This is a genomic window from Parasedimentitalea psychrophila, from assembly GCF_030285785.1.
Taxonomy (GTDB): Bacteria; Pseudomonadota; Alphaproteobacteria; order Rhodobacterales; family Rhodobacteraceae; genus Parasedimentitalea; species Parasedimentitalea psychrophila.
Genome location: NZ_CP127247.1, coordinates 3,983,723 through 4,041,393, shown reverse-complemented (window position 1 = coordinate 4,041,393; position 57,671 = coordinate 3,983,723). Strand labels below are relative to the sequence as shown.

The 57,671-nt window shown below is 55.7% G+C and carries 50 protein-coding genes and 1 tRNA gene (2 of these 51 running past the window's edge); 21 read left to right on the top strand and 30 right to left on the bottom strand.

The window, feature by feature from the left end:
- Positions 1-348, bottom strand: partial view of a guanylate kinase gene (gene gmk / locus QPJ95_RS19555; protein ID WP_270918908.1) — the 5' portion only. It extends 294 nt beyond the left edge of the window; the window shows 348 of its 642 coding nt (coding positions 1-348); its start codon is at positions 346-348; its stop codon lies beyond the left edge, outside the window.
- An 18-nt stretch (positions 349-366) separates the two neighbouring features.
- A complete protein-coding gene (locus QPJ95_RS19550) occupies positions 367-1,263 on the bottom strand; it encodes a YicC/YloC family endoribonuclease (protein ID WP_270918909.1) in 897 nt (298 codons plus the stop codon).
- 269 nt (positions 1,264-1,532) lie between these two features.
- On the opposite strand from QPJ95_RS19550, the gene QPJ95_RS19545 reads away from it, so the two are divergent.
- The gene (locus tag QPJ95_RS19545) at positions 1,533-2,351 is read left to right on the top strand and encodes a PAS domain-containing protein (RefSeq protein WP_270918910.1); all 819 of its coding nucleotides are present in this window, start codon (positions 1,533-1,535) and stop codon (positions 2,349-2,351) included.
- Positions 2,352-2,565: 214 nt separating this feature from the next.
- Here the strand turns inward: QPJ95_RS19545 and QPJ95_RS19540 are convergent, their stop codons facing one another.
- Complete coding sequence (locus tag QPJ95_RS19540) at positions 2,566-3,936, bottom strand: class II 3-deoxy-7-phosphoheptulonate synthase (RefSeq protein ID WP_270918911.1); 1,371 nt, start codon at positions 3,934-3,936, stop codon at positions 2,566-2,568.
- Between the two features lie 181 nt (positions 3,937-4,117).
- Here QPJ95_RS19540 and QPJ95_RS19535 point away from each other — a divergent pair, with 181 nt between their 5' ends.
- From QPJ95_RS19535 to QPJ95_RS19505, 7 genes are all read left to right on the top strand, one after another.
- On the top strand, positions 4,118-5,122 hold the full coding sequence (locus tag QPJ95_RS19535) for a GlxA family transcriptional regulator (RefSeq protein WP_270918912.1): 1,005 nt from the start codon (positions 4,118-4,120) through the stop codon (positions 5,120-5,122).
- A gap of 252 nt (positions 5,123-5,374) precedes the next feature.
- Positions 5,375-6,568 (top strand): ABC transporter substrate-binding protein, encoded by a 1,194-nt coding sequence (locus tag QPJ95_RS19530; protein ID WP_270918913.1) that lies wholly within the window; start codon positions 5,375-5,377, stop codon positions 6,566-6,568.
- Between the two features lie 93 nt (positions 6,569-6,661).
- A complete protein-coding gene (locus QPJ95_RS19525; RefSeq protein ID WP_270918914.1) occupies positions 6,662-7,447 on the top strand; it encodes an ABC transporter ATP-binding protein in 786 nt (261 codons plus the stop codon).
- A 51-nt stretch (positions 7,448-7,498) separates the two neighbouring features.
- Positions 7,499-8,212 (top strand): ABC transporter ATP-binding protein, encoded by a 714-nt coding sequence (locus QPJ95_RS19520; protein ID WP_270918915.1) that lies wholly within the window; start codon positions 7,499-7,501, stop codon positions 8,210-8,212.
- Positions 8,213-8,295: 83 nt separating this feature from the next.
- A complete protein-coding gene (locus QPJ95_RS19515; protein ID WP_270918916.1) occupies positions 8,296-9,306 on the top strand; it encodes a branched-chain amino acid ABC transporter permease in 1,011 nt (336 codons plus the stop codon).
- The gene (locus QPJ95_RS19510) at positions 9,303-10,625 is read left to right on the top strand and encodes a branched-chain amino acid ABC transporter permease (protein ID WP_270918917.1); all 1,323 of its coding nucleotides are present in this window, start codon (positions 9,303-9,305) and stop codon (positions 10,623-10,625) included. Before QPJ95_RS19515 ends, QPJ95_RS19510 begins: the two co-directional genes overlap by 4 nt.
- Before the next feature lie 668 nt (positions 10,626-11,293).
- Complete coding sequence (locus tag QPJ95_RS19505; protein ID WP_270918918.1) at positions 11,294-11,947, top strand: invasion associated locus B family protein; 654 nt, start codon at positions 11,294-11,296, stop codon at positions 11,945-11,947.
- 73 nt (positions 11,948-12,020) lie between these two features.
- Here QPJ95_RS19505 and QPJ95_RS19500 read toward each other — a convergent pair whose 3' ends face one another.
- Genes QPJ95_RS19500 through QPJ95_RS19485 form a run of 4 tightly spaced genes read right to left on the bottom strand, consistent with a single transcriptional unit; the run spans position 12,021 to position 16,220 of the window.
- Positions 12,021-13,229: a beta-ketoacyl-[acyl-carrier-protein] synthase family protein gene (locus tag QPJ95_RS19500; RefSeq protein WP_270918919.1), complete on the bottom strand. Its 1,209-nt coding sequence runs from the start codon at positions 13,227-13,229 to the stop codon at positions 12,021-12,023.
- Between the two features lie 31 nt (positions 13,230-13,260).
- Positions 13,261-13,512 (bottom strand): acyl carrier protein, encoded by a 252-nt coding sequence (locus QPJ95_RS19495; RefSeq protein WP_270918920.1) that lies wholly within the window; start codon positions 13,510-13,512, stop codon positions 13,261-13,263.
- 48 nt (positions 13,513-13,560) lie between these two features.
- Positions 13,561-14,634: a UDP-3-O-(3-hydroxymyristoyl)glucosamine N-acyltransferase gene (locus QPJ95_RS19490; RefSeq protein WP_270918921.1), complete on the bottom strand. Its 1,074-nt coding sequence runs from the start codon at positions 14,632-14,634 to the stop codon at positions 13,561-13,563.
- A 38-nt stretch (positions 14,635-14,672) separates the two neighbouring features.
- Positions 14,673-16,220, bottom strand: a complete 1,548-nt coding sequence (locus tag QPJ95_RS19485) for a L,D-transpeptidase family protein (RefSeq protein WP_270919027.1) — start codon at positions 16,218-16,220, stop codon at positions 14,673-14,675.
- A gap of 447 nt (positions 16,221-16,667) precedes the next feature.
- Here QPJ95_RS19485 and QPJ95_RS19480 point away from each other — a divergent pair, with 447 nt between their 5' ends.
- Together QPJ95_RS19480 and QPJ95_RS19475 are read left to right on the top strand one after the other, a co-directional pair.
- Positions 16,668-17,237, top strand: a complete 570-nt coding sequence (locus tag QPJ95_RS19480; protein WP_270918922.1) for a YcbK family protein — start codon at positions 16,668-16,670, stop codon at positions 17,235-17,237.
- Positions 17,238-17,639: 402 nt separating this feature from the next.
- Positions 17,640-17,716: transfer RNA gene (locus QPJ95_RS19475), tRNA-Arg, on the top strand.
- A 342-nt stretch (positions 17,717-18,058) separates the two neighbouring features.
- On the opposite strand, the gene QPJ95_RS19470 is transcribed toward QPJ95_RS19475, so the two are convergent.
- From QPJ95_RS19470 to QPJ95_RS19395, 16 genes are all read right to left on the bottom strand, one after another.
- Positions 18,059-19,096: an extracellular solute-binding protein gene (locus QPJ95_RS19470; RefSeq protein ID WP_270918923.1), complete on the bottom strand. Its 1,038-nt coding sequence runs from the start codon at positions 19,094-19,096 to the stop codon at positions 18,059-18,061.
- 20 nt (positions 19,097-19,116) lie between these two features.
- A complete protein-coding gene (locus QPJ95_RS19465; RefSeq protein ID WP_270918924.1) occupies positions 19,117-19,926 on the bottom strand; it encodes an ABC transporter permease in 810 nt (269 codons plus the stop codon).
- Between the two features lie 3 nt (positions 19,927-19,929).
- The gene (locus QPJ95_RS19460) at positions 19,930-20,859 is read right to left on the bottom strand and encodes an ABC transporter permease (protein WP_270918925.1); all 930 of its coding nucleotides are present in this window, start codon (positions 20,857-20,859) and stop codon (positions 19,930-19,932) included.
- Entirely contained in the window at positions 20,859-21,950 is a 1,092-nt protein-coding gene (locus tag QPJ95_RS19455; RefSeq protein WP_270918926.1) for an ABC transporter ATP-binding protein, read from the bottom strand. The genes QPJ95_RS19460 and QPJ95_RS19455 overlap by 1 nt, the downstream gene beginning before the upstream one ends.
- A gap of 380 nt (positions 21,951-22,330) precedes the next feature.
- Entirely contained in the window at positions 22,331-23,479 is a 1,149-nt protein-coding gene (gene argE / locus QPJ95_RS19450; RefSeq protein ID WP_270918927.1) for an acetylornithine deacetylase, read from the bottom strand.
- Positions 23,480-23,496: 17 nt separating this feature from the next.
- A complete protein-coding gene (locus tag QPJ95_RS19445; RefSeq protein ID WP_270918928.1) occupies positions 23,497-25,566 on the bottom strand; it encodes an oxidoreductase in 2,070 nt (689 codons plus the stop codon).
- 116 nt (positions 25,567-25,682) lie between these two features.
- Positions 25,683-26,606 carry a LysR family transcriptional regulator gene (locus tag QPJ95_RS19440; protein WP_270918929.1) on the bottom strand — a complete coding sequence of 308 codons (924 nt, stop codon included), beginning with the start codon at positions 26,604-26,606 and terminating at the stop codon, positions 25,683-25,685.
- A 27-nt stretch (positions 26,607-26,633) separates the two neighbouring features.
- Positions 26,634-28,130, bottom strand: coding sequence for an aldehyde dehydrogenase (locus QPJ95_RS19435; protein WP_270918930.1), 1,497 nt, complete (start codon positions 28,128-28,130; stop codon positions 26,634-26,636).
- Positions 28,131-28,153: 23 nt separating this feature from the next.
- Positions 28,154-28,828, bottom strand: a complete 675-nt coding sequence (locus QPJ95_RS19430; RefSeq protein WP_270918931.1) for a DUF1028 domain-containing protein — start codon at positions 28,826-28,828, stop codon at positions 28,154-28,156.
- 4 nt (positions 28,829-28,832) lie between these two features.
- Positions 28,833-29,249 (bottom strand): RidA family protein, encoded by a 417-nt coding sequence (locus QPJ95_RS19425; RefSeq protein WP_270918932.1) that lies wholly within the window; start codon positions 29,247-29,249, stop codon positions 28,833-28,835.
- 103 nt (positions 29,250-29,352) lie between these two features.
- On the bottom strand, positions 29,353-30,885 hold the full coding sequence (locus tag QPJ95_RS19420; protein ID WP_270918933.1) for a 4-hydroxyphenylacetate 3-hydroxylase family protein: 1,533 nt from the start codon (positions 30,883-30,885) through the stop codon (positions 29,353-29,355).
- Positions 30,886-31,035: 150 nt separating this feature from the next.
- Positions 31,036-32,295: a flavin-containing monooxygenase gene (locus tag QPJ95_RS19415; RefSeq protein ID WP_270918934.1), complete on the bottom strand. Its 1,260-nt coding sequence runs from the start codon at positions 32,293-32,295 to the stop codon at positions 31,036-31,038.
- A gap of 353 nt (positions 32,296-32,648) precedes the next feature.
- Positions 32,649-34,835 (bottom strand): thiamine pyrophosphate-dependent enzyme, encoded by a 2,187-nt coding sequence (locus QPJ95_RS19410; protein WP_270918935.1) that lies wholly within the window; start codon positions 34,833-34,835, stop codon positions 32,649-32,651.
- Positions 34,836-35,026: 191 nt separating this feature from the next.
- A complete protein-coding gene (locus tag QPJ95_RS19405; protein ID WP_270918936.1) occupies positions 35,027-36,082 on the bottom strand; it encodes a dihydropteroate synthase in 1,056 nt (351 codons plus the stop codon).
- Between the two features lie 9 nt (positions 36,083-36,091).
- The gene (locus QPJ95_RS19400; protein WP_270918937.1) at positions 36,092-37,018 is read right to left on the bottom strand and encodes a methylenetetrahydrofolate reductase; all 927 of its coding nucleotides are present in this window, start codon (positions 37,016-37,018) and stop codon (positions 36,092-36,094) included.
- A gap of 26 nt (positions 37,019-37,044) precedes the next feature.
- Positions 37,045-37,341 carry a virulence factor gene (locus QPJ95_RS19395; RefSeq protein ID WP_270918938.1) on the bottom strand — a complete coding sequence of 99 codons (297 nt, stop codon included), beginning with the start codon at positions 37,339-37,341 and terminating at the stop codon, positions 37,045-37,047.
- Between the two features lie 290 nt (positions 37,342-37,631).
- Between QPJ95_RS19395 and QPJ95_RS19390 the strand changes: the two genes are divergently transcribed.
- Positions 37,632-38,744 carry a Ppx/GppA phosphatase family protein gene (locus QPJ95_RS19390; RefSeq protein WP_270918939.1) on the top strand — a complete coding sequence of 371 codons (1,113 nt, stop codon included), beginning with the start codon at positions 37,632-37,634 and terminating at the stop codon, positions 38,742-38,744.
- A gap of 284 nt (positions 38,745-39,028) precedes the next feature.
- Positions 39,029-39,745 carry an RlmE family RNA methyltransferase gene (locus QPJ95_RS19385; protein WP_270919028.1) on the top strand — a complete coding sequence of 239 codons (717 nt, stop codon included), beginning with the start codon at positions 39,029-39,031 and terminating at the stop codon, positions 39,743-39,745.
- Between the two features lie 2 nt (positions 39,746-39,747).
- Here the strand turns inward: QPJ95_RS19385 and QPJ95_RS19380 are convergent, their stop codons facing one another.
- Both QPJ95_RS19380 and QPJ95_RS19375 read right to left on the bottom strand, forming a co-directional pair.
- On the bottom strand, positions 39,748-39,936 hold the full coding sequence (locus QPJ95_RS19380) for a hypothetical protein (protein WP_270918940.1): 189 nt from the start codon (positions 39,934-39,936) through the stop codon (positions 39,748-39,750).
- 172 nt (positions 39,937-40,108) lie between these two features.
- Positions 40,109-40,987, bottom strand: a complete 879-nt coding sequence (locus tag QPJ95_RS19375) for a YihY/virulence factor BrkB family protein (RefSeq protein WP_270919029.1) — start codon at positions 40,985-40,987, stop codon at positions 40,109-40,111.
- A 305-nt stretch (positions 40,988-41,292) separates the two neighbouring features.
- Here QPJ95_RS19375 and cls point away from each other — a divergent pair, with 305 nt between their 5' ends.
- Entirely contained in the window at positions 41,293-42,711 is a 1,419-nt protein-coding gene (cls, locus tag QPJ95_RS19370) for a cardiolipin synthase (RefSeq protein WP_270918941.1), read from the top strand.
- On the opposite strand, the gene QPJ95_RS19365 is transcribed toward cls, so the two are convergent.
- A complete protein-coding gene (locus QPJ95_RS19365) occupies positions 42,708-43,154 on the bottom strand; it encodes a potassium channel family protein (protein ID WP_270918942.1) in 447 nt (148 codons plus the stop codon). The genes cls and QPJ95_RS19365 overlap by 4 nt on opposite strands.
- A 252-nt stretch (positions 43,155-43,406) precedes the next feature.
- Between QPJ95_RS19365 and QPJ95_RS19360 the strand changes: the two genes are divergently transcribed.
- Genes QPJ95_RS19360 through QPJ95_RS19350 form a run of 3 tightly spaced genes read left to right on the top strand, consistent with a single transcriptional unit; the run spans position 43,407 to position 47,498 of the window.
- Entirely contained in the window at positions 43,407-44,063 is a 657-nt protein-coding gene (locus tag QPJ95_RS19360) for an ABC transporter ATP-binding protein (protein WP_270919030.1), read from the top strand.
- Positions 44,060-46,459, top strand: coding sequence for an ABC transporter permease (locus QPJ95_RS19355; protein ID WP_270918943.1), 2,400 nt, complete (start codon positions 44,060-44,062; stop codon positions 46,457-46,459). Before QPJ95_RS19360 ends, QPJ95_RS19355 begins: the two co-directional genes overlap by 4 nt.
- Positions 46,449-47,498, top strand: coding sequence for a lipocalin-like domain-containing protein (locus tag QPJ95_RS19350; protein WP_270918944.1), 1,050 nt, complete (start codon positions 46,449-46,451; stop codon positions 47,496-47,498). Before QPJ95_RS19355 ends, QPJ95_RS19350 begins: the two co-directional genes overlap by 11 nt.
- A gap of 27 nt (positions 47,499-47,525) precedes the next feature.
- Here QPJ95_RS19350 and QPJ95_RS19345 read toward each other — a convergent pair whose 3' ends face one another.
- The 3 genes from QPJ95_RS19345 to QPJ95_RS19335 all read right to left on the bottom strand — a co-directional run bounded on the left by QPJ95_RS19345 (position 47,526) and on the right by QPJ95_RS19335 (position 51,643).
- On the bottom strand, positions 47,526-47,957 hold the full coding sequence (locus QPJ95_RS19345; protein WP_270918945.1) for a universal stress protein: 432 nt from the start codon (positions 47,955-47,957) through the stop codon (positions 47,526-47,528).
- A complete protein-coding gene (locus tag QPJ95_RS19340; protein ID WP_270918946.1) occupies positions 47,954-50,566 on the bottom strand; it encodes a TRAP transporter permease in 2,613 nt (870 codons plus the stop codon). Before QPJ95_RS19340 ends, QPJ95_RS19345 begins: the two co-directional genes overlap by 4 nt.
- Positions 50,567-50,677: 111 nt before the next feature.
- Positions 50,678-51,643: a TAXI family TRAP transporter solute-binding subunit gene (locus QPJ95_RS19335; RefSeq protein WP_270918947.1), complete on the bottom strand. Its 966-nt coding sequence runs from the start codon at positions 51,641-51,643 to the stop codon at positions 50,678-50,680.
- A gap of 532 nt (positions 51,644-52,175) precedes the next feature.
- Here QPJ95_RS19335 and QPJ95_RS19330 point away from each other — a divergent pair.
- The 5 genes from QPJ95_RS19330 to QPJ95_RS19310 all read left to right on the top strand — a co-directional run bounded on the left by QPJ95_RS19330 (position 52,176) and on the right by QPJ95_RS19310 (position 56,342).
- Positions 52,176-52,385 (top strand): hypothetical protein, encoded by a 210-nt coding sequence (locus tag QPJ95_RS19330; RefSeq protein WP_270918948.1) that lies wholly within the window; start codon positions 52,176-52,178, stop codon positions 52,383-52,385.
- 121 nt (positions 52,386-52,506) lie between these two features.
- Positions 52,507-53,376, top strand: coding sequence for an FAD binding domain-containing protein (locus QPJ95_RS19325; RefSeq protein WP_270918949.1), 870 nt, complete (start codon positions 52,507-52,509; stop codon positions 53,374-53,376).
- A complete protein-coding gene (locus tag QPJ95_RS19320; protein WP_270918950.1) occupies positions 53,373-53,852 on the top strand; it encodes a (2Fe-2S)-binding protein in 480 nt (159 codons plus the stop codon). The genes QPJ95_RS19325 and QPJ95_RS19320 overlap by 4 nt, the downstream gene beginning before the upstream one ends.
- Entirely contained in the window at positions 53,852-56,104 is a 2,253-nt protein-coding gene (locus QPJ95_RS19315; protein ID WP_270918951.1) for a xanthine dehydrogenase family protein molybdopterin-binding subunit, read from the top strand. The genes QPJ95_RS19320 and QPJ95_RS19315 overlap by 1 nt, the downstream gene beginning before the upstream one ends.
- Positions 56,094-56,342, top strand: coding sequence for a MoaD/ThiS family protein (locus QPJ95_RS19310; protein WP_270918952.1), 249 nt, complete (start codon positions 56,094-56,096; stop codon positions 56,340-56,342). Before QPJ95_RS19315 ends, QPJ95_RS19310 begins: the two co-directional genes overlap by 11 nt.
- 114 nt (positions 56,343-56,456) lie before the next feature.
- On the opposite strand, the gene QPJ95_RS19305 is transcribed toward QPJ95_RS19310, so the two are convergent.
- Positions 56,457-57,671, bottom strand: the 3' end of a protein-coding gene (locus QPJ95_RS19305; protein WP_270918953.1) for an efflux RND transporter permease subunit. It continues 1,914 nt past the right edge of the window; 1,215 of the gene's 3,129 nt are visible here — the last part of the coding sequence; its start codon lies off the right edge, out of view; the stop codon is at positions 56,457-56,459.

The following is a 57,671-nucleotide window of genomic DNA, read 5'->3' as shown; positions in this document are numbered from 1 at the left end:
CAAGTCTGAATTTCGGATCTGGATTTCGCCCTGCCAATCCACGTCAAACAACACATCCTGGCCTGAATCTATCGTCCGTTTCACCGGGCCCGCCGGAGAGCCATAAAAATTGCCAAAAACATGCGCATGTTCCAGCATTTCGCCGTCAATGGCCTGCTGTTTGAATTCCTTCTCGTTGAGAAAGAAATAATCCCGCCCGTGCTCTTCGCCCGGCCGAGGTTCGCGGGTGGTGGCAGACACCGAAAATTCCAGGCTGGGATCCCAGGCCATCAAGCGTTTGGCCAGAGTGGATTTTCCCGCACCCGAGGGTGACGACAGGATGATCAATAGGCCGCGCCGATCTGTCATGACATGCTTTCCTTGTACTTATTCTATGTTTTGAACCTGCTCACGCATCTGGTCGATAATGGCCTTCAGCTCAAGCCCTGTCGCCGTCAGGTCGCTGTTCTGAGCCTTGGCGCACAAGGTATTGGCCTCGCGGTTGAATTCCTGCATCAGAAAATCAAACTTGCGGCCAACGGCACCGCCTTTGGTCAGCAATTTACCAGCCGCCACCACATGTGCGCCCAGCCTGTCGATTTCTTCGGTGACATCCGATTTGACCGCCAGAATCGCCAGTTCCTGTGCCAGCCGGGCTGGATCGACTCCTTCGGTATTGTCTAAAACTTTCGCCAGATTGGCTTGCAATGCCGCAGCGACGAGGGGCTTTCGAGCCTCGGCTTGGCTGGCGGCAAGGGCTGTCAACTGCGCGACCTGGGACAATTGATTGGTTAATATTTCTGCCAGCACCGCACCTTCGGCGTCACGCATTTGTACGAATTCCGCCACAAGTGTTACGAATTCCCTGGTCAATTCCTTAACCAGTGGCGCCGGGTCATCCTGGATACTGGACTGCTCCAGAACGCCCCGTTGAGACAATATATCTGCCGCACTGGTTGGCGCCAGTTTGAGGCCGACGGCCACCGCGGCGGTCTCTATCCCGCCGAGTGCCTGCACTATCGAGGCCAGGACCGCTGGGTTTAAATCCAGCGCCGTATCGCCACCCTCGGCCCGCGATACCCGCAGTGCCAGGGAGATATTTCCGCGGGCCAAAGCCTTGCCCAGTTGGCTGCGCAACTGAGTTTCCAACCCGTCAAGCCAATCGGGAACCCGCAGGCGAAGATCCAATCCCTTGGCATTGACCGAGCGGATTTCCCAGCTCCAGCTGTGCCGTCCCAGGCTTCCTTGGGAGGAGGCAAAGCCCGTCATTGATCGCAACGTCATGCGGCGCGCTCCTTATGTTTTGGTGCCAACTTGCATTGCACCTAAAGCCATGAACAAGGGCTACACAAGCTCGGATAGCGGGCACTGGTGGTGAAAATGGTTAATGCGGCACCGCTCGATGTATTAACCATTGGTTTAAGATTTAGTCCAAAGTTGAACTAGATTGTGACATGTTAACTCCAGAGTAACCATTCCAGTACTATTCTTTAAGAGCAGGTTTGCTCTGATGGAAACGGGAATGAAATCGGATGCGAACGGAGGAATGGGATATGTTTTTTGGTAGCCGCAAGGGGTCTGGGCAAAACTCGGGCCAGGACAAGGTGATTTCAATGGATCGTTTCCGCAGTGGTTGTTCCCTGTCCGCCATTCGCCAGGCCGAAGCCTACTGGACAGCGTTGCGCCAGGGCGATGACATACCCAACCGCTCACAGGTCGACCCGCGCGGGCTTGAAAATATCCTGAGCCAGACCTTTGTACTGGAACGTATTGCCCCCGGCATTGCCCGCTTTCGTCTTGCCGGTCAAAAACTGAATGAAATGGCCGGAATGGAAGTGCGTGGCATGCCGCTCACCGCGTTCTTCACTCCGGCGGCCCGCAAACAGGTCAGCGCCTCGCTGGAGCATATGTTTGATACGCCGGCGATTGTTGAACTGACCCTCACCACCGTGGCTACCCGCAGCCATCCGGCGCAGGAGGCGCGTATACTCATGTTGCCCCTGCGCAGTGATCTGGGCGACGTCAGCCGGGCTTTGGGGGTGTTTGTCTCTGAGGGCAACCCAACAAATTCGTCCCAGCGTTTCGATGTCGTTGCAACCGAATTGCGGTCAGTGACAGCCATTGCTCCGACGCATAAAAAGCCGGTCCTTGGTTCACCGGCGAAGTCGAGCAACCAGGTCAATGCCGGATTTGCGGAAACCCAAGCCAAATTTGGCGAAGAACGGAGCGTGATGGATGAGGCCCGGGCCTTGGCGAAAAAAAGCCGCCAAATCATGGAAGAGACGCGTCAATCTTTGAAAAAGCCCTGCGATCAATCAAATTCTAAACAAAATCAGGCGTCGCATCTGCGCTTGATCGTCAGCCGGGATTGATCCCGCTCCATTAATATATTAAGATATGGTTATTGGATCAAGCCGCTGGTCATAGCTCTTGGAACAATCGCGCCCCGAGGAGAAACCCGGGGCGTTTTCTTTTGCCGCCATTTTTCCATCCCCCATTTTTCCGTTTCCCCCCATAGAAACAGCCGGGCAAAAAAATGCCCGACGTTTCCGCCGGGCATAATGGACAAGGCATTCAGCCAGTTAATCAGCTGACCTGACGGGTCTTGCGTTGCAGCCGATGGCTTGACAGTTCTTCTGCAACCAAAAAGGCCAGTTCCAGCGATTGGCTCGCATTCAAGCGAGGATCACAGGCGGTATGATACCGATCGCTGAGGTCCTCATCGGTGACGGCCCGGACCCCACCGGTGCATTCAGTCACATCCTGGCCGGTCATTTCAAAATGCACCCCGCCTGGCACAGTGCCTTCGGCGGCATGGATAGCAAAGAACTCACGAACTTCCCGCAGCACCCGCTCAAATGGGCGGGTTTTATATCCCGATGAGGATTTGATGGTGTTGCCGTGCATCGCATCGCAGACCCAAGTGACATTGGCGCCTTCTTCGGCCACCGCTTTGATCAGCCGCGGCAGGTTTTCCGCGACGCCGCCAGCCCCGAACCGAGCGATCAGGGTGAGTTTACCCTCCTCGTTATCAGGATTCAGCTTGGACATCAAAATCTTAAGGTCTTCGGCCGTCGTTGTGGGACCACATTTCAGCCCAATGGGGTTCAATACGCCCCGGCAGAATTCCACGTGCGCCCCATCAGGTTGACGGGTCCGATCGCCAATCCAGATCATGTGGCCCGACCCAGCCAGCCACTGTCCTGAGAGCGAATCCCGCACGGTCAGCGCCTCTTCATATTCCAGCAACAGACCTTCGTGACTGGTGTAGAATTCAACCGACTGCAGAGTGTGCGCGGTGTCCTGGGTCACGCCGGCCGCTTTCATGAAATCCAACGTATCAGTGATCCGGCTGGCAACTTCACGATATTTTTCGGCCTTCTCGGATTCTGTAAACCCAAGGGTCCAGGCATGAACCTGGTTCACATCCGCATAGCCGCCGGTGGAAAAGGCCCGCAGCAAGTTCAGCGTTGCGGCAGCCTGAGTATAAGCCTGCAACATCTTGTTTGGATTCGGCGTTCTGCCCGCTTCGGTAAAGGCCAGCTCATTGATGATATCGCCGCGGTAGCTTGGCAATTCCACACCATCGATGGTTTCCGTTGCTGAACTGCGCGGTTTGGCGAACTGGCCCGCCATGCGACCCAGTTTGATCACCGGCACCTTGGCGCCATAGGTCAGCACCATTGCCATTTGCAGCATCACCTTAAAGGTGTCACGGATATTATTTCCGCTGAATTGCTCAAAGCTCTCGGCACAATCGCCGCCCTGCAACAGGAAGGCCTCACCACGTCCGGCCGCCGCAAGATGCAGCTTCAGGCGTCTGGCTTCACCGGCAAAGACCAGAGGTGGATAATTAGAGAGCTGCGCCTCAACGCCCGCCAGGGCATCAGCGTCTGTATAGTCAGGCATCTGAACCCGCGGTTTGGCGCGCCAGTTCGTTTTTTGCCACTCACTCATAGCTCTATCTCCACATCAGAAGTCTTACGTTAATTGAGGCCCCTCTATACTAAAGTGTAACCTTTGTGGCCAGTTGTGAAATGCGCCTACTTGACGTCCGTGCTAAGCTATGAGCACCGTGCCAAATACACCTTGGTTTATCACCCCAGGGAGTCCCCGAATATTTAAGGAAATGCGCGCCATGCAAGAGCAACGCCTGCTTGTCGAAATAGACAGCGCTCCGGATCGCCCGCGCCGGTTTGTCTTTGTTTTAATGGATAAATTTTCATTGCTTTGCTTTTCTGCATCATTGGAATGCCTGCGTATTGCCAACCGTATGAGCGGTAAAGAGCTGTACACTTGGGTCCTTTCAGGCGAAGGCGGTGAAAACGTTACATGTTCAGCGGGAACCTCATTCCAGCTGGAGCAGGATCTGAGTGAATTGCAACGCGACGATACGATTCTGCTCTGTGGCGGAGTTGAGGTCCAGCACGCCACAACAAAAAGACTGCTCGGCTGGCTGCGTCGAGAATCACGCAAGGGGCTGCTGGTTGGCGGCCTGTGTACCGCCGCCTATGTGCTGGCCAAGGCCGGATTGCTGGACGGCAAGAAGGCGACAATTCACTGGGAAAACGCCGACAGCTTTTCGGAACAGTTCGACGAGGTTGAATTGACAAAATCGGTGTTTGTCTTGGATGGCAAGCGGATGACCACGGCGGGGGGCACGTCTTCGATTGATCTGATGCTCAAGTTGATTGCCACGGATCACGGCGAGGAACTTGCCAATGCCGTCGCGGATCAGTTGATCTATTCCTCTATCCGCACGGATCAGGATAGCCAGAGATTGTCTGTGCCGACTCGTATTGGCGTCAGGCATCCCAAGCTGTCGACGGTTATCCAGCTGATGGAAACCAACATCGAAGAGCCGATCAGCCCGTCTGTTCTGGCCAAGGATGTTGGTATGTCGACCCGCCAGCTGGAACGGTTGTTCCGGCGTTACCTGAACCGGTCGCCGAAGCGGTATTACATGGAGTTACGGTTGCAAAAAGCCCGTAACCTGTTGATGCAAACCGATATGAGTGTGATCAATGTGGCCCTGGCCTGCGGTTTTGCTTCTCCCTCACATTTCTCCAAATGTTACCGCGCCCATTATGACACCACCCCCTACCGGGAGCGCGGCAGCATGGCCGCCCGCCAGCCGATCTGATATCGCAGCCAATGGATCGCAGCCAAGGGGCGGCGATTTGGGCGATTGTTGTCCCAGCGTCAACCGATAGGCGGCGCCGGGACAAAACAGATGCTGCCATTGCGCCCGGACAGAAGATCAATTCATCTGCCCGGGCGTAAAACTCGCCATTTTGAAGCAAAATCTGGCAAAAAGGGATAAGACTTTTCTTTTTAGCCCAGCTTGCCTAGGGTCGTTGAGGAACAGTTATGTTCCAAAAATGGGAGTTTTCGAATGAAAAAGTTGCTGATGGCCACCGCTGCCGTTGCACTGACCGCGGGCACAGCTTTTGCTGGTGGCCACGCCAATGAAGTGAAACTGGGTATTCTGTTTGGCTTTACCGGCCCAATTGAATCGCTGGCGCCGTCGATGGGCGCGGGCGCTGAATTGGCGATGGCCGAAGTCACCAAGTCTGGCGCCCTGCTTGATTCGGCAACCGTCATCCCGATGCGGGCCGATACCGGCTGCATCGACAACGGCCTGTCCACTGCCAACGCCGAGAAAATGCTGGCCGATGGCGTTGACGGGATTGTTGGCGGTGACTGCTCGGGGGTGACCGGTGCAATCCTGCAGAACGTCGCCATTCCAAACGGCATGGTGATGATTTCGCCCTCCGCCACCTCGCCCGGACTGTCGACCATGGAAGACAACGGCCTCTTCTTCCGTACCTCGCCGTCTGATGCGCGCGAAGGTCAGGTCATGGCTGAAATCATGACCGAGCGCGGTGTGAAATCCATCGCTTTGACCTATACGAACAACGACTTTGGCAAAGGTCTTTCCGATGCAATCAAATCCTCCTTCGAGGCACTCGGCGGTGAAGTGACCATCACCACAGCGCACGAAGACGGCAAGGGCGACTATTCTGCCGAAGTCGGCGCATTGGCCTCTGCCGGAGGTGATATTCTGGTTGTTGCCGGTTATCTGGATCAAGGTGGACTGGGCATCATTCAAGGGGCTCTGGACAGCGGTGCATTTGACACCTTTGGTCTGCCGGGTGGCATGATCGGCGATTCACTGCCGAAGAATGTCGGACCTGACCTGAACGGATCCTACGGTCAGATCGCTGGATCTGACAGCGCTGGTGCCCAGATTTTTGCAGATCTGGCCAAAGAGGCCGGTTTTGACGGAACTTCGGCATATTCGTCCGAATCCTACGATGCCGCGGCTTTGTTCATGCTGGCCATGCAGGCTGCGAACTCCAAGGACCCTGCCGAGTACCGCTTGAAAATCATGGATGTCGCCAATGCTCCCGGTGAAAAGATCAATCCTGGTGAACTGGGTAAGGCCTTGGAAATCCTGAAGGCAGGCGGCGAAATCGATTATCAGGGCGCCACCGGTGTTGAACTGATCGGGCCCGGCGAAAGCGCAGGTTCCTACCGCGAGATCGAAGTTCAGGATGGCAAAAACGTCACTGTAAAGTTCCGTTGATATCTGTTTGTTAGCCGATAAAGATCAGCCCGGGTTTTCGCCCGGGCTGATCCAAATTAAAAGCTGCAAAAATGCGGCAGGGGATGAAATGAAATGATCGTCGTCGAGGACGTGCATAAGCACTTCGGCGGGTTCCATGCCGTTGATGGTGCAACGCTGGAAATCGCCAAGGGCTCCATTACCGGGTTAATTGGCCCAAATGGTGCAGGAAAAACCACTCTTTTTAATGTGATCGCTGGCGTTCTTCCGCCCACGTCTGGTCGGGTTACGATGGATGGTGAGGATATCACCGGGTTGCCGCCGCATAGTTTGTTCCACAAGGGGTTGCTGCGAACCTTTCAGATTGCGCATGAGTTTTCGTCGATGACCTGCCGCGAAAACCTGATGATGGTCCCCGGCGGACAATCCGGCGAGACCCTGTGGAACACTTGGTTTGGTCGCAAACGCATCGCCGACGAGGAACGCGCCCTGCGCGCCAAGGCCGACGAAGTGATGGAATTCCTGACCATCGAGCAGATCTCCGATCTCAAGGCGGGCGAAGTCTCGGGCGGACAGAAAAAGCTGCTGGAACTGGGCCGCACCATGATGGTGGATGCCAAGATCGTATTCTTGGACGAGGTCGGAGCCGGGGTAAACCGCACCCTGCTCTATACCATCGCCGATGCCATCAAACGGCTGAACGACGAACGCGGCTATACCTTTGTTGTCATCGAACATGACATGGAGTTCATCGGTCGGTTATGTGACCCGGTGATCTGCATGGCCGAGGGCAAGGTACTGGCGCAGGGCACCCTGGACGAGATCAAGGCCAACGAGCAGGTGATCGAAGCATACCTTGGTACTGGCTTGAAAAACAAAGATAAACTGGCCAAGGCGTAATCGCGCTAGCCAGTACAAACGCCCTGCGCGAACAGGGTACGGGGGACATCAATGTCTGAACCATTTCTTATTGGCGATAGCATGACAGGCGGGTACGGCAAGGGGCCGGATATCCTGCATGACTGCACTATCGCAGTGAATCGCGGCGAGATTGCCGTGATTGTCGGGCCCAACGGCGCTGGCAAATCCACCGCCATGAAGGCGGTGTTTGGCATGTTGAATGTGCGGGGCGGCTCGGTGCGACTGGACGGCGAGGATATCACCGCGCTCAGCCCGCAGGACCGGGTGATCAAGGGCATGGGATTCGTGCCGCAGAACCAGAATATCTTTACCTCGCTGACAGTTGAGGAAAACCTGGAGATGGGCGCGTTTATTCGCACCGATGATATCCGCGTGACCATGGAACAGATCTATCACCTGTTCCCGATCCTGAAAGACAAGCGCAATCAGGCAGCGGGAGAGCTGTCCGGTGGCCAACGCCAACAGGTGGCGGTTGGCCGTGCGCTGATGACCCAGCCCAAGGTGCTGATGCTAGACGAACCCACCGCCGGCGTCTCACCGATTGTGATGGACGAGTTGTTTGACCGCATTATTGAGGTGGCCCGCACCGGCATTCCGATCCTGATGGTGGAACAGAACGCCCGGCAAGCGCTTGAGATTGCAGATAAAGGCTATGTTCTGGTGCAGGGGCGCAATGCCTTTACCGGCACCGGAAAAGAGCTACTGGCCGATCCCGAAGTCCGCAAATCGTTCTTGGGGGGCTGAGACATGAAAAATTCTCACAATCGCAAACCACTTTCGTACAGCCCTGCCACAGGATTGCATTCTAGCTTTATGGGGACCAAATAATGGATTTTCTCAACGCTATCGTGGCGCTTACCAACTATGTGATGATCCCTGCGGTCGCTTATGGCAGCCAGCTGGCGCTTGGCGCGCTGGGGGTCACCCTGATCTACGGCGTGCTGCGATTCTCCAACTTTGCCCATGGTGACACCATGGCCTTTGGCACCATGGTGACCATTCTGGTGACCTGGTGGATGCAGTCGATGGGGATCAACTTTGGGGTACTGCCAACCGCTCTGCTCGCCCTGCCCTTTGGTATTCTGGCCAGCATGGGGTTGCTGCTGTTCACCGACCGGGTTGTCTACAGGTTCTACCGCGAGCAAAAAGCCAAGCCGGTTATCTTTGTTATGGTGTCGCTGGGAGTGATGTTCATGATGAACGGGCTGGTCCGCTTTATCATTGGCCCTGGCGATCAGCGGTTTTCCGACGGTGCGCGTTTCATCATCTCGGCCCGGGACTTCAAGGCGATGACAGGCCTGCGCGAAGGTCTAGCGTTTAAAACCAGCCAGGGCATCACCGTGATCACCGCAGTGGTGGTTGTGATCGCCCTGTTCTGGTTCCTGAACCGCACCCGCACCGGTAAATCCATGCGCGCCTACTCGGACAACGAGGATCTGGCCCTGCTATCCGGCATCAACCCGGAACGAGTGGTGATGTACACTTGGATGATCGTCGCCGCCTTGGCGACCATCGCCGGGGTGCTGTACGGCTTGGATAAATCCTTCAAGCCCTTCACTTATTTCCAACTGCTGCTGCCGATTTTTGCTTCCGCCATTGTTGGCGGGTTGGGCAATCCGCTCGGCGCCATCGCCGGTGGCTTTATCATCGCCTTCTCCGAGGTCTCGATCACCTATGCCTGGAAAAAGGTGCTGCGCTATCTGATGCCCGAAAACCTGCAACCGGACGGATTGGTGCAACTGCTGAGCACGGATTACAAATTTGCAGTCTCCTTCATGATCCTTTTGATCGTTCTTCTGTTCAAGCCCACAGGTCTTTTCAAAGGAAAATCGGTATGAGCGAGACTTTAAAACATTCCCTTATGTTCGCCTTTGTCGGCCTGCTGATCATCCTGGATGGCACCACCAGCTATGGCATCTTCTCGGGCACCTGGAATTCGGCGCTGGGTATCCTCAACATGGGGCTGGTTTCGGCGATCATGGCACTGGGCGTCAACCTGCAATGGGGCTTTGCCGGATTGTTCAATATCGGCATCATGGGCTTTACCGCACTGGGTGGTCTGGCGGTGGTACTGGTTACTTCGGCCCCGACACCAGGCGCCTGGAGCGAAGGTGGCATCGGTATCATCATGGCACTGGTGCTGGGCGCGCTAACTGTGGTTGCCGCTGTTTTCATCACCAAGAACATGGCCGTGGGGAAACCCCGGATGCTGGCACTGGCGGTTGTCCTGATCGGCGGGTTCTTTGCTTACCGCGCGATTCTTGATCCGGCAGTCTCTGGCGTCGAGGCGATCAACCCGGCCCTGTTGGGCAGTCTCGGGGGGCTTGGTTTGCCGGTCCTGCTGGCATGGCCTGCGGGGGGATTGCTGGCTGCGGGTGCCGCCTGGCTGATTGGCAAGACGGCCTTGGGTCTGCGCTCGGATTACCTGGCAATTGCCACCCTTGGCATTGCCGAAATCATCATTGCGGTGATGAAGAACGAGGACTGGCTGGCGCGCGGTGTCAAAAACGTGGTTGGCCTGCCTCGTCCGATGCGCAAAGAGATCGTGCTGCAGGAGGATCCCGGTTTCCTGGAAACCGTTGCCTCTCTTGGTCTGGACCCGGTCACCGCCTCAACCCTCTATGTGAAAATCAGCTACTCTCTGCTGTTCACAGTGGTTCTGCTAGCGCTGTTGTGGATGGCCCAAATGGGGTTGAAAAGCCCCTGGGGCCGGATGATGCGGGCGATCCGTGACAATGAGGTCGCAGCCGAGGCCATGGGCAAGGATGTCACCCGCCGGCATTTGCAAATCTTCGTGCTGGGCTCGGCCATCTGCGGCATTGCCGGCGCGATGATGACAACATTGGATGGTCAGCTGACACCGGGCACCTATAACCCGCTGCGGTTCACATTCCTGATCTGGGTAATGGTTGTCGTTGGCGGCTCCGGCAACAATTTTGGCTCGGTGTTGGGCGGTATTTTCATCTGGTTCTTCTGGATCAAGGTTGAGCCGATGGGCGCCGGGTTGATCAATATTGTCACCTCAGGAATGGCCGAAGACAGCACGCTAAAGGCACATCTTCTGGAAAGTACGGCGCATATGAGGCTGTTTACCATGGGGCTCATTCTGTTGTTGGTTCTCAGGTTCAGCCCACGCGGGTTAATCCCCGAAAAATAGATCGGTGCCGCCCCGGATCTCTTGGGCGGCATCTTTTGTGCGGCGCGCTTCTTCTTGTTTGAAATACCTCCGCCGGAGGCACGGGCTTGGGGTCAACCAAGCCCGACCGGCAATGCCGGTTCTTTTTTCATCAGTTGACTCACCCGCGACTGGTAAAGCGGCGGCAATAAAACCGTTCAGTTCGAGGCAAAAATCCGGCCTAAATCCGGTCTAAATCCAATGATCTGCTTGCTGCAAACAAAGTTAACCTTTCTATGCCACAGTGACAGTTGTCCGATATTGCCAACGTGGCAATCATGCGGACATTCCTCCCTGTCAGACTGGGCCGTGCCAAGTGGCACGGCCATTTTTTACATTCTCCAGCCTAAAAACTGCGCAAATGCAATTTAGTTCAGCATTTCTCAGCCCTGAGAGATTTTTTTCCTCGCAGCTGTTGACCGAACGCCGCCCCTTTCGTAACGTCGCAAACAATAATAAGTCGGCCAGTCCGACGGGGAGAACAAACGAAAAAGGGAACCTGGTTGGTTCCCTTTTTTGATTTTGTTTCCAAAGTGTTCCTTCTGCTAGCAGGAAATGGTCAATTCCCTCAGATGCCGCAGATATTTACCTGACACTGCTTTCGCACCATGCTAAACCCTGTGTGGACGTCCAGAAAAAAAGAGTGTTTCATGCTTAAATCCCTGACCCAGCTTTCGTTTGCCGCGATGTTTGCGCTTGCTGCCCCATTGGTGGCTCAAGAAAGCAGCACCACTCCTGAAACCGAAGGCTCTGGAACCACGCAGTCGGCAACCACCGCCGAAACCATCGCCGAAACATCCAACGATAATGGGCTCGATCTTGGTCAGCCTGTAGATGCGGGCCCCAAGGTTGGCGAGCGGTATTCGAAAGAAAAACACGGCGACTGGGATCTTGTCTGCGTCAAGACCGATACCGCAACAGATCCCTGCTCGATCATTCAAGTGCTGACCGACGCGACCGGAAATCCCATGGCCGAGTTTACCATGTTCCGGATAAATCAGCCCGGCGGCCAGGCCGTTGCAGCCGCAACAGTAATTGTTCCGCTAGAGACCTTGCTGACGGCCGCGTTGACAATTTCAGTCGATGGCGCCCCGGGTAAACGATATAACTACAAATATTGTAACTCTCAGGTGTGCATTGCAGAGATCGGCCTGACCCAATCTGACATTGATGCCTTCAAGAAGGGCACCGCCGCGACCCTGTCCCTGCGTCCGGCCCCGGCGCCCGATCAGATCATCGATATGAAGATGTCGCTGAAAGGCTTTACTGCCGGCTATGATGTTGTGGATATTGTGGAGCCATAACCGCGCCATTCAGGCCCTGAAAACCCAACCGCGGCTCGTCTCAGAGCGGCGGTTTTTTATTTGGGGGGCAAGGCTAAACGCCACGCAGGGCCAATACTGCATTCAGCCCTCCAAAGGCAAAAGCATTGCTCAGAACAACATCCACCTTGGCGTCCCGGGCTTCATTTGGCACCACGTCCAGAGCGCATTCCGGATCTGCCTCCTGATAGCCGATGGTCGGCGCAATAACGCCATCTCGTATCGCCATAATACAGGCCAGTAATTCAACGGCACCGGTGCCGCCAATCAGATGCCCGTGCATGGATTTGGTCGAGGATATCATCAGGCGGTCCGCATGTGGGCCAAAAACATCGGCGACGGCCGCACATTCGGTTTTGTCATTTGCGGCGGTGCCGGTGCCGTGGGCATTGATATAGCCGACCTCATCCGGATTGACCCGCGCATCGGTCAGCGCCCCGGAAATGGCCCGCGCGGCCCCCTGTTTGCTGGGCATCACAATATCGGCCGCATCCGATGACATGGCAAAACCGATCACTTCACATAAGATTTCGGCATCGCGGGCATGGGCATGATCGTAATCCTCAAACACAAAAATTCCGGCGCCTTCGCCCTGAACCATTCCGTTTCTATTGGCGCTGAACGGCCGACAGGCATCTTTCGACATCACCCGCAAACCCTCCCAGGCCTTGACCCCGCCAAAGCACAGCATCGATTCCGAGCCCCCGGTCACCATGACAGGCGCCATACCGGATCGCACCATTTGAAACGCCTGGGCCATGGCATGGTTGGACGAGGCACATGCAGTAGAGACGGTGAAACTGGGCCCCTTCAAATTATGTTGCATTGATACATGGCTGGCAGCCGCATTGTTCATCAGTTTGGGCACCACAAACGGATGCACTCGGTTTTTGCCGTCTTCATAGACCGAGCGGTAATTGTCGTCCCAGGTTGAGACACCACCACCGGCAGTGCCGAGAACCACGCCAGATTTTGCTGCCAGTTCTCCGACAAATTCAAGCCCCGACTGCTCAATGGCCTCTTTGGCCGCGGTCAGAGTGAACTGGGTGAACCGATCATACAGACTTATCTGCTGTCGGTTAAAGCGCCCCTCAGCCTCAAACCCACGCACCTGGCCGCCAATTTTGATTGTCAGTCGATCGACATCGCGAAACTCCAGCTTGCCAATGCCGCATGTCCCGTTGCGCATGGCCGCAAGCGTCTCTGGCACCGAATGGCCCAAAGCGTTGATCGTTCCGGCCCCGGTGATGACAACCCGTTTCATACTATCATCCTCTGCCTGCAGGTCGTTATTTTTATTTAGAAATCATCGCTTCAAGGCTAAAAATTATCGAACCGACGTTTGAAATGTCAAAGTCACTTTTTTCAGGCTGGTTGGCGTTGAAGGGAATGGTGATGTCGAATTCTTCCTCGATGGCAAAGATGCATTCAACAACCCCCATGCTATCAATGCCAAGATCGTCGAGTGTACTTTCAAGAGTGACATCGGATGGTTCCAAAATCGCCTGCTCGGCAATGATGGCAAACACCTTGCTTTGAATGCTCATATTAGACCTCTGACCAAACGCATAACTATGGACCTATCGGCTTCGACGCTATTTGAAAACAGCCTTTTTCAGGGCCTCAATGTCGCGCATCAAACGCGGCAAACGACGCTGTGCTTTGTATATTTCCGTGTGCGTGTCCATTTTGACCGCGGGATATCCCATGACCACCCGACCGGCAGGCACGTTGGAAATGATTTTGGTGCCGCCGCCCGCCACCACTCCATTGCCAATAAAGATATTGTCATTCACCCCACATTGCCCCGCCAATACGACATTGTCGCCAATATCAACCGACCCCGAGACCCCGGTTTGACCACAGAGCAAACAATCCTTGCCGATCCGCGTGTTATGGCCAATGTGCACCTGATTATCGAGCTTGCTGCCGTCGCCGATCACCGTGTTGCGAATGGTTCCGTTGTCGATGGTGCAATTGGCGCCTATTTCGACGTCATGGCCAATGGTGACCGCCCCCAGAGAGTGAATTCTCATCCAGGTTTGTGCCGTCGCCTCGCCTTGATCAGTCAGGGATTTTCGAACGTTTTCCACAGCTGAGACCTCTGGGGTTACAAAGGAAAACCCATCACTGCCGACACGCGCCCCGGGCTGTGCAATGAAGCGGTCGCCAATCGTCGCGCGGGCGCCGATTGAAACCATCTCGCGCAGAAACGCATTTGACCCAATCACCGCATCAGTGCCGATAAAACAATGCGGGCCAATCACCGACCCGGCGCCAATACGGGATCCGGCGCTGATGATAGACAGCGGACCAACACAGACCCCATCGCCCAGATGTGCAGTGGGATCAATGATTGCTGAAGGGTGAATTCCGATGCCAAACCCCTGCCCCGGATCCAAGGTGGCGGTGACACCCGCCATTGCCATTCGCGGCCTTGGTGTAAAGATTGCCGCCCGCAGCCCCATGGCTCGCCAATCCGCATCAGGCCATAACAGCGCCGCCTCAGCGCGGCCCTGACCCAGGGATTCGGCGTATTTAGGCGACATCGCCATCGCCAAATGCTGTGGCCCTGCGTCACCGGGTTCGGCAGCACTGGTAATCTGTAGGTCCAGATCCCCCTGGGCCTCAGCGCCCAAAGCCTCGGCTATCTGACGAATGGTAAACATTTCAGGCCCTTCCCGATGGTTTGGCTTAGGCCAGAGGATTACCCCTGAACGCCGCTCAACACCACCCCTGCCCGCTGCAGCGCCGCCCAAATCTTGGCGTCGCGCCCATAAACATCGCGTCGAAATTCAGCACGGCCCTTGGTGGATATAATCGCCGTTCGGTAGATGATATGCACTGGCACCTTCTGCTCAAGCTCAACCTTGGTTTCTTTGCCGGTATTCAGGACGCGATGGAAAAAGGCCTTGGGGTCTTCGGACTGGCGCGCCAACAAGGCATAGGCAAATTCAAACGGTTGCGCCAATCGGATACAGCCATGCGAATAGGCCCGCACCTCACGCGAAAACAGGTTCTTGGCCGGGGTGTCATGCAGGTAGATATTGTACTTGTTGGGGAACATGAACTTGACCAGGCCCAATGCATTGCGATTGCTCGGAGGCTGGCGCATGGCAAAAGGGAAAGTTCTGGCGGTGAATTGTGTAAAATCAACCGCACTGCGGTCCACCTTGAGACCCCGCCGATCGGTGATTTCAATGTGGTTAACAGCGTTTGGATTTGCCTTCAATTGCGGCAGATATTCTTTGGTCACAATGGACCGCGGCACATACCAGCTGGGGTTGATAACCATATGCTCCATTTCGTCGGAGAATTCCGGGGACCGCCGGTCGCCCTGATTTTTGCCAATCACCGACCGGGTTTCAAAGGTGACATTGCCATGATCGATGATTTTTGCGGTAAAATCTGTTTGATTGACCAATACGTGACGCGCACCGCGCTCCACCGGCAGCCAGCGCTCCCGTTCCATAGCAACAATGACCGACTTCAATCGCGCAACAACCGGCTTGTTGACCTCGGCAATGGTACCCTTGCCAGCTACACCGTCAGCCTCAAGCCCGTGTTCGGCCTGAAATTGCTGGACCGCCGCCTCAATTACCCCGTCATAGCTGCCTGTGGCGCTCTGTTGCATATAGCCCATAGCGACCAGTCGGTTGCGTAACGCCACAACATCCGGGCCGCTTTGACCCAGTTCCAGCTTGCGATTTGGCACCGTGGGCCCCCAACCGCCCTGCTGCATCAGCGTCTCCAGTCGGAGCTTCTCTTTCATCAAGGTGCGATATTGCGACGACCTCGGCGCCAGTGACCGCATAAAGGCAGTGGGTGTCCCGTCCCGCATGCCGGTCAAGAAAACATTGCCATTCGTTTTGGGTTTTACCCGCACCATGCCATCGTCGATTTGAGAGGGAATCAAAATTCCGGTCTGAATATCGCTCGCATAGTCGACCAGTGCCTGGCTCAACGAGACTTCGACCATCCCTAGATCCCGCGTCGTCCTGGCGCTCTGCATCAGCTTGGTTAGTCGCGCAACCTCTACCGCCCGATCCGGCAGCCCATGGAGCGACATTGTGCCAAGCGCCGCCAACAAGGCTGACCTGCGCGCCCGGTCCAGCTCGCCGGTCCCGGTCCAGATCGGCTGATAATCATTCTCGCGATAAAACGCAGCCACGCCGTCATCAGTCGATGCCGCCTCAGCAATGGCTTGTTTAAACGCAGTCACCTGCGCCTGCGCCGGTGCCGGGCTCATCCCCATTCCTAAACCAGCAAGCGTCAGAGCAAAGACACCCGCCCGTAGTTTTGGTAAAAAAATAACATGGGGAAAACACATCATATCATAACTTCCTTGAACGGTTTACGCATCAATTAAAGGCTCTGCCTACATGAAGTTCTGGTAAATACTAGGGGGAGAAGTCCATTCACATTTACATCAGTTTTGAACGTCCTCGCTCCCTGATGCAGTGTAGACGCAGTCAGGTGGCCTCGGGCAGCCTCTGGGGAGTGTCATGATCCTGATATAGTGGTTATTATGACAATTTGCGCAAAAAATCGCCGAAAATTGGAGATAGATACAAGTTGCCACAATCCTATCTTGGCACACGAATCGACCTGTGGCATACAAATTGCATCTTGGGATGGATGAAAATAGCGCCCGTAACATCGGGTGCAGGCAGGAATAGCGTACGGGACGGCGCAGTATACGATGGTAGAAACCAAAACTTCGGGGATAACCCGACGGAGCTTATTGGGTGCTTTCGCGGCAACCGCATTTGTTGCAGCTCCCACTTTTTCAAAAGCAGCAGGCCTGTTGCGTGGTTCGGGTGATATCCGACGCATTCGAATGTATTCGGGCCGAACCGGTGAACGAATCGATATGATCTATTGGATCGATGGCAAGTACATCAAGGATTCAATCAAGGAAATTAACTACTTCATGCGCGACTGGCGCAATGATCTGATCAAAGAGATCGATCCGCGCACCATCGACATCATGGCGGCATCCCATAACCTGTTGGAGGTGAATGAACCTTATATGATGTTGTCGGGCTATCGCAGTCCGCAAACCAATGCCATGTTACGCCGTCGGTCGCGTGGAGTTGCCAAAAACTCACTGCACATGCGGGGACAGGCTGCCGATCTGCGATTGGCCTCCCGCTCGGTCAACCAGATGGCAAAAGCAGCGCTGGCCTGTCAGGCCGGCGGTGTCGGAAAATACCGTGGCTCCAATTTTGTGCATATGGATTGCGGCCAGGTCCGCAGCTGGAACGGCTAACTCGACAACGCCCATATTAGGCCCATGACAAAACCCGTACACCAATCGCCTGCGGGCTTTTGAGGTGTCATTTCCGGCATATTCAGCAAGACCCAACAGTCTGCAGCGCCGTTTTTACATCTGTCTCAAGTGTCGCCGGTGGATCAATGTCAGTCATTGAAATTACCAAACTCGGGCCCGGGCGGAAATATCTCCCATGAAGGCCAACGAGACGAAATTTTCCATTGAAGTGCTCGGTTCCGACAGCTATACCGCCGTTGAAACAGGCCACTGTAGCTCATCTGTGTAGAGCGCTGCCCTATGAAGGCGCTCGACAGGACTCGGAACCAGTTGAAAAGAAAGAATAAATATAGCCTTTAACTGCTTGCGTGCAGATGCCCGCACAGGTACAAGGTTGCTAGTGGTCCCATAGCTCAGCTGGATAGAGTGCTCGCCTCCGAAGCGAGAGGTCGCTGGTTCGAATCCAGCTGGGACCACCATTCCTCAACATGTCGATCCACCTTCGGCCCAGCACCCCCATTGTTTTTTTGATGCAAGGCTGACTCACTGTCGCCAAACAGCCGCGGTGACTGGCAATAATGTCCCGTGGATATGACGCAGATTGGTTTGGTAGCGGTATGCGGTCTGACAGATGACCTGAGATCGTCCTCTCGGCCGTTGCGCTCTCCGCCTCCGGACCCGACAGAAACCAGTCTGGGACAATGATAAAGGATCAATAAAATGACAGGAGAGGTGCGGCGCTTGCAACAGAGCAAACATGCCGGATAATGCCGACATCCCGTGCTCAGACCAACTGGCCCAAGCACGAGAGTAATGAGCGTTTACTTTTTTACATTCGTCCAAATCTTGTCGTATATTGCTTGGGTTTCCTCGCCACACACTTCGATGAACGTAGCCGGTCCAGCATCTGCAGGTGGATTTGCCTCTGGCAGAGTGCGAAGGGCATCGTCCAGCAGTGGCGCAACGCCTTTAACACCAGCAGAATATTGGGTCCAGTTTGTCAGTGTTGCGACATTTTCCGGATCGAGCAGGAAGTCCATGAATTTGAGCGCGTTATCGCGGTTTGGAGCGTCCTTCAGCAGAACAACGTTGTCCATCCAGGCAATGTAGCCCTGCTTCGGATAGGCGTATTCTACGTTTGCGCCTTCTTCACGCGCTTTGGCCGAGAACCCATTATAGATCATGCCTGCGGCAGCGTCACCGGCGACCAACACTTCTTTCGCTGTATCGGAATTGAAGGATGCCCAATAAGTTTTGGCCTCCTTCAGCATCGCGTCCAATGCCTTCAACTGCTCCCGGTCGGTTGAGCACTGCGGAATGCCGAGATGCAACGATGCCATCGCCATAACTTCACCCTGGCTGTCAAGCATGTTGACCTTGCCACTCAATTCGGCCGGCGGATTAAACAGGATATCGGTGGTGTTAATGTCGCCCTGATAGACGTCACGGTTCACGGCAAACGCTGTTGAGCCCCACTGGTAGGGAATCGAGTGCTTTCGGCCCTGATCAAAATCGACGTCCAGCCACACTGCTTCGATGTTTCCTTTGTTGGCAAGCTCTCCCTCGGCGATGGTGCCCAACAGCCCCTCATTGGCCATGATCTTGACCATATAGTCGCCCGGCACCGAAACATCATAGGTCCCGATCCCACCCGCTTTCAGAGAGGCTAACATGGATTCGTTGGAATCATAGGTATCCATCACCACGTCGATGCCGGTCTCTGCCGTAAACTTGTCCACGAGCTCCTGCGGCATGTACTCGAACCAGTGGTAGACAACCACTTTTCCATCGGCCAGGGCAACGCTGGCTGACAAAGCGATAGCGGATGCTGCAACCGTAGTTTTTAAAATTGTTTTCATGGGTTTCTCCATCTGTTGGGTTACTTTGTATTGTCTGACTTGCTGACGATGTATGAGATCGTGACCATGATTATCGACACCGCGAGCAGCATGGTTGAAATGGCCATAATGTTGGGCTTGATGCCCTGTTTCACCGCGCCGAAAATGGCAGTTGGCAGTGTTTCAACACCGGCGCCCTTGACGAAGTTGGTGATGATGAAATCGTCCAGCGAAACGATGAAAGAAAGCAGGTATCCAGAGACAATGCCGGGGGCCATCAAAGGAAGCAAGATCCGGGTGAAGACCTGTCGTTTGGTGGCATAGAGATCCATCGCGGCCTGCTCGTAGCTGTCCTCGATGCCTTGCATCCGTGCCGCGATCGGCAGGTAGGCAAAGGGGATGCAAAAGGCGATGTGGGCCAACACGATCGTCAGTAATCCGCGATCAAAGCCGATGTAGTTGAAAAAGATCAACGTGGCCACGGCAGTCACGATTTCCGGCACCATCAGCGGCAAAGAGATCAACCCGATAGAGGCGGTACGTAGCCGGAACTTGCCGCCCCGCACGATGGCGGTCGCTGCCAGAGTCGCAATCGCTGTCGCGATTGTCGAAGCAATAATGGCAATCACAAAGCTGTTCCAGGCTGCCAGCTTGAATTTCGCGCTTTCGGGACCGCTGAAAACATCCACGTACCAACGAAGCGACAGCCCCTCCCAAACGGTGATCGATTTTGACGCGTTGAAACTGTAGATCGTGACCACAATCAATGGTGCATATAGAACCACCAGGCACAGAATCGTCATGGCCCCAAAGCCACGGTACGATTTGATGTCATATTTTCTCAGTGCCATCACTTAACCCTCCCGCTTTTCTGCATTGGCCTGTCGGCGCGCGAACACAAGTAAGATGATCAGAACCATGGTCAGCAGGATCATCGAGGCGGCAGCACCAAATGGCCAGTTCCCGGCATTGCCCTTGAACTGCTCCTCAATGAGCGAGCCGATCATGAAGTTTTTTGCCCCTCCCAGAAGATCTGGCGCGAGGAACGAGCCCAGTGACGGCACGAACACCAGAATACAACCTGCGATCACTCCCGGTTTTATCGCGGGCAACAGAATGCGCCGCAGGGTCACCCATTTGGTGGCATAGAGATCAGCCGCGGCCTCGCTCAAGGCAAAGTTGTAGCGCTCAACGGAGGCATAAATCGGCAATACCATGAATGGCAGGTAGGAATAGAACAGCCCCAACTGCACCGCGAAATTTGTGTTCACGATGTGAATTGGGTTGTCGATAAGTCCGGTGGACAACAAGAAATCGTTCAGCGGCCCCTGATCGCGCAGTAGGAATTTCATTGAAACTGTACGAATCAGCAGGTTGACCCAATAGGGAATGGTGACCAGGAAGACCCAAATCGGTCTAACTTTTTCAGCCCGTGTCGCAATGAAGTAGGCAGTTGGAAACCCAATAATCAGGCTAAGAATCGTGGCGGCACCTGCCTGCCAGATCGAGCGCCAGAAGATGGTGATATAGGTCCACTCGATTTGTGGCGCTTCATCCCCGAACAATCCGCGATCAAAGAAGAACTGATCATAGGCCGCGAGGCTGAATTCCCAGATCACCCCACCCCTGAACTCTTTGGTCAGGAACGAGTAGATCAAGATCATCGACACCGGGGCCAGAGACAGCACCAAAAGCACGAGCCAGGCCGGCATGAGCAACCAGGTACGCGCTTCTTTGTAGGTGTCGGTGGTTGCGCCGCCGCCGCTTTCTGCTTGCGCTGCCATCAGTCCACCAGGAGGCGTGCCGCCCCCAGCTCCATGTTGACGAAGACTTCGTTTCCGCGTTCAAAAATGCGTTTGTTCCCGCGATTTGAGTTAGACGTTCTGACGGTAAAGTTTGGCCCGTCCGCAAGGTTAATGATGGTGGTAATATCGGTACCTCCAAAAACATTCTCCTGCACCCTGCCCTTCAGGCTTTCGCCTTCCGCCGGGTCGTCTGAAATAAACAGGCGCTCCGGACGCACTGACATATGAACCTGTGCCCCGACAGCAATGCCATCAACCTGGTTGCAGGTCAGTTCGTGCCCGCCGCCAAGATGGCAGGTCGCACGACCATTGGCGATATTGTCCACCGAGACCTCCAAAAGGTTGGTTTCTCCAATGAAATCGGCCACAAACATGTTGTGCGGGCGCTCGTAAATGTCCCGCGGCGCGCCCAACTGCTGCAATTCGCCCTCTGACATGACGGCGATGCGGTCGGACATGGTCAGCGCCTCTTCCTGGTCGTGGGTCACGAAGACGAACGTGATACCGGTCTCGCGCTGCAGGTGTTTCAGCTCAAGTTGCATCGCTTTGCGAAGCTTCTGATCCAATGCGGACAAGGGCTCGTCCAAAAGCAAAACTTTTGGCTGCGGTGCCAGCGCACGCGCAAGTGCCACACGCTGCTGCTGACCGCCCGAGAGTTGCGACGGTTTGCGACTAGAAAATTGCGACAATTGCACCAGCTCCAGCATTTCGCCAGCACGGCTGCGGGCCTCCGCCCTGGACCTGCCCCGCATCTCCAGGCCAAATGCCACGTTGTCCAGCACCGTCATATGCGGGAACAAAGCATAGTTCTGGAACACGGTGTTCACCGGGCGCTGGTGCGGCGGCAAATTTTTGATCTCGTCACCATAGAGATAGATCTCGCCTTCGGTGACATCCTCAAACCCAGCGATCATACGCAAGAGCGTTGTTTTTCCGCAGCCGGAAGGGCCTAGAAGAGTGAAAAACTCGTTGTCCAGGATGGAAAGCGATATCGTCTTCAATGCGGTAAAATCGCCATAGCGCTTTACTGCGTCGCGGACGTCAATGGCTATTGATTGGTCTTCTGGCATGGTCCCTCCATCGGCGCAGCCGTATTGCAGCCGTATTTCAGTCAGTATAGAAAGGCGGCTGGTCGAATTTAAGAACTGTATTCCTCAGCGCTCATTAGCTTCAGCCTAACAACGATCGCAGGGCCCGAATACGCCAGATCAACAGCTCCAAAACCCTGCAGATCTCACAGGTTTTCCAGGCTCCGTCGGCCGTGTTTTACTTGCCGTGAACCGTTCTGTTCGGGCGCCTCCGAGGCGTCCGCTTTCGCCAAGGCCACCGGAAAATGCCACCGGTCACTGATGGTTTTCGCAACCAAGGTATCGGGCGGCCTCAGGTGTCCAAAGAGGGCTCGGCGGATGTCAGATGGCAAGCCTTCCTCGCCCTGACCCTGGCCTTGGCCCTAAATACTAATTTCGTCCACGATACAATCCATCATGCGATCGCAGGCCGCTAGCTGTTCCCCGGAAATATATTCATCCGCTTTATGGCCCTGCCCTTCCATAGAACCGGGGCCACATACGATTGTCGGAACACCAAGACCTGCAAAAACGCCAGCTTCAGTGCCAAAGGCAACCTTGGTGAGCTCTGGATTACCTGCCAGACGCTGCGCCAGGGCAACCACAGGAGCGCCCTTGGAAACATCGAGGCCAGGATAGGCATTGTACCGGTTCAGGGCGATTTTCGCCTCGGGATAGTCGGGCTGATATCGTCCGGCCACACGGCTGGCCGCGTCCCGGATCAGATCCATGATCATGTCTTGTTGGTCTGCCGCGAGATGGCGATATTCAAGGATCAACTCCGCGTGGTCGGGAACGATATTCAGCGCAACGCCGCCAGTGAGTTTGCCAATATGCACCGTGCTGTAGGCGATGTCATAGTCTGTATCGCGCGCGCCTTGCGTTGCAAGCCACCCCTGCACCTTGCCAAGTTCGACAACAAAATCTGCGGCGAGATGCAAGGCGTTCACGAAGTTAGGCGCCAGGGCGGAATGTCCACTTTGCCCGTTACAGGTCGCTTTGATCGCAGCCTTGCCCTTGTGCCCGACCGCCACACGCATCTCTGTCGGTTCCCCGACGAAACAGGCGCGCGGAGTCCCAAGGAGCGGAGCAAGCCGGTCAGCCATATGCTGGATCCCGACACAGCCGATTTCCTCGTCATAGGAAAAAACGAGTTTCAGCGGCTCTTTCAGATCGCTCTTTGCGGCCTTATCCGCAGCGCTCAGCATACAGGCCAGATAGCCCTTCATATCAGTAGTGCCGCGCCCGTAGTACTTGCCATCTTGGTGTGACAACCGGAACGGATCGCGGCTCCAGTTCTGCCCCTCGGTCGGAACAACATCGGTATGGCCCGACAAAATCAGGCCACCCTCGGAGGGGCCAATTTCGGCAAAAAACCCCGCCTTTTGACCGGTGGCATCGGAAATGCGCGTCAGTCGAAACCCACGCTCACGCAGATAAGTTTCGATGAAACCGATAATGTCGAGATTGGACCTAGAGCTGACCGAGTTGAACCCGATCAGCCGTTCGAGGTTTTCTAACGTCAGAGACATTTATGCACTTTTCCTCCTCAATCGTATGCCAGCTCGGTGATTTCACGGCGGAAGGGCAGCGTATCACCGGGATCCTCGCCATCCAGCTCCCGCGCATACCGGTGACCGGCATAGGTGGCCCAGGCGATTGGACCCGGCGCATTGGCGTCACCGATGATTTTGACCGATTTAATCCCAGCGTCCTGCCATTCGGATTCACGCGCCTTCAGGTCGTTGAAGACCTGATTGTTTTCCAGGCGCGATGACACCATCACCACGGACTCGCATCCAAACTGGGTGGTGGTGTCGGTATAGACGCAGTTGGACACCACATGGCCGCTGCCAATTTCGGTTACGCCCCGGTTCAGTACGATCTCGACGCCCATTTCAGCCAGGTTCTTATGGATTGCATGCTGTTCCAGGGTGTTGTTGGTCCAGTCCGACAGGTAGGCCGCAGGTGTGATGATCGTGACCTCACAACCCTCCTTGCGCAAAAGCTCTGCCAGAACGCCGCCCATGTAATAGTGGTCATCATCATAGATCACCACTTTGCCCGAGGGCAGCTTCCCGGCCATGATATCGTCCGGTGTGAAAACCGGCATGGAAGCATCGATGGCAAAGGGAACCACGTGCTGACGGCTCACCCCGTCGCGCCGCCATTTTGAACCGGTCGCGATGCAAATGTTCTCGAAGCCAAATTCCAGGATGTTTGCCGCGTCCAGTTCACTGTCGAAATAGGTTTCGACGTTTGCTTTCTGGCTTATCTGATATTCACGGTATTCCAGCACCCGTCCCCAGGCACTGAGCCCGGGAAGGAGGCGCTCGCGCGCCACGCGGCCGCCAAGTTCGGTTGTGGCCTCGGCGATGGCAACATCATAGCCGCGCTCGGACAGGGCACGCGCGGCCTCCAGCCCTGCGGGACCGGACCCGACGACCAGAACATTGGAACTGCCGCCTTTCGCGTTCATCGTTTCAGGGTGCCAGCCCTTGCGCCATTCTTCCATGAATGTCGGGTTCTGGGTGCAGCGGCTGATCGACATTGTCATGTCACCGGTGATGCAGATGTTGCAACCGATACATTCACGGATGTCCTCGATCCGACCCTCTTCGATTTTCTTCGGCAAAAACGGATCAGCAATCGACGGCCGCGCGCAGCCGATGAAATCGAGCAGGCCTGATTTGATCTGTTTGACCATCGTGTCGGGAGAGGTAAACCGCCCCACACCCACGATGGGTTTGTCTGTCAGATCGTGAATGCCCCTGACCAGCTCCTGTTGCGCGCCCTCACCTGTGAAGCGCGACGGACCGGAACAATCTTCCCAGGTTCCCTGTGCGAGATCCCAAAGATCTGGCAGATCCTTGTTCATTTCGACAAAATCGCGCACTTCGGCGTTGGAAAAACCTAGGTCGCCGATGGTCTCATCAAGGCTGACGCGAAGCGTGATGCCCATAGTGTCGCCAACAGCATCTTTGATATCGGCTATAACCTCATTCACAAAGCGTGACCGGTTCTCCAGGCTGCCGCCATATTCGTCACTGCGCTGGTTTGTGGCGCGGCTGAGGAAGTGTTGGAATATTCCAAACCCATGCGCACCGTAAAGGCAGATCAGGTCAAAACCGGCCAATTTTGAACGTTTGGCAGCGTTCACAAACCAGCGGCGCAAATCGCGGATGTCGGTCTTGTCCAGTGCGCGGGCCTGCATCGGATCGTTGGTAAAGGTGCGGATCGGCATGGCGGAAACCGCCATAGGCACTTCTTTTGAGTACAGATTCGGTCCATTGATACCGGAATAGGCCAACTGAATACCCGCAAGCGCGCCATGTTCTTTCATCTTCTCCGACATCTTGCGAAGCTGTGGGATGTCTTTGTCTTCCCACAACCGCAGCTCGATGAAGGGCGTGATTTCCGATGTATGGTGCATCTCGCATTGTTCGGTGAAGATCACCCCCCAACCGCCTTCGGCCTTGATGCCGCGCATGGCAGCCGCGGCCGAGGGGTCGCGGTAGCCACCACCGTTGCAGTGTGGAACCTGGTAGAGCCGGTTCTTGGCGGTGACAGGACCAATCTGCATCGGTTCGAAAAGTATATCGTAGCGGGGATCGCGCAATGTTGCCTCCTCAGAAAGCGGGTTTGCTTAAGAATAGCGTGCCGCCCAAAGATCGAAAGACAAGCTTGTGAAAGCATTGATTAGGGGGAAGCTAACCGCCCCTTGGGGGACTGTTTCTAACCACTCAAGCCAGTAAAGCTGCCACTTTGAAGCCGATCATAGCAATGCTGGACGAAAGCGCGCACGACACTGGCGGCTTCCGCGTCGGTTGACATTAACAGCCCCATTCGCATCGGTCGCACCGCTCCGACAAGGGGAATGAATTTCAGAGGCTTCCCGTCCGGCGAAAAATCATTCAGTGGGCGTACATTGGCAATCGAATAGCCAAACCCGTTCGCCACAAGGCTGCGCATCACAGCCATATCCCTTGTCCGTTCGGCAATTATAGGCTTGGCGTCAATCTGGGTAAAGAACGACAGAAAATAGTCGGTACTAAACGGCAGATCCAACAGGACCATCGGGTGGTTCTTTAGCTCCGCCACGGAAACCGCTGGCAGATGCGCCAATGGGTGCGTTTCATTGACGATGGCGTAAGGAGGCAGCTCCAACAGAGAAACAAATTGCAGATCGGCAGGCAATTCGAGGTCATATGTCAGTGCCACATCTATTTCAGCTCGCCGTAGGGCACTAAATATTTCCGATTGGTTTAGTTCGTGTTGGCGCACGCGCACTTCGGGGTATTCGGTTTCGAAACTTCGCCGCACGGATGGCAGAACAACCTGTGCAAACGTAACCATGCATCCGATGGACAACGGACCGCGTACAGACCCGGAAATATCGCCGGCCAGTTCGATCAATCTGTTGGCTTCCTGAAGAACAAACTTTGCCTGCACCATCATGCGCCGCCCTGCCAGTGTCAATGACAGGCCCTGCGCATGTTGACGAACAAAGAGAGGCAGTCCGAATTCCTTTTCAAGTTGGTTGATTGCTGCCGAAATCGAGGGCGACGACACATTGACCTTTTCTGAGGCCAGAGCGATGCTTCCGGCCTCTCCGACAGCAACAAAATACTCTAACTGTCTGAAAGTGTATCTCAGCATCGCGTTTCCCCGATCCCTTGCGTTGTATTAGGCTTTGTACTTTATCCAGGTTGTCTTCAAAGCGGTATACTTATCAAGAGCGTGCAAGGAAAGGTCGCGCCCGAAGCCGGATTGTTTCATGCCGCCAAATGGCGTCTGAACCGACAATGCATCTACTGTGTTGACTGACACGGTCCCAACGTTCAGCCGGTCCGACACCCGGCAGGCCCGGCTAAGATTGTCGGTCCAGACCGAGGCGGCCAGCCCGTAGATACTGTCGTTCGCCATTGCAACGACCTCATCTTCACTGTCGAAAGCAATCATCGACAAAACCGGACCAAAGATTTCATCCCGTGCAAGTGGGTCGTTATGGGCAACGTCGTCAAAAATGGTCGGCTGAATAAAGCACCCTTTGCCATCCACTGTGACACGCTCACCTCCGGCGACAAGATTGGCTGTCTTCTTGCCTTCCTCGATAAACCGCATGATGCCCCGGGTTTGTTTCTCGTCGACAATCGCGCCCATTTTCGAAGCCGGATCAAGCGGGTCGCCGGGCTGGGTCGCGCTTGCCCTTGCGATCATCTTTTCCACAAACTCATCTTTGATCGAGCGTTCGACATACATCCGTGAATTTGCTGAGCACACCTCGCCCTGATTGAAGAAGATACCAAATGCGGCCATATCCGCAGCCGTGTCCAGATCCTCGCAATCCGCGAATATCAGGTTGGGGCTCTTGCCTCCGGTTTCAGGCCAAATCTGTTTCAGGTTGGACTGACCGGAATACTGCATGAACATCTTGCCGATCGCAGTCGAGCCGGTAAACGCCAGACAATCCACATCCATGTGCAAACCCAACGCTTTGCCCGCGGTCCCACCAAAGCCAGGCACCACGTTGAACACGCCATCAGGCACGCCGGCCTCTGCCGCCAGTTCGGCTAGGCGCAAAGCTGAAAGCGGCGATTGCTCTGCGGGTTTGAGCACCACTGAATTGCCGGCAGCCAAGGCCGCTGCGGCCTTCCAGGTCGCCATGTCCAGTGGGAAGTTCCACGGAGTTACCGCGCCGACCACACCAAGGGGTACGCGCTTTACCAGCGCCAGATCACCCGGTCCGGTCGGGGCTACCTCGTCATAGATCTTGTCGATGGCTTCGGCATACCATTGGAAAAAATGTGCGCTTCCGGGTGCGTCAACGGTCACCGCATCGGTGACCAGCTTGCCCATGTCGAGACTGTCCAGCAGTGCCATCTCTTCCAGATGGGCACGGATCAGATCCGCCAGTTTCAACAGCACCGCCTTGCGGTCCCCCGGTGCCATGCGGGACCAGACACCCTTTTCAAAGGCGCGACGGCCTGCCGCGACAGCCAGATCCACATCTTCAGCGTCACATTCCGCAACGGTGGTTATAACTTCGCCTGTTGCCGGGTTGATGCTGTCGTAGCTCTTCCCGGAAACCGCATTGACGAATTTGCCGTCAATAAAGGCCTGGCCCCGAAAGGAAAGCTGTTCCGCACGGGATTTCCAATCTTGATAGGTGTAATTCTGCATGTCTGTTTTCCTGCCTTCACTGGTCACTGGTCACCGGGCACGCCATAAGACGGTGCCTCACGCGGGTCGAGCGCGCGCTGGATGTAAGCGTCCAGCTGTGGCTTGTAGATGTCCCATGCCGTGGCTATGGCTTCGATTGGGCAATCCTCAGTCCAGTCACAGCGCAGATCCGCCACCGGCCAACTGACCTTGTCGACGATTTTCATCCCGGCCGAATGTAGCGACCCGGCCTCGCCCCCGGCCGCAAGGCCTGCGCGCATGGCCGCAATCAACCGGTCACCAAGATGGCCAGACGATGCCAGGAACGCATCAACAATGGCCTGTGGCACGCCTTCGTTCGCCAGCAGGTTCCCGCCCGAAGCGACATTTTGGCCCTGGGCCTGTGTCCAGATTCCCAGCGAGTGGGGGCCGGAGTGAATGGCGGTTCCGCCGCTGCGGCCCACTGCCAGCACCTGTCGGTATTCGATGAATTTGCCCTGCGCCACCACCGTTTCGATGGCTTCTTTGGCGGTCAGACCGCTTTGCATCAAATCCAGCGCAAGCGGGCCAAGCGTCGGGTCGGTCACATTCTGCGAAGCCACAGCGCCGACACCGGCGCGTGCAAACGCGCAGCGTGCCGCCACCGCAGGGGAGGAAGAGGAAATTGCGATACCGAACATACCAGTTTTTGCACAGCGGGCGACAAGCGAAAATGTCATATTCTTACTCCGGAATTACAGCGGTGGCGTCGATTTCAACCAGCCAATCAGGCCGTGCGAGGGCCTGAACCACCAGCCCGGTCGAGACCGGGTACACCCCTTTGATATATTCGCCCATAGTGCGATAGACCGACTCGCGGTGGCGCACGTCAGTGATATAGACCACCACCTTGACCAGATCCTCCATCTGACCGCCGGCTTCTTCAATCAGCTGACGGATGTTCTGCATCACCTTGTGGGTTTGCTCAACGGGATCGTGGCTGTCGATATTTGCCGCATCCTCCAGGTTCTGCGGGCATTGACCGCGCAGGTAAACGGTCTTTCCACCCTGGGTGACGACGGCCTGACACAGGTCGTTGTCCAGGTTCTGTTCCGGGTAGGTCTCGGATGTGTTGAATTTCCGGATCCGTGTATGGGTCATTTCGATCTCCATCAAGTTAGGCATTATGAGCGAAGAAGCAGTAGCGGAGCTACGTGAGACTGATGTTTTGCAACCGAGATGGGCACTGCGGTTGACGGGCAGATCACCCCACTGATGTTTCGGGCGTTTGGGACGCAATGTCGTTCGAAAACCAGCTCGACACCGCCGAGTCCCTGGAGCTCAAAGATTGTTCTCCCATCACCTTGTCGGACAGACCGGCGACGTCTTTGACAAAGGCCAGCGGTCCGTCCCAATCGAAGTTTTGATATACAGCAGCAAGATGCGCAAAGGGCGGAGACTGGGTGAAGAGCTGGAAAGACAAGCGATGGCCCGCAAAATCTGAGTTGAGCATGTCGCGGGTCAATGCCAATAGCTTGCGGCGGTCTTCGGCGGCCCATTCGTCATTGATGGTATAATATTTGTCCATCCACGGCTTGGTCTCTGGATTATGAAAGGTTGCGGCATCCGGGGTTACACAGATCTGTCCGCCACAAAGTTCGCGGGCGATGTGCATCACCTCATGCAGTTGCGAACAGGCGAGGACGCGGCCCGCATAGAGCAGCGACTGGTTCGGCATCATCAAGCCAGCCGGAGATTTCTCTGCCAGAGCGATGGCGGCGGTCAGATGCGCATTGATCCCCTCGCGATAGCAAGCCAGGGCAGACAGCTTTTCCTGCACACCCTGATATTTGTCCAGACCGGTCTGGCGTACGTTAAACAGGGCAGCGCCGATCATCATGTCGGCGAACTTCAGGTTGCGCTGAATAAAGGCAAAGGCCGTGTATCTGTGCAGCGAGGCGCGCATGAACTTCGCCGCTTTGGTATGGCGGTAAAACAGCACGTTCTCCCATGGGATCAGCACGTCGTCAAAGATCACCAGCGCGTCGACCTCATCAAACTTGTTGGCCAGCGGGTAGTCTTGAGCCGACGCACGCCCGGCAAAACCGGTGCGGCAAATGAATTTGAGGTTGGGCGAATTCAGGTCGCAGATGAAACCCACCGCATATTCCGACAGCTCCTCCGACCCCCAGTTGGCGATGGTTGGCTTGGTGAACGCCTGGTTGGCATAGGCTGCTGCGGTTTCATACTTTGCCCCGCGCACAACGATGCCTGCGTCGGTCTCCCTGACCACATGCAAAAGCATGTCCGGATCCTGATCCTGCGCCGGTTTCGAGCGGTCGCCTTTTGGGTCAGTATTCGCGGATATCTGGAAAGGATCCCCCTTTACCACATTGGAAATATGGGTTTCGATGTTGTTGGCAAACTGCGGGTCGATCTCGTTCAGCACCTCCGCACCATCAAAAAGCGACCACATTTCGCCGACGGTCTCATCACCGACACGGGTCACCACACCACCGATTTTGTTCATCACGTGGTCGGTAGCGCGGCGTTTGGACCACCAGTCGGTCTGGCTATAGGGCAGCTTGTTCCCGATGGCAGACGTTTCGCCGCCTTCGGTATAGGTCAGTATCCCCTTGCTGGTCTCTTCATGCTGCATGTCGTAGAGGCGTGCGCGGATATCAACCAGCGGTTTAAACTGAGGGTGAGTGGTGACGTCATTGACGCGTTCACCATTGATATAGACGTCACGTTCTCCGCGAATCGAATCCCGATACTGCGCACCTGTACGTATCATTTTGGCCTCCTGAGGCAGCGACCGCCCCAGAAAGAGAGTTGCGGATCGCGTTTCACCCTTAGAATTTCACATCGGGTTTCTGATTTGAAAGAACGGTCTGTCTAGTCGCTGATAAGCTTATGCCACCTTCCCCGCCACGCAACTAAGATATCAGCTTTCTGATGGCCCGCTGTATTGCAGGTATTTGCGCTGGGTTGCGATATGGTCCGCCACATGTTTGGCGTCGTGCCAGACTCCCCAGATAAAACTGGACCCCCGGCAGGATTGCCAGGGCAACCCCAGAAAATAGACCCCAGGCTCTGAAGACAAGCCTTTTTGGTGCTTTGGCTTTCCCGCCTCGTCAAAGGCATCGACCTTCAACCAACTGAAATCCTGAGAAAATCCAGTTGCCCAGACAATTGAGGCTACGCCGGCTTCGGCCAAATTCAATTCGCGAACCGGATCGCTTACACTTTCCGGGACGGGACCAAAGTCGCGCGCGTCAGGATCTTCCGGCAAGTCGAGCCCATTTCGGGTGACATAAGCGTCGGCTGCATCAAGCATCGACAGATAGCCGGCATCGCCATTGGCGACATTCTCGGCAAGATCTGCTTCGAAGGACAAAACGCCATCTTCAAATTTCTGCGTCATACCAACGAGTGTTATTCCTTGGGCGGCCAGATCCCGAAAGTCGACCGTATGGCCGCCGCGGGCACCGCTTACGCAGATAGTGAAACGTTCTGTACCTGGCTTCATCGCAGCCGCATCCCACATGCCGAGAACGCCAAGCCACCATACATTGTCGCGTCCGCGATAGGCGCGTGGTGGACGATCATGTGGGCCCACGGAAAGGTAAACCTTCTTGCCGGCACGCATCAGCTCATCCGCAATCTGCACACCTGACGACCCGGCACCGACGACCATCACAGCACCGTCAGGAAGCTGATCAGGGTTGCGGTAATCGAACGAGTGCATCTGTAAGATGTCCGTTTCCTTCGGAACAACCGGCGGGACGATCGGGCATTGGAACGCACCTGTGGCGGCCACAATGTTTCTTGCTTCAAACACTCCGTCAGAGGTTTCAACACGAAAACCTGGGCGATTGGCAAGCTGCTCGGCCTGTTTTACTTCCACACCACAGCGAATCGGAGCGTCGATCATATTCGCATATTCCACGAAATAGTCCGCCACCCTGTCTTTCGACACAAAGGCATCAGGATCGGTATCGGAAAACTCCAGACCCGGAAAACGGTCATGCCAGGCAGGGCCATTGGCAACCAGCGAATCCCAGCGCCCCGTGCGCCAGCGTTCAGCAATTCTATCGCGCTCAAGAACGACGTGCGGTACGCCATTTCTGGTCAGGTGTTCGCTCATGGCGACACCGGCCTGGCCAGCGCCAACGACGAGCGTATCTACTTTTTCAATCGACATATTTTCGTCCTTCGAACTTGCCATTCCACAATTTTCAGCGGGTCTGCAAACATCCTAACCGAACCCTCAAATAGTCGAAAATATGGATTCAAAAAGCATTGCTTTGGCTAAGGCTAATCAACTCGAAAACAGGGGCGGTTCAAACGGCCGTTTTAATTTCCAACTGAATAATCAGGCCCGAGAGGTCAATGGATGGGGATCGTTATTAACACGCCCTTCTCCTCACGACGCGGGCGGCCTGCCTTGCGAAGGGTTTGCCTTTTCGACGCCCGCATTGCCCCTCGTTGCCTCCTTCAACGCCAATACGGCTCAAAAGAAACCGGAACCAAACCGTGGAAAATCCAAGCCCGGCCCTAATCAGCTGCGACCAGGGCCAGGGCTGCGCTGACAATACTGTCTTTTGACGGCAGGCTGGCGGCATATGCCGGCCCGGTTGCAATGAAGCAATCGCCAGCCACATGCCGGGCAATTGCCGTGGCGCCGTTTTCGGCGAACAGGGTCATCAAGGCTTCGGACTGACTGCCAGTACTGCGGCACTCATCGACGATCAGGATGTTGCGGCAATCCTTGCTGGCCGCCAGAATCGCCTCAGCCGGAAGCGGTGCCAGCCAGCGCATGTCGATGACGCGGGTCTTGATCCCTTTGGCGGCAAGATCTGCCTGCGCCTGCACCGAAAGGTAGCGCCCATTGCCATAGGTTACGATTGCCAGATCTGTCCCATCCCCGTGTACGCCCACATCGCCCAAGGGGATGCTTTTGCTCACCGGCGGATAAAACTGCATCCAAGCGTCGTCTTTTTCACTGTGAAGATCGCGCATGGAATAAAGCGCAATCGGCTCAACAAACACCACCACCCGCTGCTCTTCGCGGGCAAGTCGCACACATTCGCGCAGCATCATCGCCGCCTCAGCCCCATCAGAGGGACAGGCAATCACCAAACCTGGGATGTCACGCAACACCGCCAGAGAGTTGTCATTGTGAAAATGACCGCCAAAGCCTTTCTGGTAACCCAGACCGGCGATACGCAGCACCATGGGATTGGTAAATTGACCATCCGAGAAAAACGACAGAGTCGCCGCCTCGCCCCTAATCTGATCTTCGGCGTTGTGCAGATAGGCTAGAAACTGGATTTCCGGCATCGGGACAAAGCCGTTATGGCCCATGCCAATCGCCAGACCCAGAATCGATTGCTCATCCAACAAGGTGTCGATGACCCGATCCGGGCCAAATCTCTGGTGCAATTTCTGGGTGACCCCGTAAACGCCGCCCTTGCGCCCAATATCCTCGCCCATCATCACAATTTCAGAGTGCTGCAGCATGAGATCGGTGATCGCCCAGTTGATCAGGCGGCTCATTGGCTGAGGATTCTCCATTGAGCGGTGATCACTGCCAAAGGCCCGATCACGGGCGTCCGGGCTTGGCGCTGGTGATGCCAGGCAGGCGCGTTTTGGTGGCACCAGGCTGGTGGCAATTTGCTCAGCAGTTTGCAGATGTGGACGGGTAATCACTTCGGCAGCGACGGCCTCCACATGCAGGCAGGTTTCCTCATAAATCTCCAACGCCTGTTGCGGTTGCAATGCGCCGGCATCCCGCAGCAAACGCACGGAATGCAGCAGCGGATCATTGGCCTCGTCACTCTCCACTTCGGCTTTACTCAGGTAGGTGGTCGGCACATCAGCACCGGCGTGGCCGTATAACCGCACCGTCCGCAGATGTAAGAAGGCTGGTTTGCGTTTGCGTCTGACGTAGTCGGCCGCCGCAGTCGCCACCTTATGAGTTTCGTAAATATCCAGCCCGTTGGCCTGAAAATACTTGATGCCGGGGCGGTGCTCCATCGACGCCTGGATCCAGCCAGTTGGGGTTTTGGTGGAAATCCCAATGCCATTGTCCTCGCAAATCAATAACAACGGCAATGGAACCGATTGAACCGAGGTCCAGCCGGCCGTGTTGATGGCCCCCTGCGCCGTCGAATGGTTGGCAGAGGCATCGCCAAAGGAGCACATCACAAGCGCATCATCAGGCAGCTGGCGATGCTGAGGTGGATTTCGCCTGGCGGCGCCAATCGAATAGGCCGCTCCGACGGCTTTGGGAAGATGGCTGGCAATGGTTGAGGTTTGCGGTGGGATCATTAATTCCTTTGATCCCAGCACCTTGTGACGGCCGCCCGATATTGGGTCTTCACTGGAACAGGCAAATGACAGCAACATATCGCGGACAATATCCTGATCCGGGACCTGATCTGCACGGGCAATCTGAAAGGCGGCGTCCCGGTAATGCAGGAATGCCATGTCACTGGGACGGAGCGCCTGCGCAACCGCCGCCATCCCCTCATGGCCGCTTGAGCCAATGGTATAATACCCCTGACCGTTTTTTTGCATAGTGCGGCTGGTTAAATCCAATGCCCGGCTCAGACATTGAGCTCGGTAAATCGACACGGCACAGTCACCCGAAACGGCGGCCAGCGGCGCGGCACCCTGCGGCAAATCCTCAGACGCCACACGCCGGCGGAAATTACTGTTAACGATCTGCGCACGATCCATTTGAAACCCTCACTGAAGTCGACCCCGTCACCCCGTATCGGACAAATTCGGTCAAACAACCAATGAAATAACCGCTATAATGTATGACAATCAGGAATAGTTAACCCAGGCCTGACAGGGTTGAAACGGTTTAGAATAAAAAAGGCCAGTCCCTGTCGAGACTGGCCTTCGACGCTTGTTTCTTGACCAACTTATCCGCGGCGACGGCGGCCACCACCGCGGCGGCCTCGGCCTTCTTCGCCATCTGCTGCCGGTGGCTTGTTGTACTTGATCCAATTGCCACCGTGCGGGTCGTTATTGGTGAGCAGGTTGGCGGCACGAATAGCGGTCATTTCACTTCCCGCAACCGGTTTGGTCGAACCCATGCCAAACATTGCAACAAAGGCTTCATCCTCCATACCCTCGGGTAGAATAATGCCTGCTGCTTCCACAATTGCCCGCTTCTCGGCTATCTTCTTTTGCGAAATCGGCAGCGCCACTGGGTTCATAATGGCACTGGTCATACCGGCCGCAATTGCCATCGGCAAAAAGGCGTTGTTGACGCCGTGGCGATTGGGCAAACCAAATGAGACATTGGACGCGCCGCAGGTGGTGTTCACCCCCAGCTCATCACGCAAACGGCGGACCAGAGCAAACACCTGCAATCCGGCGGTCGCCATCGCACCAATCGGCATCACCAGCGGATCGACTACGATATCATGGGCCGGAATGCCGAAATCAGCCGCCCGTTCGACAATTTTCTTGGCGACCGCAAAACGCACGTCGGGGTCCTCGGAAATACCGGTGTCGTCATTGGAAATCGCAACCACAGGTACATTGTATTTCTTCACCAACGGCAGCACCAGCTCCAGCCGGTCCTCTTCTCCGGTGACCGAGTTCAACAGCGGGCGTCCTTCGGCGGCAGCCAGACCGGCCTCAAGCGCGCCAGGTACCGAGCTGTCGATGCACAGTGGAACGTCAACCAAACGCTGAACCATGTGAACGATCTTGGCCATCAAGGGCGGCTCAGTCTCATTTGGGTTCGGGTTGGAATTGTACACCACGCCGGCATTGATATCGAGAATATTGGCGCCGGCCAGCACCTGCGCCAAAGCGTCTTTTTCAACGGTCGAGAAATCGCCCGCTTCCAGCTCGGCCGCCAATTTCTTGCGGCCGGTGGGGTTGATCCGTTCGCCGATCACACAGAACGGTTCATCAAAGCCGATGACCGCAGTTTTTGTCTTAGATTCTACAACAGTACGGGTCATTATTGATCCTTAGGAGTTGACTGGCTTTGCCGAAGCGCCGCCATTATTGATCGCCCAGTTGGCATTGGTTTTAATACCGCCCAAAGGGAAAAAATGCACATTTGTGACGTTAAAGTCTGGGTTGGCCGCCTTGTGCGCCGCCAGTTTTGTCAGCACGTCAGTTGGCTCGTAGGGCAGCAACAGCTTGGTGACATCCATCGCCCGTTTCTGCAGCACCTTGAGCGACGCCCCGACCCCACAGGCGATGGCAAATTTGATCAGCGTCTGCAGCTTGGCCGGACCTGCGATGCCGATGTGGATCGGGATATCAACCCCGGCGGCCCGGATGGCGTCGGCCCATTCGATAATCGGATCCGCCTCAAAGGCAAACTGTGTCGCCAAGGCCATTTTGGCATCGGTACGGTCTGAGAATTTTTGTTTCCAGATCAGCGCTTCTGCGACATTCTTGGTGGAACCATCGGGATCAATGTCCTTGTTGCCCTCGGGGTGCCCAGCCACGTGCAGATTGGTGAAGCCAGCTTTGTCGAACAGACCGGTCGCCAACAATTGCATCGAATCTTCATACTCACCCAGTGGCTTTTTCACCCCACCAGCCAGCAGCAAAGCCTGCTTGACGTCCGCCTCGCCCTGGTATCGCTCAATCCAGTCACTCAGGGTTGCCCTGTCCTGGATGATCCGCGCCGGAAAATGTGGCATGACCGGAAAACCCTGATCATTCAGACGCTTGGCCGTCGCCACCATGTCCTCGATCGGAGTGCCTTCAATATGAGCCACATAGACACGGGTGCCGACGGGCAGCAGGTCGCGGAAATCGTCGACCTTGGCAGCCGTCCGCGGCATGACCTCGATCGAGTAGTCCTGCAAAAAAGCCTCAACCTGAGGATTAACGGGCTGTGCGCCACCGGCGTCACGCTTTTTAAAGTTCAACAAAGCCATCACGGCCTCCCATAGTCGTGTCGAGCCTAGGCCCATCCGTCGTTCTGAATCAATGTCTTGAGCCGGGCCTGATCGTATTCCACCTCAAGCCGTTTGGCTTCGGACGCCACAATCTCGGCCGGATCTCCATCTAAAGTATAGGGTTTGGCCTTACGCCATTCGGCCAGATAGGCGTCCGAGTCCTTGGCATTCACCTTCATGGCGGCGCGATCAATGGCTTGCTCAAACCGTTCCTCAAGCTGATGCTTTGCCCCCCGACGTCCCCTGCCGACGATAACCTGGGCCGGAATATCCCGCCAAAAGACAATTGTAACTTCAGGCATTGCCGTTTCCTTTCAGATAGCTCTGTTCCTTGTGGTTCTAGTCCGCATAAGGGCGGCAAGTAGGTCGAATTTCGACAAACCGGGAGTACTGAGCGACGTTTTTGATACAAGGAAATTACATTCTTGCCTGCGCAAAGGCCACAGCTCGGAATCGTCATATTTCTCATCTGGTTTATGAGTTTGATGCGCACCCGGTGACGCAAGTGAGTGCCAGGTGCTCACGGCGTCTTGCGTGTGCGCCGCTGCGCACCTATGGTCAAACACAACACGATAATCGGAGGGCGTGACACATGGCGCCCAGGCGTTCCAATGGTACGGGCGCGTTCCCCAAGGTGGTTGAGACCCCCGTGCCAGCCCGCCCCAATCCCGACGCGTTGTATGCTGCGTTGGATTTGGGTACAAATAGCTGCCGGATGCTGATTGCCCAACCCAAGGGCAGCGGCTTTCATGTGGTGGACAGTTTCTCCAAATCGGTGCAGCTTGGCGCCGGGTTGGAACGGACCGGGCGACTGTCACGGGCCTCGATGGCGCGCACCATACAGGCGCTAAGAATCTGTCAGCAAAAACTTAGGCGAAATCGTGTCACCCATATGCGGCTAGTGGCCACCGAGGCCTGTCGCAGGGCAAAGAACTCTCGGGAATTCATTCGTCAGGTGAAACGCGAAACTGGGCTCACCCTAGAGATCATTCAGCCAGAAGAAGAGGCCCGCCTGGCGGTGATTTCCTGTGCGCCGCTGGTGTCGACGCAGACCGAACAACTGCTGGTGGTAGATATCGGCGGCGGCTCGACCGAACTTGTGTGGATAGACATTTCTTCGGTCCCCCGGCGTGACCGCCCTGCCGCCATTATGCGTTTACACACTGGGTTTCACACCACTGACAGCCGTTTTCCCAATGCAAAAGTAGTGGATTGGATTTCAGTTCCGCTCGGTGTGGCCACGCTACGAGACCAGTTCATCGACGTTGATGATGACGCCGCACGGTTTGCTCTAATGAGTTGGTTTTTTGAGGAAAACCTGTCCGAATTCGCCCCTTATAAAGACGAGCAGGTTCGCGCTGGTTTCCAGATTGTTGGCACCTCAGGCACGGTCACGACGGTTGCCGCCTCTCATCTTGGCCTGAAACGCTATGACCGAACCAAGGTGGACGGGTTGCGAATGACCAGCGACCAGATCGACAGGGTGATCCGCGGTTATCTTGAATTGGGCCCGCTGGGCCGAAGACGCGACCCCCGTATCGGCGAAGATCGTCAGGCCCTGATCATGTCAGGTTCGGCGATTTTGCAGGCTCTGTTGCGTTGCTGGCCGACCGACCGGCTGTCGGTGGCCGACAGGGGGCTGCGCGAGGGATTGCTTTACGCACAGATGAGTGCCGCTGGAGTGCTGGACGATAGCCCGTTTTGAATTCAGTGGCAGCCGGGACTCCTGGGCAGCGCTATTGTGGTGACCCTCACATCCTGCATTCACCGAACGCGAAATGGCATTTGAGAAGTTCGCTGCCAAACATTGCAAGCCTTCGGTTCATACCATGAGTAAGAAAATGGGATTATGGCGCTTTTGACTGTGGCACTGACGCAGTCAAAAGGTTAAAGCCCCTTTTCCTTTGCCTCGCGTTGGCCTAAGCCGACATATAACTCATGAGGGCTTTCAAACCCTGACCGCCTGACGGCATGAAACGGATCATTGTGATGGCTAAAACACCCACCGGCAAAAATACCTCGGGACGCGGACAGCGCGACCTGAAAGTCAAGCTAAAGACAGCGCGCGGGCGGACGCTCAGTTCCAGCCGGTGGCTGCAACGACAGCTAAATGACCCCTATGTAAAACGTGCTCAAGCCGAGGGTTACCGAGGAAGAGCGGCCTATAAGATCATGGAAGTAGACGATAAGTTCCGCTTCCTGGTTCCGGGTGCCCGGGTTGTCGATCTGGGCTGCGCCCCCGGTGGCTGGTGCCAGGTTGCCGTGAAACGGATCAATGCACTGGGTGAGAGAAGAGACAAAGCTGTTGGTACGATTTTGGGTGTCGACCTGCAGGAAATGGAAAGTCTGGCCGGAACAAACCTTTACCAGCTCGATTTTATGGATGATGGCGCCGACATTCAGGTCAAAGAATGGCTGGGCGGCAAGGCTGATGTGGTAATGTCGGACATGGCTGCGGCCAGCTGCGGCCATAAACAGACCGACCACCTGCGGATCATCTCACTTTGTGAGGCTGCGGCCTATTTTTCCTTCGACGTGCTTGAAGAAGGTGGAACCTTTGTCGCCAAAGTGCTCGCCGGTGGTGCCGAGGGTGAATTGCAGAAGGTTCTAAAACAGAAATTCACCAAAGTCATGAATATGAAGCCGCCGGCCTCACGGTCTGATAGTTCAGAAAAATTTGTGGTTGCCATGGGCTTTAGGGGCTAAAGCTATACGCCCTGATTGCCGGGCAGCTGCAGAGAACGCGCGGCCAACGTGCGGAACATCAAAGTATCCACCCCCTCGCCCTCGCTACGCCGAGACACTCTCAGACGCATATCGACCTGCTCTGCGGCATTTTTTTGCCGAATCAATTCAAAAAGCTGCGAATGGCGGATTTTTGTGCTCAATCTCATCATCAGATCCCTCTCCGACCAAACATTGGCCTACATTATGGTAAAGGCTAGGTTGCAACTACGCCGGGGGGATGACCGAATTAAGGCAATTGAGCCATTTTATCCAAGCCGTGGCCGATCCAGCAACACCGCCCGCAGCGGCAGCGTGCATCTGAGCGGCGGTCTGTCACGCTCCTTAAGTGCCGCCTTCCGGATTTGCCGCCGGATCCTCAGCGCCAAGTGCCTGGATCAAAGCACCGTTGAACTCGGCGCCCAAAATTAGAATTGCAGCGTTGAAATATAAGAAAATCAGCGCGGCCATGGCCCCGGCCAGCCCGGCATAGGTCGTGGAATACCGTGCAAAACCACTGACATACACTGAAAACCCCCAACCAGCGCCCCACCATAATACCATCGTCAACACGACCCCCGGCAAAATGTGGCGCAGCTTGTGGATATGGCCGGGCAACCAAATATGGCAGGCCAGCACCGCAAGCAGAGGTGTCAGGGTCACCAACAGCCCATTCAGGCCGCCACCCCAACCGCTCCCAACCGTGACCTGCGGAAAAAAATCTGCAAGATAGCGGGCCAACAAAGGCAGCAAAAATTCAAAAAAGGCGGTTGCCATGATCCCGGCCCCTCCCAGAATGACAAAGGACAGGCATAACAAACGGCATTTCCAGAATGGTCGTGGGTCATCATCCCGATAGGCCTGAACCATGGCCAAACGAACGGCATCGACCCCGTTGGAGGCGAAATACAGTGCCAGTACACCGCCCACTGTCATCAGCCTGGAATTGGATGCCGCTAAGACGGCATAGAGCTCATTCACAATCGGCTCGGCAACTGCCGGCGGCCAGGATCCAAAAACAAGATCCACCATGTCTTCAAGCTGCACATCCTGGGAAAGCACCCCGGCCACCGCGCCAGCCAGAGCCACTGTAAACAGAACAAAAGGGAACAGCGCCAGCATCATAGACATCGCGATGTGGCTGCTGAGCACCCAACCTTGCTTGCGGTTAAAGCGCAGAACCGCAGCCAATAACGCCGACGGCAACACCTTTAGTAATGACATTTGCATCAGAATTGGCCCAATCTGCCTTACCCTGCGGGAAACGGTCCTCGGCCAGCATTTCCCTGGAAGACCACACATTCAGATAAGTCGAGTAACAGCCCTTGGTGCAACCTCATTGTTCGGATTTTCACTTTGCAAGGAGGAACAGCAGCCGGGTCCTTTTCTTGAGTGGCCTCTTTTTTGTGGTAAAACACAGAGGAGAAAGGCATGCTTTCAGTGACGACTGAAGCCCCTATGAAATCTACTTACAGCCAAATACTCGTCTCAAAAAATTGCAATAATCCGTTGTGTATAAGGCGAAATATATGTTGTCTATTACCCTCAGCACTCTGTTGATCCTGGCCATGTGGATCGCTGCTGGATTATCAGCTCTCAGCGCCGCCCGCACCTCGCGCACACCGCAGGGGGCGATGGGCTGGGTTGTTTTTTTACTCGCCCTTCCGATCCTCGCCCTGCCCGCCTATTTGTTCTTCGGCCATCACCGGTTTAAAAGCTACCGCGATGCCCGCATCCAATCGGCGCGCGCGGTGCAAGGGATAAAGAACTTCTCTCAGGCCCACGCGGTGGATCCGGCGCAGATGTCGGTCAACCCAGCCCCCTTTGAAGCCGTCGCCGGACTGTCGGTTTGTGGCGGCAACGGCTTTGAACTTCTGATCAACGGTGAGGCATCTTTTCAGAGTATTTTCAATGCCATAGACGAAGCTCGACACTATGTTTTGGTGCAATTCTATATTGTCCGCGATGATGGGTTGGGGCGCCGCCTGAGGGATCATATGATCGCTGCCGCGCAACGTGGGGTGGCCGTTTGGTTTATCACCGACGCAGTGGGCAGCCATGCTCTGCCGCGGCGCTATTCAAACAGCCTGCAGGCCGCGGGCATTAATTTGGTGGATCCAGGCACGCGACGCGGGCCCAAACACCGGTTTCACCTCAATTTTCGAAATCATCGCAAGACAGTCATCATCGACGGCAACACCGGCTTTACCGGCGGCTTGAATGTGGGCGATGAGTATCTGGGGAAAGATCCAAAATTTGGCCCTTGGCGCGACACCAATGTGCGGATTACCGGGCCCGTTGTGCTGCAGCTTCAACTGGCATTTGCCGAGGATTGGCATTGGCTGACTGAGGAGCCATTGCTGGACTTGCTGGACTGGTCTGCCACGATCGCAGAACAGGATCTGGCGGCATTGATCATCGCCACCGGCCCAGGAGATAGCACGACCGAAACCGGATCTATGATGTTTTTCTCTGCAATTTCAGCAGCAAGGCATCGGGTTTGGATTACCTCGCCCTATTTTGTCCCTGACCTGGATGTCATTGCCGCCCTCAAACATGCGGCGCTGAAAGGTATAGATGTACGCATCCTGTTGCCCGACAGCATTGACCATTATGCGCCTTGGCTGGCGGCATATTCCTATTTCGATGAGCTCCGCGCAGCTGGGGTTAAGATCTTTCGCTACACCTCTGGGTTCATGCATCAAAAAGTTGTTCTGGTTGACGAAACGATAGCGGGTATTGGCACAACCAACCTAGACAATAGATCCTTCCGCTTGAATTTCGAAGCTATGGCATTTTTCTTTGACACTCAGGCGGCACAATTGGTCGCAACGATGCTGGAGCAGGATTTCACCCATGCGGATGAAATTACCAAAGGGCTGGATCAACAAAAATTTCTGATCCGTCTCGCAGCACCGGTCGCGCGCCTCTTTGCTCCGGTACTCTAGTTGTCGCCTTCAACCTCCTGGGTAACAACAAACACTTTACCAATAGATCCAACAAGAAAAGCAGTGCTAATGCCAAATCCCAACAGGCCAGTGACGGCTGAAAATGCCGCGAATATTCGAAGTCCCGGACCAAGCACCACATCCCCATAGCCCAAAGTCGTGTAGGTCACCAAGGAGAAGTAAACGGCTGTATTCCATTCGGGCAGCGCGCCAGAGAGCACAAAGCCGGACGACCAGATCCACACCTGCAGGGTATGTGCGAACACCACATAAGACAAAGCAACAAAGATGAAAATGGTTGTATGTCTTGGCCTTAATACTTGGCCAAATCGCTTGGAGAGCCGCCTCAGCGCTTTGGCGCAATGTAAAAGGATCGCCGTTTCCAAAATAAGGCACAGTATCAGAACAAGACTTCCCCAAATGAGTTGTTGCAGCAGGGACATGTCGCTTTCCTTGTGGGTTCGACCGTGAAAATTGATCAGACTGGTTTCAATTGTCCATTTATATCAGGTCATTGTCGTCAGACGCAATTGCCAAACAATGCTCGGCGCCCATTTGCAACTCTACTTTGGACGTATTCTGTCCTGTTCTCAAGAAACCCGGCGATGCAGCTTGTGCTGGACAGTTTCGCTCTGCAAGTATTCAGTGACTTGGATCGGATGATGCCACAAGCGAATTTGGGAATGGTCAACGACATGCTATTATGCATCCGAAATCTAAGTAAATGTTATCCGGGCCTGCCGCCCTCCCGCGCCGTGCTTCGCAAGGTTTCACTGGATCTGGAAGCCGGAAAAACTATCGCATTAACTGGCGAAAGCGGTTCAGGAAAAAGTACGCTTTTGCACCTGATCGCGGCTCTGGACCACTATGACAGTGGCGAAATCAAAATTGATGGCACCAGCCTGACCGGACTTACCGATAGAGCCAGAGCAAAACTGCGGAGAACCGACGTTGCTATGGTTTTTCAACAATTTAATCTCGTCCCTTCACTCACCGTTGAGCAAAATATCTTGCTGCACGCCAGTCTTGCTGAGCGTGTGGATTTAGATTGGATCACAACACTGACACGCCGCCTGGGTCTTGCAGATTTGACCAATCGCTATCCAGAGCAGCTTTCAGGTGGGCAACAGCAACGGGTTGCCATTGGCCGGGCTTTGGCCGTACGCCCAAAACTCCTGCTCGCGGATGAGCCTACCGGTAATCTGGACGAAACGGCCAGCGCCGAAGTCCTGAACCTCATGTTGGAATTGGTCCGAAAAAGCGGCACCTCGCTGTTTCTGGTGACACACTCTGTGCAGATCGCCAACCAACTGGACCGCCGGATTCACCTGAGTGAAGGGAAAATTCAATGATACGCGCTGCCCTTGGCGCATTGTTGTCGCATTGGAGGTGTCATCCGCTGCAACTATTAACCCTGGTTGCTGGCCTGGCATTGGCCACGGGATTATGGTCGGCGGTGCAGGCCATAAACGGCGAGGCGCGGGCATCCTACGGGCGGGCTTCGGCCCAATTGGGATTGTCGGGAATGGATATTCTGATCCCAAAAACCGGCACTATTCCAATGACTCGCTACGTGATGTTACGCCGGGCCGGTTGGAAGTTGGCGCCTGTCATCGAGGGCCGGTGGTCACTGCGGAATGGATCGGTCAAACTGCTTGGTATCGATCCACTGAACCATCCCGCATTGCGCGCGATATCACCTATAGAGGCGCCTCAACTGGATGCGCTAAGCTCACCGGGTAGGTTATTTCTACACCCCAGCACGCAGAGCCAATTGGACGGTCATCCAGATTTACCGCCCGTTACTCACACAGAGAACCTGCCAACGGGCGTCGTGTTGAGTGACATCTCCCTAGCTGAGGCCCTTTTGGGACTTCACGGACAAATCACCAGGCTGATCATTCTGGCAGATCAACCGATGGGGTTGAAACCGCTAGCGGAGCTTGCGCCAGAGCTGTTGCGGCGCGCCGCAGTCGACACCGAGACCGGACGGCTCACCGATAGTTTTCACTTAAATCTTACGGCCTTTGGCCTGCTGTCTTTTGCAGTTGGCCTGTTCATTGTGCAGGGCACCGTCGGCCTGGGCATTGAACAGCGGCGCAATTTATTTCGAACATTGAGGGCCATGGGCGTCTCGCTGCGACTCTTGACCGGGCTACTAATCGGCGAACTTATGGTCATTGCCCTGGCGGCGGGGGGGCTGGGATTGATCCTGGGGTATCTGGTGGCCGGCGCCCTGCTCCCCGACGTAAGCGCAACGTTAAACGGACTCTACGGCGAAACGGTTGAGGGCGGCATAACTTTGCGAGCGAGCTGGATTATGTCGGGACTTGGCATGGCGATCTTTGGCACCTTAATCGCCAGCGCCCAAGCCTTTGCAAATTTTTACAGAATGCCACTGCTATTGGCGCCCGGAGTTCAGGCCCGCAGCCTGGATGCACGGTCCAGCCAACAGGTAATGGCCATCGCCGGCTGCGGGCTGATCGTCGCGGGCAGTCTCGCCATCCTGTTGATTGATGGGTTGGTGGCTGGCTTCGCTCTGCTTGCCGGGGTGATGTTGGGCTCTGCACTACTGCTGCCTCTGCTGCTGTTTGCAATACTTTCTGCAGGAGCCCGAACTGCGAGGAGCGCATTATCCGAATGGATCTGGGCGGATATGCGGGCGCAACTGCCCGGAATATCGCTTGCAATGATGGCCCTTCTCTTGGCGCTGGCGACAAATATCGGCGTCGGAACAATGACCTCCAGCTTTCGCCTTACCTTTGTCGGTTGGATGAACCAACGTCTTTCGGCGGAAATTTATGCAACAGTGAAGGATGAGCAACAAGCCGGGGAATTCACCGATTGGCTGGCCGACCGGGACATCACCACATTGCCAATCCGCTGGGCAGAAGTTTCTTATGACGGGGCTCCTATTCGGATTTACGGTGTCATTGATCATGACACATACCGGGAAAACTGGCCTGTTCTTCAGGCTCAGCCCGCCGCCTGGGACAAGGTATTTGATGGCGTCGGAGTGATGATAAATGAACAACTGGCGCGCCGTCAGAACCTATGGCCTGGCGATATGTTAACACTCACCCAGGATTGGCAGATACCTGTGACCGGAGTGTATTCGGACTACGGAAATCCACATGGTCAGGCGATAATCTCGTTGCCAAGCTTACTTCAGCGGGTGCCCGATGTTCCCAACCGCCAATTTGGACTGCGCCTGCCCCCCAAGGACGCCTCCGATTTGATCAAGGAGATACGACAGTCATTTGATTCAGCGTCCATATCCGTGATTGACCAGGCGGACATAAAGGCCAGGTCTCTGGCGGTGTTTGACCGGACTTTTGTCGTCACCGGGGCGCTGAATCTGTTGACCCTAGGGGTTGCAGGCTTTGCTATTCTGACCAGCCTGCTGACGCTTTGGACCATGCGCTTGCCGCAACTTGCGCCGATTTGGGCCCTGGGTGTTTCCAGGCGACAGTTGGCATGGTTAGAAGTATTGCGCAGTCTCGCTCTGGCCACTCTAACCGCTTTCCTGGCGCTGCCACTTGGCCTTGTTCTGGCTTGGGTGTTATTGTCGGTCATCAATGTCGAGGCCTTTGGCTGGAAGTTGCCAATGTATGTGTTCCCGATGGATTGGTTGCGGTTGTTGGGGCTGGCTCTGATCGCCGCCGCCGCCGCCGCCGCGGTTCCCGCCATCAAACTGGCGCGTATCAAGCCTGCAGATCTGCTCAAGGTGTTTGCCCATGAACGTTAGATTGGTGATTGCAGGCGTGATTATCTGCCTTCCCCATATGGGCGCAACTCAGGGCTTTGCAGGGCTTGGCACTCAGGTTGAGGGATTTGCAATTCCCGACCGACAGAACACACTGGAATTCCCGTTGGATCATGGGTCCCATCCGAATTTTAGAATTGAATGGTGGTACATGACGGCCAACCTGAATGGCGATGACGGTGGTGAGTATGGTGTTCAGTGGACGCTGTTCCGTATCGCCCGTGGCCCAGGTGATCGCGCCGGCTGGTCCAGCCCACAAATATGGGTGGGACATGCCGGTCTCACCACTGAGGACGCCATGTATTATGACGAACGCTGGGCCAGAGGGGGCATCGGTCAGGCAGGTGTTTCCATCCAGCCGTTCACCGCCTGGATTGACAACTGGGCGATGGCCAGCCCAGATCAAACGCTGCAAAATCTGACAGTTACCGCCAGTGGTGGGCGTTTCGCCTATAATTTGGCGATGACTGCGCGCGGCCCTTTGGTGCGACATGGCGACAACGGCTATTCGGTGAAATCTGCCGGTGGCCAGGCCAGCCATTATTACTCGCAACCCCGATACGATGTCACAGGAACACTGACCCTTGCTGACGGATCTGTGGAGGTCACAGGACAGGGATGGTTAGATCGTGAATGGTCAAGCCAACCGCTGGCCAAGGATCAAAACGGTTGGGACTGGTTCTCGCTGAGTTTTGATAGCGGCGCCAAATTGATGGGTTTCATCCTGCGCGGTGACAGCGGCGATTATAGCTCGGGCACTTGGATTGATGCCGAGGGCAGTGCCACTCCTTTGGCCCCCGGCGCATTTCAGGCTGTGCCATTGGATTACAGCATAGTTGAGGGTCGAACTGTTCCGGTTACCTGGCAGGTCAATCTCCCGGAACACGAAGTTTCGGTTATGATTCAGCCAATTAACGAGCAAAGTTGGATGGGAACCTCGGTGCCGTATTGGGAAGGACCCGTCACCATCTCCGGCAGCCACACGGGGCGTGGTTATCTGGAAATGACCGGATATGAATAGGGGCGCACAAAGGCGCCCCCATTCGTTTCAGCGTACCACAAAGACCGAGCAAACCGAATGCCGGACCACCCTGGCGGCGTTTGGTCCCAACAGGTAATCCTGTAAATCCGGCTTGTGCGCGCCGATTACAATCAGGTCTGCCCCAGCCGTTTTGGCTGTTTTCAGGATCTCCTGATAGGCGGTGCCGGTTGCCACCAGATGGCGGATCTTCGCATTCAGCTCAGCCCCCACCACCTGTTCACAGACTTCACGTAGCCGTACAGACGTTTCCTTGACCGCTTTCTCGTGGTGATGCTCTTCGAAGAATCCCGACACCCAGCTTTCACCAAAATCGGGCAACACCGTCACCACATCCAGTTGCGCACCGTCTTGTTCAGCCAGCCTGGCCGCCTGAACAAGGACTTTAGTGTCAGTCTCGGCATTGCCAAGATCAACCGCACAAAGGATAGACTTGCTCATGCTGGTACTCCTTCTTTGCTAGCCCGTCCGCGCTGCAGCATGGCAACCAGGGCCAGCAACAATAACGCAGGCAGGAACACCAGTTCCTTGGGCAGTTGATCGGCTGGCGCCTGAACAGAAGTGATCTGAACCGGCTCATCCCCATAGAAATCAAAAACGCTGTCAATTTTGGTTAAAAACGGGGTGCCAAACATCGGCTCTTCCAGTTTCATCAGACCGTCTTCCTCTAGCATCATGAAGCCATAGGCGTCAGCACGGGTTTGCCCGTCACCCTGGTCGTCGATCACCATCACCACAGTGGTCGATTTGACCTTGGAGGTGTCATAATCGGGGCCTTGGATCGTAATCCGCAGCTCACTACCCGGTTCAGCTGCTGTCAGCGCCTGTACAAGTTCGGTCGGCGCGACGTCGGTATGGGCGGGCATTAGCCGGTCCATAACGAAGTCAGGCCTGAACAGGACAAAGGCAACCAGCACCAACGCAACACTCTCATAGATACGGGATTTGGTGAGGAAGTGGCCCATAGTCCCTGCTGTGAACACAAGGATGGCAATGGTCGCTGATATCGCCACCACAATCCCTTGAACCAATGTGACATCAATCAACAGCAGGTCGGTGTTGAAGATGAACACAAACGGCAGTGCCACCGTGCGCAGGCTATAGAAGAACGCGATGAAACCGGTTTTGATTGCGTCGCCGCCTGATACCGCTGCTGCGGCAAAACTGGCTAGCCCGACCGGCGGTGTCACATCTGCCATGATACCAAAATAGAACACAAACAGGTGTACTGCGATTAGTGGCACCACCAGCCCTGACTGTGCGCCCAGTTCGACCACCACACCGGCCATCAGCGAGCTGACAACGATGTAGTTCGCAGTTGTCGGCAATCCCATACCCAGAACAAGGGAAAGCAGCCCAACCAGCACCAGCATCAGGATCAGATTGCCGCCCGACAGGAATTCGACCAGATCCGCCATCACCTGACCAATACCGGTCAGGGTCACGGTGCCGACAATGACACCCGCCGTGGCGGTGGCCAGTGCAATACCAATCATATTGCGAGCGCCTTCGATCAAGCCGTCCCACAAATCGACAACACCTTCTTTAAAGGCATTGGCTGTTTCGCTTTCGCCGCGGAACATGGATTTGATCGGTTTTTGCGTCAACAGGATCACGAACAACAGTGCCGTCGCCCAAAAGGCGGACAGCCCCGGTGATTTCTGTTCGATCATCAGGAAGTAGACCAACACAATGATTGGCAGCAGGTAATGCAGACCAGCCTTGTAGATCTCGCCCACCACCGGCAGTTCAACCACCTTGGCGTTTGGATCATCTGGCACCAGGTCTTCAACCCCAGAGGCAACCCACAACAGCCCCACATAGGCCGCAGCCACCAGGGCAGACAACACCAGATTAGATGCGCCGGGCAACAGGTAAGTCACCAGCTGAACCGGATATTGCACGCCGTAGCACAGCGCCGCAAAGCCAGCAAAGAACAGTGCCATGCCGCCAATCGTTCTGCCCATCGACACCACCCGGTTGCCCAGGGTTGGCATGTTGCGCTTCACCGCCTCCAGATGCACGATATAGACCAGCGCGATATAGGAAATCGTCGCCGGCAGGAACGCGTGGGTGATCACCTCGACATAAGAAATGCCGACATATTCCACCATCAGAAAGGCCGCAGCCCCCATCACCGGCGGCATGATCTGACCATTCACAGACGACGCGACCTCAACCGCACCAGCCTGCTCTCTGGAAAAGCCCACCCGCTTCATCAGCGGGATGGTGAATGTACCGGTGGTCACCACGTTGGCAATCGACGAACCGGAGATCAGCCCGGTCGCAGCCGAGCCAACCACCGCCGCTTTGGCCGGACCACCGCGCAGGTGGCCAAGGGCGCCAAAGGCCATCTTGATGAAATAATTGCCCGCGCCTGCTTTGCTCAGCAAAGCGCCAAACAATACAAACAAGAAGACAAACTTGGTTGAGACACCCAAAGCGATGCCAAACACCCCTTCTGAGGTGATCCACATATGGCTCATTGCCTTTTTCAGGCTGGCGCCTTTCCAGCGGATCACATCCGGCAGCCATTCAGACGAGCCGAAGAAGACATAGCCAAGGAAAATGACCGCGATGATCGCCATCGCCGGGCCCAGGGCGCGACGGGCTGCTTCGAACAGCAGTACTAGGCCAACAAGCGCAAACCACTTATCGACATTGTCCGCCAGACCACCTGAGGCCACAACTTTTTCGTAAAAAATATAGCCATATAGCGCAATTATGGCGCCGCCCACCGCCATAATCCAGTCCTGAACCGGGACAAAATTGCGTGGGCTGGTCTTGAGCATTGGATAGGCCGTAAAGGCCAGGAACATGGCAAAGGCCAGATGAATTTGCCGCGAATTGTTGACCACGCTTCCGGGTAACAAGACGTTGGATAGTGGTGAGGCCAAAATGACCTGAAACACCGACCAGATCACCGCGACAATTGCCAGAAACAGCCCGATTGACCCCGGAGGGTTTCGCGCGCCGGCGTCCGATGAGGACACCAGGTCTTGCAATTCATCTTCGGTAAGCGGCCGATTTTCATGAACATCAGATGTCATGGATAATCTCCCTATGGCCGTCGTTCATACGCGGCCTTGATTTTGACGCGCGGGTTTCCCTAAGCGTGAAACGGGGCGCTAAAAGCGCCCCGCCGTATTACAACAGTTGGATTATTCGATCCAGCCTTGCTCTTTGTAGTACTTTGCAGCACCGGGGTGCAGCGGAGCAGACAGACCAGCTGTCGCCATTTCCTCTGGCTGCAGGTTGGCGAATGCCGGGTGCAGCTTGCGGAAGGCGTCGAGGTTGTCAAACACCGATTTCACCACGGTATAAACCGCCTCGTCCGAAACCTGATCCGAAGTTACAAAAGTTGCACCAACACCAAAGGTCATGGTGTCCGCATCCGATCCACGGTACATGCCGCCCGGAATGGAGGCGGTCCGGTAGAACGCATTGTCGGAGATCAGGCCGGCAACCGCATCACCATCCACGGTCACCAGGACGGAATCACAGGCGGTGGTGGCTTCCTGGATCGAACCCGACGGGTGGCCAACGGTGTAGACCATCGCATCGATCTGGTTGTCACACAGGGCAGCGGACTGCTCAGATGCCTTCAACTCGGTTGCCAGTGCAAAAGCGTCCATGCCCCAGCCCTTGGCGTCCATCAGAACTTCCATAGTGCCGCGCTGACCGGAACCGGGGTTGCCGATATTGACTCGCTTGCCCTTGAGGTCATCAAAGGTAGTGATGCCTGCATCCGCACGTGCCACCACGGTAAAGGGCTCCGGGTGAACCGAGAACACAGCCCGCAGACCTTCGAATGGTCCCGCGTCTGAGAACTTGGATGTACCGTGGAACGCGTGGTGCTGCCAATCGGACTGCGCCACACCAAATTCCAGCTCGCCTTCACGGATGGTGTTGATGTTGTAGACCGAACCGCCGGTAGATTCGACCGAGCAGCGAATACCGTGCTCTTTGCGGCCTTTGTTGACCAGACGGCAAATTGCGCCGCCGGTTGGATAATAAACACCCGTGACGCCACCGGTTCCGATGGTGATGAACTCTTCAGCCATAGCTGCAGGTGCGAAGGTCGCGGCGGCCAGCAACGCGCCTACGGTCAGTTTAGTACTTGTCATGATCAAGTCTCTCCCACTTGTATTGTGCATAGATCGGGACCGCGGCCATTTTATATTCCACTGGATTAGGATCCCAGTCGATTTTTACTCGGCATGATATGCCGGTTTTTTTGCCTTGTCCCCGATCTCTCTAACGGTTCCATCCTCCAATGCTCAAGTCAAGACTATGCATTATTGCCACAGGCTGGATGGTGGTGAATTCTGCTTATTTGACAAACTCGATGCAATTTTCCCCGCCAACAGGGGGCATGCCCTTTGTGGGGCGGCCGTTTCATGCCGTCTGATGAAGGAATATATCACGCATCAAAGACAGCCACTGAAGGCTACCGCTCGCAATACTTATAACAAAAATGCATATTAATAAGACTTTCAATTATAACGGATCAATCTAAGGTGGCAATGGGACTGTCAAAACAAGTAAAATTGCCTATGATAAGTTTCCAACATGACAAGTTGCTAAAAATCCGTTAGCAACCTCCAAGATTATTACCAGACCGATTATAATTATATGTTTTCTTGTGGAGTGGTAACAGTGACTTATTTGAGCCAAGTTATTTCTGACAACCCAACAATCGATAATTTTTGGAGCCTTGAGCGATGTGTATCGCTGGCCGCGCGGTCTGAGCCGCAAGGCACGGGATCGCCTCTGCTGTTCGACGTCGAGCCGGAATTCCGCACCACTCCTCGCAAATGGGACCTGATCCTGACAGCGGCCCATGAACGGGGTATGCGGGCGCGCTAATTTCAAACAATGCCGTCTCGTAATTTGTTTAGATCACCTTATACCGATGGACCTCGGCGCGACGCCCGCATATCCTCCTGCTCTGGAAAAACCACTTCCCGAAACGAGCCAAGGAGCATTTATGCAGTACCATAGCCCAAATACATTCGAGGATGCAGCCGCATTGGCCGTTTCCGCAGCGGGTGTGACCCGGTTTCTGGCTGGCGGCACTGATGTATTGGTACAATTGCGGGCTGATATCATCACCCCTGACACTGTTATCGACATCAAGAACATCCCCGGGGTCCGCGACATAACACGCAATGATGATGGCAGCTGGACTTTGGGTGTTGCCACCTCCGGTGCCGAGATGCGCGAACACTTCGAATTGGGGCAGGATTGGCCCGGCCTGGTCGAGGCAATGGACCTGATCGGTTCAACCCAGGTGCAAGGCCGTGCCACTTTGGTGGGCAACCTCTGCAACGGATCACCGGCCGCCGATTCAGTGCCTGCCATGGTCACGGCCGGCGTTGAATTTTCAGTCACCAGTTCAGAGGGCACCCGTCGGGTCGCGGTGATGGATATTCCGGCCGGTCCCGGCCGCACTCATCTGGCTCAGGGCGACGTCATTTCAGCGGTCCATATTCCCGCACGCGGCGCGCGGGGCGGAGATGCCTATCTGCGCTTTATTCCACGCACCGAAATGGATATTGCTGTGGTCGGCTGCGCCGTCAACCTTGCGCTGGACGAGGCCGGTGTCATCACCCAGGCCAGCGTCTCGCTGGGGGCCGTAGCGCCGACCATCCTACGATTGGATGAGGCTGCTGATGCCTTGATCGGATGCACCCTGGACGAGGCCACATTGGACAAGCTAGCCACGGCGGCCTCGGCCGCCTGTAATCCAATTTCTGACAAACGCGGCACCGTTGAGTTCCGAACTCATGTGGCCGGAGTTCTGGCCAAACGCACCGCCAAAATTGCCTATGCGCGCGCGCAGGGAGTTACCAAATGAAGACCACACATGTTACCGCCACAGTCAACGGCGACACCGTCGAATACCTATGTGACCCGCGTGAAACGCTGCTGGATGTACTGCGCGACCGCCTCAACCTGACCGGCGCCAAGGAAGGCTGCGGCACCGGCGATTGCGGTGCCTGCTCGGTCACTGTGGATGATCGGTTGGTCTGCTCCTGCCTGATGCTGGGGGTCGAGGCCGAGGGGAAGACTATCACCACTGTCGAAGGTATGGCAGATGGCGAAAACCTGCATCCCTTGCAGAAAAAGTTCATCGAATACGCTGCCTTACAATGTGGTATTTGCACACCCGGAATTCTGGTGGCAGCAAAATCGCTGCTTGAAAAGAACCCGGACCCAACAGAGACCGAGGTTCGCTATTGGTTGGCGGGAAACCTGTGCCGCTGCACCGGCTATGACAAAATCATTCGCGCAGTAATGGATACAGCTGCAGACATGCGGGAGGCTTCCTAATGGCTTTGGACGATCACAAAAATACTGATTTTAAATTCATTGGCACCCGCCCTGACCGCCCAGACGGGCTGGACAAGGTCACCGGCCGGGCGCGTTTTGGCGCCGATGCCTATGCCCCCGGCATGTTGCACGGAGCCATTGTGCGCAGCCCCCATGCCCATGCCCGAATTGTGCGCATTGATACCACAGCGGCCGAGGCCCTGGAGGGTGTCAAAGCCGTGGTCACCCGGGCGGATTTTGCGGCGGATCTGTCAGGCGAATTTGGCTTTGTACTGGAAAACGTCATGGCCGGGGAAAAGGCACTCTATGATGGCCATGCGGTTGCCGCCGTTGCCGCAAGTTCGGCGCTGATCGCCCGGGATGCCGCCAAGCTGGTGCAGGTTGTCTATGAAATCCTGCCCCATGTGACCGATGTGGATGCCGCCATGGCTGCAGATGCACCGGTGCTGAACGACACTTATGCAGATGCCACGGTTCCTGCTGGTCTTCACCCGAATGTGGTGCGCTATCACGACAGTGGTCACGGCGATGTTGAGGCCGGGTTTGCCGCTGCTGATCTGATTGTCGAAGACAGCTTTAAAACCGAAGCCACCCACCAAGGCTACATCGAGCCGCATGCCTGTCTTGCGACCCTGGGTAATGATGGCAAAGGCGAGTTGTGGTGCACAACCCAGGGCCACTGGATTGCACAGAAGACCTGTGCTGCCCTGGTTGGCATCGACACCTCGCAGCTGCGGGTCACCGCCTCTGAAATCGGCGGCGGTTTTGGCGGTAAAACCACGGTGTTTATCGAGCCCGTCGCCCTGGCCTTGTCCCGCAAAGCCAACCGGCCGGTCAAAATTGTGATGAACCGGTCTGAGGTGTTTCGCGCCACCGGGCCGACCTCATCGACATCCATGGATGTCAAAATCGGCATGATGAAGGACGGCACCATCACTGCGGCTCAGGGCGTTTTCAGGTTGCAGGGTGGCGCCTTCCCCGGCGCTCCCATGGAATTCTCTGCCATGTGTGCCTTTGCCCCCTATAATCTGGAAAACGTCAAACAGATCGGTTACGACGTCATTTCCAACCGCCCCAAACAGGCAGCCTACCGCGCGCCCGGCGCCCCTATGGCATCATTTGCAGTTGAATCGGTGATTGATGATTTGTGCAAGCAACTGGGGCTGGACCCAATTGAGGTCCGCCTAAAAAATGCCTCGCGTGAGGGAACCAAGGCGTCGTATGGCCCTCGTTTCCAGCGCATCGGACTGGTTGAAACGCTTGAGGCCGCCAAGACGCACCCGCATTATACAGCACCGTTGAAACCCGGCCAGGGTCGCGGCGTGTCCTGCGGGTTTTGGTTTAACCACGGCGGCGAAACCTCTGTTAGTCTTGCGCTTTCCGAGGATGGCACCTGCCAAATTTCAGTCGGAACGCCGGATATCGGCGGCTCGCGTGCCTCAATGGCGCTGATGGCTGCCGAAGTTCTGGGCATCGCTTACGAGAACTTCCGGGTCACCGTCGCGGACACCGCAACACTGGGGTATAACGATGTCTCCCACGGTAGCCGGGTGACCTATGCATCAGGCCTTGCCACCATCAAAGCGGCGCAGGACGCTGTTGCCAAACTGTGCAAACGGGCGGCTGCCAAATGGGGCATTCCCGAGGACGCGGTGTATTGGGAGGATGGCTTTGCCAAACCTTCGGGCGCCAATGCCGGAAACTTCGATCCCATTCCATTGGCAGAGATCACCAAAGACATGGGCTCGACCGGTGGTCCGATTTCCGGCCATTTCGAGGCCACGCCAGAAGGCGCCGGAGTGTCCTTTGGCACCCATATCGTTGACGCTGAAGTGGACCCTGAAACCGGCAAAACCGCCGTGGTTCGCTACACCGTGATCCAGGACGCCGGCAAGGCGATCCATCCGACCTACGTGGAGGGGCAGTTTCAGGGTGGCGCCGCTCAGGGTATCGGCTGGGCGCTGAACGAGGAATATATCTACGGCGAAGATGGCCGCCTGCAGAATTCGATCTTTCTGGATTACCGGGTGCCGGTGGCCTCGGATCTGCCAATGATCGACACGGTGATTGTTGAAGTTCCAAACCCAGGCCACCCCTACGGTGTGCGCGGTGTTGGCGAGACCGGGATTGTGCCGCCGCTGGCGGCAATTGCCAACGCGGTTTCAGCGGCAGCCGGGGTGCGTTTGCGGCATCTGCCAATGTCGCCACCGCGGATCCTGCGGGCGCTGAAGGCGCAGGCAAGTGAGGGTTGAGGTCCATCTTTGGTCGGGGTTACGCAGCCTGACCGGTGGGCTGGAAAAAGTATCGGTCGAGGCCGCCAGCACCGGAGAATTACTGGCGGCCCTGGCCAGGGATTACCCGCAACTGGCGCCGGTGATCGAAGCCGGGGTCTCGGTCGCGGTAGACGGGCGCATCATTGCATCCAGTCTGACCGAACCGCTTGGGCCGGACAATGAGATCTATTTGATGCAGCGCTTGAAAGGTGGCTAATCCTTGGGGCGCTGCCCCAAACCCCGGGATATTTTCAGCCAGATGAAAGCCGGATCAAAGAAAAAGCCCGCCGAGGTGATCGGCGGGCTTTTTTATTGGTGATCAGTGATGCGGTTATTCCGCGGCTGTCTCCGTTTTTGTGGTGCCTTTGGCCCATTCCCTGAGGCCTTGCATAAAGGCGTAGAGAACCGGGATAAGAATGACCCCAACAACGGTGGCCATCAGCATTCCCCCGAACACCGCGACCCCGATGGCCTTTTGGCTGGCAGCACCGGCTCCCGAGGCAATCAGCAGTGGCACCACCCCCAACAGGAAGGAAAAGGCCGTCATCATCACCGCTCTGAAACGCTGGCGGCCGGCCTCATGTGCGGCCTCTTTGATCGACAGCCCTGCGGCGCGGCGCTCCATTGCAAATTCGACAATAAGAATACCGTTCTTTGCCGCCATGCCAATCAACATGATCATGCCAATCTGGGTGTAGAGGTTGATATCACTTCCGGTGATGGCAACCGCAACAACCGCGCCAAACATCGCCACGATCACCGAGAGCAGAATGGCCACCGGCATGGTCCAACTCTCGTATTGAGCTACAAGGAACAGATAGGTGAACAGTACCGCCATGCCCAGAATGACGACAACCATGCCTGAGGAGGACAGCTGTTGCTGCGCTGTGCCGGTCCACTCAAAGCTATAGCCCGGCGGCAATGCGGTGGCGGCCTCTTGCTGCATCACCCGGATCGCATCGCCGGTGGACAATCCAGCGACGGGCACCGCCGTCACCGTCGCCGAGCGGAACATATTATGGCGCTTCAGGATGACCGGCCCCAGGATGTTATCCACATCGATCAAAGTCGAGAGCGGAACCATTTTACCGCCCTGCGAGCGAACATAGAGGTTGCCGATATCCTCTATCTTATCGCGGTAGGAGCCATCGGCCTGAACCATCACCCGGTAGACACGACCAAAGAGGTTGAAATCATTGATGTAATACGATCCCAAATGGGCCTGCATGGTCAAGAAAACTTCGGCAATTGAGACATCCAGAGTTTTGGCCTTCTCCCGGTCCAGATCAACATAGACCTGTGGCACATTGGCCCTGAACGTGGTGTAGGACTGACCGATTTCGTCGCGCTGATTGGCTGCATAGACCAAAGACCCAACGGCGGCGGCCAGATCCTGGGGCGTTCCGCCAGCCGTTTGCTGCACCTCCATTTCGACGCCGGCTGACATGCCAAGACCCGAAATCGGTGGCGGGTTGAACGCCACGATGCTGGCGGCGGCCTCGCCGTTGGCGATGCCATACACTTGGCTCAGAATGGCGGTTGGGCC

Coding starts and splice junctions, on each gene's coding strand:
- QPJ95_RS19550 (WP_270918909.1), bottom strand. CDS start 1,263: ATGACGTTGCGATCAATGACGGGCTTTGCCTCCTCCCAAGGAAGCCTG.
- QPJ95_RS19545 (WP_270918910.1), top strand. CDS start 1,533: ATGTTTTTTGGTAGCCGCAAGGGGTCTGGGCAAAACTCGGGCCAGGAC.
- QPJ95_RS19540 (WP_270918911.1), bottom strand. CDS start 3,936: ATGAGTGAGTGGCAAAAAACGAACTGGCGCGCCAAACCGCGGGTTCAG.
- QPJ95_RS19535 (WP_270918912.1), top strand. CDS start 4,118: ATGCAAGAGCAACGCCTGCTTGTCGAAATAGACAGCGCTCCGGATCGC.
- QPJ95_RS19530 (WP_270918913.1), top strand. CDS start 5,375: ATGAAAAAGTTGCTGATGGCCACCGCTGCCGTTGCACTGACCGCGGGC.
- QPJ95_RS19525 (WP_270918914.1), top strand. CDS start 6,662: ATGATCGTCGTCGAGGACGTGCATAAGCACTTCGGCGGGTTCCATGCC.
- QPJ95_RS19520 (WP_270918915.1), top strand. CDS start 7,499: ATGTCTGAACCATTTCTTATTGGCGATAGCATGACAGGCGGGTACGGC.
- QPJ95_RS19515 (WP_270918916.1), top strand. CDS start 8,296: ATGGATTTTCTCAACGCTATCGTGGCGCTTACCAACTATGTGATGATC.
- QPJ95_RS19510 (WP_270918917.1), top strand. CDS start 9,303: ATGAGCGAGACTTTAAAACATTCCCTTATGTTCGCCTTTGTCGGCCTG.
- QPJ95_RS19505 (WP_270918918.1), top strand. CDS start 11,294: ATGCTTAAATCCCTGACCCAGCTTTCGTTTGCCGCGATGTTTGCGCTT.
- QPJ95_RS19500 (WP_270918919.1), bottom strand. CDS start 13,229: ATGAAACGGGTTGTCATCACCGGGGCCGGAACGATCAACGCTTTGGGC.
- QPJ95_RS19495 (WP_270918920.1), bottom strand. CDS start 13,512: ATGAGCATTCAAAGCAAGGTGTTTGCCATCATTGCCGAGCAGGCGATT.
- QPJ95_RS19490 (WP_270918921.1), bottom strand. CDS start 14,634: ATGTTTACCATTCGTCAGATAGCCGAGGCTTTGGGCGCTGAGGCCCAG.
- QPJ95_RS19485 (WP_270919027.1), bottom strand. CDS start 16,220: ATGGGGATGAGCCCGGCACCGGCGCAGGCGCAGGTGACTGCGTTTAAA.
- QPJ95_RS19480 (WP_270918922.1), top strand. CDS start 16,668: ATGGTAGAAACCAAAACTTCGGGGATAACCCGACGGAGCTTATTGGGT.
- QPJ95_RS19470 (WP_270918923.1), bottom strand. CDS start 19,096: ATGAAAACAATTTTAAAAACTACGGTTGCAGCATCCGCTATCGCTTTG.
- QPJ95_RS19465 (WP_270918924.1), bottom strand. CDS start 19,926: ATGGCACTGAGAAAATATGACATCAAATCGTACCGTGGCTTTGGGGCC.
- QPJ95_RS19460 (WP_270918925.1), bottom strand. CDS start 20,859: ATGGCAGCGCAAGCAGAAAGCGGCGGCGGCGCAACCACCGACACCTAC.
- QPJ95_RS19455 (WP_270918926.1), bottom strand. CDS start 21,950: ATGCCAGAAGACCAATCAATAGCCATTGACGTCCGCGACGCAGTAAAG.
- argE (WP_270918927.1), bottom strand. CDS start 23,479: ATGTCTCTGACGTTAGAAAACCTCGAACGGCTGATCGGGTTCAACTCG.
- QPJ95_RS19440 (WP_270918929.1), bottom strand. CDS start 26,606: ATGCTGAGATACACTTTCAGACAGTTAGAGTATTTTGTTGCTGTCGGA.
- QPJ95_RS19435 (WP_270918930.1), bottom strand. CDS start 28,130: ATGCAGAATTACACCTATCAAGATTGGAAATCCCGTGCGGAACAGCTT.
- QPJ95_RS19430 (WP_270918931.1), bottom strand. CDS start 28,828: ATGACATTTTCGCTTGTCGCCCGCTGTGCAAAAACTGGTATGTTCGGT.
- QPJ95_RS19425 (WP_270918932.1), bottom strand. CDS start 29,249: ATGACCCATACACGGATCCGGAAATTCAACACATCCGAGACCTACCCG.
- QPJ95_RS19420 (WP_270918933.1), bottom strand. CDS start 30,885: ATGATACGTACAGGTGCGCAGTATCGGGATTCGATTCGCGGAGAACGT.
- QPJ95_RS19415 (WP_270918934.1), bottom strand. CDS start 32,295: ATGTCGATTGAAAAAGTAGATACGCTCGTCGTTGGCGCTGGCCAGGCC.
- QPJ95_RS19410 (WP_270918935.1), bottom strand. CDS start 34,835: ATGGATCGTGCGCAGATCGTTAACAGTAATTTCCGCCGGCGTGTGGCG.
- QPJ95_RS19405 (WP_270918936.1), bottom strand. CDS start 36,082: ATGACCCGTACTGTTGTAGAATCTAAGACAAAAACTGCGGTCATCGGC.
- QPJ95_RS19400 (WP_270918937.1), bottom strand. CDS start 37,018: ATGGCTTTGTTGAACTTTAAAAAGCGTGACGCCGGTGGCGCACAGCCC.
- QPJ95_RS19395 (WP_270918938.1), bottom strand. CDS start 37,341: ATGCCTGAAGTTACAATTGTCTTTTGGCGGGATATTCCGGCCCAGGTT.
- QPJ95_RS19390 (WP_270918939.1), top strand. CDS start 37,632: ATGGCGCCCAGGCGTTCCAATGGTACGGGCGCGTTCCCCAAGGTGGTT.
- QPJ95_RS19385 (WP_270919028.1), top strand. CDS start 39,029: ATGGCTAAAACACCCACCGGCAAAAATACCTCGGGACGCGGACAGCGC.
- QPJ95_RS19380 (WP_270918940.1), bottom strand. CDS start 39,936: ATGATGAGATTGAGCACAAAAATCCGCCATTCGCAGCTTTTTGAATTG.
- QPJ95_RS19375 (WP_270919029.1), bottom strand. CDS start 40,987: ATGTCATTACTAAAGGTGTTGCCGTCGGCGTTATTGGCTGCGGTTCTG.
- cls (WP_270918941.1), top strand. CDS start 41,293: ATGTTGTCTATTACCCTCAGCACTCTGTTGATCCTGGCCATGTGGATC.
- QPJ95_RS19365 (WP_270918942.1), bottom strand. CDS start 43,154: ATGTCCCTGCTGCAACAACTCATTTGGGGAAGTCTTGTTCTGATACTG.
- QPJ95_RS19360 (WP_270919030.1), top strand. CDS start 43,407: ATGCTATTATGCATCCGAAATCTAAGTAAATGTTATCCGGGCCTGCCG.
- QPJ95_RS19355 (WP_270918943.1), top strand. CDS start 44,060: ATGATACGCGCTGCCCTTGGCGCATTGTTGTCGCATTGGAGGTGTCAT.
- QPJ95_RS19350 (WP_270918944.1), top strand. CDS start 46,449: ATGAACGTTAGATTGGTGATTGCAGGCGTGATTATCTGCCTTCCCCAT.
- QPJ95_RS19345 (WP_270918945.1), bottom strand. CDS start 47,957: ATGAGCAAGTCTATCCTTTGTGCGGTTGATCTTGGCAATGCCGAGACT.
- QPJ95_RS19340 (WP_270918946.1), bottom strand. CDS start 50,566: ATGACATCTGATGTTCATGAAAATCGGCCGCTTACCGAAGATGAATTG.
- QPJ95_RS19335 (WP_270918947.1), bottom strand. CDS start 51,643: ATGACAAGTACTAAACTGACCGTAGGCGCGTTGCTGGCCGCCGCGACC.
- QPJ95_RS19325 (WP_270918949.1), top strand. CDS start 52,507: ATGCAGTACCATAGCCCAAATACATTCGAGGATGCAGCCGCATTGGCC.
- QPJ95_RS19320 (WP_270918950.1), top strand. CDS start 53,373: ATGAAGACCACACATGTTACCGCCACAGTCAACGGCGACACCGTCGAA.
- QPJ95_RS19315 (WP_270918951.1), top strand. CDS start 53,852: ATGGCTTTGGACGATCACAAAAATACTGATTTTAAATTCATTGGCACC.